Origin of the sequence: Colidextribacter sp. OB.20 (genome assembly GCF_009911595.1) — a bacterium.
Lineage (GTDB): Bacteria > Bacillota > Clostridia > Oscillospirales > Oscillospiraceae > Lawsonibacter.
Genome location: NZ_QWKG01000020.1, coordinates 1 through 56,178 on the forward strand (window position 1 = coordinate 1; position 56,178 = coordinate 56,178).

At 60.9% G+C, this 56,178-nt stretch carries 56 protein-coding genes, 1 tRNA gene and 1 pseudogene; 46 read left to right on the plus strand and 12 right to left on the minus strand.

Annotation, left to right across the window (positions count from 1 at the left end):
- The 6 genes and pseudogenes from D1641_RS06365 to D1641_RS06390 all read right to left on the minus strand — a co-directional run.
- Positions 1-441, minus strand: a pseudogene (locus D1641_RS06365) (CAP domain-containing protein); the annotation flags it as partial.
- Between the two features lie 101 nt (positions 442-542).
- Positions 543-1,364: a class D sortase gene (locus tag D1641_RS06370; RefSeq protein ID WP_160663822.1), complete on the minus strand. Its 822-nt coding sequence runs from the start codon at positions 1,362-1,364 to the stop codon at positions 543-545.
- A gap of 5 nt (positions 1,365-1,369) precedes the next feature.
- Complete coding sequence (locus D1641_RS06375; RefSeq protein ID WP_160663824.1) at positions 1,370-2,311, minus strand: cell wall anchor protein; 942 nt, start codon at positions 2,309-2,311, stop codon at positions 1,370-1,372.
- Positions 2,312-2,523: 212 nt separating this feature from the next.
- Entirely contained in the window at positions 2,524-3,477 is a 954-nt protein-coding gene (locus tag D1641_RS06380) for a ParB/RepB/Spo0J family partition protein (protein WP_160663826.1), read from the minus strand.
- Complete coding sequence (locus D1641_RS06385; RefSeq protein ID WP_160663828.1) at positions 3,434-4,255, minus strand: ParA family protein; 822 nt, start codon at positions 4,253-4,255, stop codon at positions 3,434-3,436. Before D1641_RS06385 ends, D1641_RS06380 begins: the two co-directional genes overlap by 44 nt.
- A gap of 325 nt (positions 4,256-4,580) precedes the next feature.
- Positions 4,581-4,730, minus strand: coding sequence for a hypothetical protein (locus D1641_RS06390; protein WP_160663830.1), 150 nt, complete (start codon positions 4,728-4,730; stop codon positions 4,581-4,583).
- A 558-nt stretch (positions 4,731-5,288) separates the two neighbouring features.
- Here D1641_RS06390 and D1641_RS06395 point away from each other — a divergent pair.
- Together D1641_RS06395 and D1641_RS06400 are read left to right on the plus strand one after the other, a co-directional pair.
- Positions 5,289-7,772 carry an SMEK domain-containing protein gene (locus tag D1641_RS06395; RefSeq protein ID WP_160663832.1) on the plus strand — a complete coding sequence of 828 codons (2,484 nt, stop codon included), beginning with the start codon at positions 5,289-5,291 and terminating at the stop codon, positions 7,770-7,772.
- Positions 7,773-8,403: 631 nt separating this feature from the next.
- Positions 8,404-9,930 carry a recombinase family protein gene (locus D1641_RS06400; protein ID WP_347707396.1) on the plus strand — a complete coding sequence of 509 codons (1,527 nt, stop codon included), beginning with the start codon at positions 8,404-8,406 and terminating at the stop codon, positions 9,928-9,930.
- Here the strand turns inward: D1641_RS06400 and D1641_RS06405 are convergent.
- Positions 9,927-10,724 (minus strand): HAD-IIA family hydrolase, encoded by a 798-nt coding sequence (locus D1641_RS06405; RefSeq protein ID WP_243149293.1) that lies wholly within the window; start codon positions 10,722-10,724, stop codon positions 9,927-9,929. The genes D1641_RS06400 and D1641_RS06405 overlap by 4 nt on opposite strands.
- Positions 10,725-10,883: 159 nt before the next feature.
- Positions 10,884-11,183 (minus strand): hypothetical protein, encoded by a 300-nt coding sequence (locus D1641_RS06410; RefSeq protein WP_160663834.1) that lies wholly within the window; start codon positions 11,181-11,183, stop codon positions 10,884-10,886.
- Between the two features lie 199 nt (positions 11,184-11,382).
- On the opposite strand from D1641_RS06410, the gene D1641_RS06415 reads away from it, so the two are divergent.
- The 18 genes from D1641_RS06415 to rsfS all read left to right on the plus strand — a co-directional run bounded on the left by D1641_RS06415 (position 11,383) and on the right by rsfS (position 31,103).
- Positions 11,383-12,927: a nitrite/sulfite reductase gene (locus D1641_RS06415; RefSeq protein WP_160663836.1), complete on the plus strand. Its 1,545-nt coding sequence runs from the start codon at positions 11,383-11,385 to the stop codon at positions 12,925-12,927.
- A gap of 57 nt (positions 12,928-12,984) precedes the next feature.
- Positions 12,985-13,845, plus strand: coding sequence for a DUF1963 domain-containing protein (locus D1641_RS06420; RefSeq protein WP_160663839.1), 861 nt, complete (start codon positions 12,985-12,987; stop codon positions 13,843-13,845).
- A 158-nt stretch (positions 13,846-14,003) separates the two neighbouring features.
- On the plus strand, positions 14,004-14,969 hold the full coding sequence (locus tag D1641_RS06425; protein ID WP_160663841.1) for an ABC transporter substrate-binding protein: 966 nt from the start codon (positions 14,004-14,006) through the stop codon (positions 14,967-14,969).
- Entirely contained in the window at positions 14,935-15,954 is a 1,020-nt protein-coding gene (locus D1641_RS06430) for an iron ABC transporter permease (RefSeq protein ID WP_160663843.1), read from the plus strand. Before D1641_RS06425 ends, D1641_RS06430 begins: the two co-directional genes overlap by 35 nt.
- Positions 15,951-16,706, plus strand: a complete 756-nt coding sequence (locus tag D1641_RS06435) for an ABC transporter ATP-binding protein (RefSeq protein ID WP_160663845.1) — start codon at positions 15,951-15,953, stop codon at positions 16,704-16,706. Before D1641_RS06430 ends, D1641_RS06435 begins: the two co-directional genes overlap by 4 nt.
- A gap of 280 nt (positions 16,707-16,986) precedes the next feature.
- A complete protein-coding gene (locus tag D1641_RS06440) occupies positions 16,987-18,474 on the plus strand; it encodes a 4Fe-4S dicluster domain-containing protein (protein ID WP_160663847.1) in 1,488 nt (495 codons plus the stop codon).
- 146 nt (positions 18,475-18,620) lie between these two features.
- A complete protein-coding gene (locus D1641_RS06445) occupies positions 18,621-19,001 on the plus strand; it encodes a GntR family transcriptional regulator (protein WP_160663849.1) in 381 nt (126 codons plus the stop codon).
- On the plus strand, positions 18,998-19,885 hold the full coding sequence (locus D1641_RS06450; protein WP_160663851.1) for an ABC transporter ATP-binding protein: 888 nt from the start codon (positions 18,998-19,000) through the stop codon (positions 19,883-19,885). Before D1641_RS06445 ends, D1641_RS06450 begins: the two co-directional genes overlap by 4 nt.
- Positions 19,886-19,898: 13 nt before the next feature.
- Positions 19,899-20,594 (plus strand): hypothetical protein, encoded by a 696-nt coding sequence (locus D1641_RS06455; RefSeq protein ID WP_160663853.1) that lies wholly within the window; start codon positions 19,899-19,901, stop codon positions 20,592-20,594.
- Between the two features lie 6 nt (positions 20,595-20,600).
- Positions 20,601-21,380: a hypothetical protein gene (locus tag D1641_RS06460; RefSeq protein ID WP_160663855.1), complete on the plus strand. Its 780-nt coding sequence runs from the start codon at positions 20,601-20,603 to the stop codon at positions 21,378-21,380.
- A 515-nt stretch (positions 21,381-21,895) separates the two neighbouring features.
- Complete coding sequence (smc, locus tag D1641_RS06465) at positions 21,896-25,468, plus strand: chromosome segregation protein SMC (protein WP_201757268.1); 3,573 nt, start codon at positions 21,896-21,898, stop codon at positions 25,466-25,468.
- A complete protein-coding gene (locus D1641_RS06470) occupies positions 25,465-25,746 on the plus strand; it encodes a hypothetical protein (protein WP_160663857.1) in 282 nt (93 codons plus the stop codon). Before smc ends, D1641_RS06470 begins: the two co-directional genes overlap by 4 nt.
- Positions 25,747-25,758: 12 nt before the next feature.
- Positions 25,759-26,628, plus strand: coding sequence for a signal recognition particle-docking protein FtsY (ftsY, locus tag D1641_RS06475; RefSeq protein ID WP_160663859.1), 870 nt, complete (start codon positions 25,759-25,761; stop codon positions 26,626-26,628).
- 264 nt (positions 26,629-26,892) lie between these two features.
- Positions 26,893-27,543: an XTP/dITP diphosphatase gene (locus tag D1641_RS06480; protein WP_160663861.1), complete on the plus strand. Its 651-nt coding sequence runs from the start codon at positions 26,893-26,895 to the stop codon at positions 27,541-27,543.
- The gene (locus D1641_RS06485; RefSeq protein ID WP_160663863.1) at positions 27,544-27,870 is read left to right on the plus strand and encodes a YhbY family RNA-binding protein; all 327 of its coding nucleotides are present in this window, start codon (positions 27,544-27,546) and stop codon (positions 27,868-27,870) included. It begins immediately after the preceding gene.
- Between the two features lie 189 nt (positions 27,871-28,059).
- Complete coding sequence (gene nadD / locus D1641_RS06490; protein WP_160663865.1) at positions 28,060-29,271, plus strand: nicotinate (nicotinamide) nucleotide adenylyltransferase; 1,212 nt, start codon at positions 28,060-28,062, stop codon at positions 29,269-29,271.
- 3 nt (positions 29,272-29,274) lie between these two features.
- Positions 29,275-30,723 (plus strand): LCP family protein, encoded by a 1,449-nt coding sequence (locus D1641_RS06495; RefSeq protein ID WP_160663867.1) that lies wholly within the window; start codon positions 29,275-29,277, stop codon positions 30,721-30,723.
- 23 nt (positions 30,724-30,746) lie between these two features.
- Positions 30,747-31,103, plus strand: a complete 357-nt coding sequence (rsfS, locus tag D1641_RS06500; protein WP_160663869.1) for a ribosome silencing factor — start codon at positions 30,747-30,749, stop codon at positions 31,101-31,103.
- Between the two features lie 58 nt (positions 31,104-31,161).
- Here rsfS and D1641_RS06505 read toward each other — a convergent pair whose 3' ends face one another.
- On the minus strand, positions 31,162-32,055 hold the full coding sequence (locus D1641_RS06505) for a diacylglycerol kinase family protein (protein ID WP_160663872.1): 894 nt from the start codon (positions 32,053-32,055) through the stop codon (positions 31,162-31,164).
- A gap of 191 nt (positions 32,056-32,246) precedes the next feature.
- Between D1641_RS06505 and D1641_RS06510 the strand changes: the two genes are divergently transcribed.
- The 24 genes from D1641_RS06510 to D1641_RS06625 all read left to right on the plus strand — a co-directional run bounded on the left by D1641_RS06510 (position 32,247) and on the right by D1641_RS06625 (position 51,434).
- Positions 32,247-32,960, plus strand: coding sequence for an AzlC family ABC transporter permease (locus tag D1641_RS06510; RefSeq protein ID WP_160663874.1), 714 nt, complete (start codon positions 32,247-32,249; stop codon positions 32,958-32,960).
- Positions 32,951-33,286: an AzlD domain-containing protein gene (locus D1641_RS06515; protein WP_160663876.1), complete on the plus strand. Its 336-nt coding sequence runs from the start codon at positions 32,951-32,953 to the stop codon at positions 33,284-33,286. Before D1641_RS06510 ends, D1641_RS06515 begins: the two co-directional genes overlap by 10 nt.
- 23 nt (positions 33,287-33,309) lie before the next feature.
- Positions 33,310-33,924 carry a hypothetical protein gene (locus D1641_RS06520; RefSeq protein ID WP_160663878.1) on the plus strand — a complete coding sequence of 205 codons (615 nt, stop codon included), beginning with the start codon at positions 33,310-33,312 and terminating at the stop codon, positions 33,922-33,924.
- A 14-nt stretch (positions 33,925-33,938) separates the two neighbouring features.
- Positions 33,939-34,673 carry a 3-oxoacyl-ACP reductase FabG gene (gene fabG, locus D1641_RS06525; RefSeq protein WP_160663880.1) on the plus strand — a complete coding sequence of 245 codons (735 nt, stop codon included), beginning with the start codon at positions 33,939-33,941 and terminating at the stop codon, positions 34,671-34,673.
- A gap of 143 nt (positions 34,674-34,816) precedes the next feature.
- Positions 34,817-35,887, plus strand: a complete 1,071-nt coding sequence (locus D1641_RS06530) for a putative glycoside hydrolase (protein WP_160663882.1) — start codon at positions 34,817-34,819, stop codon at positions 35,885-35,887.
- 190 nt (positions 35,888-36,077) lie between these two features.
- On the plus strand, positions 36,078-36,392 hold the full coding sequence (locus D1641_RS06535; protein WP_160663884.1) for a DUF1682 domain-containing protein: 315 nt from the start codon (positions 36,078-36,080) through the stop codon (positions 36,390-36,392).
- Positions 36,392-38,338 carry a V-type ATP synthase subunit I gene (locus D1641_RS06540; RefSeq protein ID WP_243149294.1) on the plus strand — a complete coding sequence of 649 codons (1,947 nt, stop codon included), beginning with the start codon at positions 36,392-36,394 and terminating at the stop codon, positions 38,336-38,338. Before D1641_RS06535 ends, D1641_RS06540 begins: the two co-directional genes overlap by 1 nt.
- A 15-nt stretch (positions 38,339-38,353) precedes the next feature.
- Positions 38,354-38,887, plus strand: coding sequence for a V-type ATP synthase subunit K (locus D1641_RS06545; protein WP_160663886.1), 534 nt, complete (start codon positions 38,354-38,356; stop codon positions 38,885-38,887).
- A gap of 22 nt (positions 38,888-38,909) precedes the next feature.
- Positions 38,910-39,599, plus strand: a complete 690-nt coding sequence (locus D1641_RS06550; protein WP_160663888.1) for a V-type ATP synthase subunit E — start codon at positions 38,910-38,912, stop codon at positions 39,597-39,599.
- Between the two features lie 17 nt (positions 39,600-39,616).
- The gene (locus tag D1641_RS06555; RefSeq protein ID WP_160663890.1) at positions 39,617-40,600 is read left to right on the plus strand and encodes a V-type ATPase subunit; all 984 of its coding nucleotides are present in this window, start codon (positions 39,617-39,619) and stop codon (positions 40,598-40,600) included.
- A 12-nt stretch (positions 40,601-40,612) separates the two neighbouring features.
- Positions 40,613-40,921, plus strand: a complete 309-nt coding sequence (locus tag D1641_RS06560; RefSeq protein ID WP_160663892.1) for a V-type ATP synthase subunit F — start codon at positions 40,613-40,615, stop codon at positions 40,919-40,921.
- Between the two features lie 202 nt (positions 40,922-41,123).
- Positions 41,124-42,899: a V-type ATP synthase subunit A gene (locus D1641_RS06565; protein WP_160663894.1), complete on the plus strand. Its 1,776-nt coding sequence runs from the start codon at positions 41,124-41,126 to the stop codon at positions 42,897-42,899.
- Positions 42,896-44,272: a V-type ATP synthase subunit B gene (locus D1641_RS06570; protein WP_160663896.1), complete on the plus strand. Its 1,377-nt coding sequence runs from the start codon at positions 42,896-42,898 to the stop codon at positions 44,270-44,272. Before D1641_RS06565 ends, D1641_RS06570 begins: the two co-directional genes overlap by 4 nt.
- Positions 44,273-44,284: 12 nt before the next feature.
- Entirely contained in the window at positions 44,285-44,992 is a 708-nt protein-coding gene (locus D1641_RS06575; protein ID WP_160663898.1) for a V-type ATP synthase subunit D, read from the plus strand.
- A 77-nt stretch (positions 44,993-45,069) separates the two neighbouring features.
- On the plus strand, positions 45,070-45,660 hold the full coding sequence (locus D1641_RS06580) for a hypothetical protein (protein ID WP_160663900.1): 591 nt from the start codon (positions 45,070-45,072) through the stop codon (positions 45,658-45,660).
- Positions 45,661-45,686: 26 nt separating this feature from the next.
- A complete protein-coding gene (locus D1641_RS06585; RefSeq protein WP_160663902.1) occupies positions 45,687-46,142 on the plus strand; it encodes an SMI1/KNR4 family protein in 456 nt (151 codons plus the stop codon).
- 365 nt (positions 46,143-46,507) lie between these two features.
- Complete coding sequence (locus D1641_RS06590) at positions 46,508-47,419, plus strand: stage III sporulation protein AB (protein ID WP_160663904.1); 912 nt, start codon at positions 46,508-46,510, stop codon at positions 47,417-47,419.
- Positions 47,420-47,929, plus strand: a complete 510-nt coding sequence (locus tag D1641_RS06595; RefSeq protein ID WP_160663906.1) for a stage III sporulation protein AB — start codon at positions 47,420-47,422, stop codon at positions 47,927-47,929. It abuts the gene before it with no gap.
- A 157-nt stretch (positions 47,930-48,086) separates the two neighbouring features.
- Positions 48,087-48,281, plus strand: a complete 195-nt coding sequence (gene spoIIIAC / locus D1641_RS06600; protein WP_160663908.1) for a stage III sporulation protein AC — start codon at positions 48,087-48,089, stop codon at positions 48,279-48,281.
- Positions 48,282-48,289: 8 nt separating this feature from the next.
- Entirely contained in the window at positions 48,290-48,670 is a 381-nt protein-coding gene (locus D1641_RS06605) for a SpoIIIAC/SpoIIIAD family protein (RefSeq protein ID WP_243149295.1), read from the plus strand.
- Positions 48,667-49,728: a stage III sporulation protein AE gene (locus D1641_RS06610; RefSeq protein ID WP_160663912.1), complete on the plus strand. Its 1,062-nt coding sequence runs from the start codon at positions 48,667-48,669 to the stop codon at positions 49,726-49,728. Before D1641_RS06605 ends, D1641_RS06610 begins: the two co-directional genes overlap by 4 nt.
- Complete coding sequence (locus D1641_RS06615) at positions 49,728-50,219, plus strand: stage III sporulation protein AF (RefSeq protein WP_160663914.1); 492 nt, start codon at positions 49,728-49,730, stop codon at positions 50,217-50,219. Before D1641_RS06610 ends, D1641_RS06615 begins: the two co-directional genes overlap by 1 nt.
- Positions 50,216-50,728 carry a stage III sporulation protein AG gene (locus D1641_RS06620; RefSeq protein WP_160663916.1) on the plus strand — a complete coding sequence of 171 codons (513 nt, stop codon included), beginning with the start codon at positions 50,216-50,218 and terminating at the stop codon, positions 50,726-50,728. Before D1641_RS06615 ends, D1641_RS06620 begins: the two co-directional genes overlap by 4 nt.
- 73 nt (positions 50,729-50,801) lie before the next feature.
- Positions 50,802-51,434 (plus strand): SpoIIIAH-like family protein, encoded by a 633-nt coding sequence (locus D1641_RS06625; RefSeq protein WP_160663918.1) that lies wholly within the window; start codon positions 50,802-50,804, stop codon positions 51,432-51,434.
- 79 nt (positions 51,435-51,513) lie between these two features.
- Here D1641_RS06625 and acrA read toward each other — a convergent pair whose 3' ends face one another.
- Genes acrA through D1641_RS06640 form a run of 3 tightly spaced genes read right to left on the minus strand, consistent with a single transcriptional unit; the run spans position 51,514 to position 54,636 of the window.
- Entirely contained in the window at positions 51,514-52,653 is a 1,140-nt protein-coding gene (acrA, locus tag D1641_RS06630; RefSeq protein ID WP_160663920.1) for an acryloyl-CoA reductase electron transfer subunit beta, read from the minus strand.
- Positions 52,654-52,671: 18 nt separating this feature from the next.
- Complete coding sequence (acrB, locus tag D1641_RS06635; protein WP_160663922.1) at positions 52,672-53,472, minus strand: acryloyl-CoA reductase electron transfer subunit gamma; 801 nt, start codon at positions 53,470-53,472, stop codon at positions 52,672-52,674.
- Between the two features lie 18 nt (positions 53,473-53,490).
- Positions 53,491-54,636: an acyl-CoA dehydrogenase gene (locus D1641_RS06640; protein ID WP_160663924.1), complete on the minus strand. Its 1,146-nt coding sequence runs from the start codon at positions 54,634-54,636 to the stop codon at positions 53,491-53,493.
- 385 nt (positions 54,637-55,021) lie between these two features.
- Between D1641_RS06640 and D1641_RS06645 the strand changes: the two genes are divergently transcribed.
- Together D1641_RS06645 and D1641_RS06650 are read left to right on the plus strand one after the other, a co-directional pair.
- Positions 55,022-55,098 (plus strand) — tRNA-Pro (locus D1641_RS06645).
- A gap of 126 nt (positions 55,099-55,224) precedes the next feature.
- A complete protein-coding gene (locus tag D1641_RS06650; protein ID WP_160663926.1) occupies positions 55,225-56,160 on the plus strand; it encodes a site-specific integrase in 936 nt (311 codons plus the stop codon).
- Positions 56,161-56,178: the final 18 nt, after the last annotated feature.

Consider the following 56,178-nt stretch of genomic DNA (forward strand, 5'->3'; position numbering starts at 1 on the left):
GTTAGCCCTCCGGGTCTGATTGATAAGCTGTATCAACTCCTGCCGCACATCCAGATTTTCCGGCTGACTTGTGCTGTTTTCGCTGGTGGGCGCTGTTGGAACAGCGGGAGCGCCGGAGCCAACGATGAGCGTCAGGGTTCCGCTCTCTCCGGCACGGTTGGCGGCGGTGATCTCAGCCGTTCCCTCCGCCTTGGCTACGGCCACCCAAAAGCCTGTGATCTGCTCCACCAGCACCGTGTCTGGGTCGCTGGAGGTAACGGTGTAGTCCGTCCCGCTGGGGCCGATGATTAGGCCGCTCCGCTCTCCAACTGTCAGGGTATTACCCTTGCAGCTGCTCACCCGGACAGGCGGGGCCTCCGCTGCCCGTGCGGGGAGGGTCAGGCCGATGGTCAGGGCGGCACAGGCGATTCCAGAGATAAGGCGTTTTAGACTGTTTTTCATTATGAATGACCTCCTTTTGTGTATGTTGGGTGCTTTGCTGTCCCAACAGTAGCACAGAGGGGAGCAAACAGTCCAGTGTGCGAATACCTTTTCAGCGGGTATCAGACCTCTACGGCCCGAACCGCCCAGCGGTAGGCGCTCTGATTGCGGACGCAGGTAAAGAGCGTGACGCAGTTCTCGGCGGTGGGGGCCAGCAGGGAGTTGTCCGTTTCGCTGATCTTGTTGACGCTGGTAACGGAGTAGGTGCGGGTGCCCAGCTTGGTCGTCAGGGTGATTGTGTCGCCCACGTTCAGGTTGTGGATGTCGCCAAAATAGCAGTTGGTCCCCCGGTTGTGACCAGCGATTGCGCAGTTTCCGTCCCAAATGCTGGTGTCCTCAAAGTGGCCCGCCCCTTTTGCCAGGACGGAACTGCCCGTACCCTCGTAGACCTTGACGTTCACATTCAGGCTGGGGATTTTCAGGGTCGCCAGATAGCCGCCCTTGTAGTAGAGATCGGATGTGACCTCCGTGTACCCGGTGAAGGGGGCGGGCGTGGCTGTGCCCCCGGTGGAACCGCCGCCGGACACGATGCCGCTGGGGATGGTGTTGAAGTCAGGCGGGGCGACGGTCACGCCGGTTCCGCCAGAAATGACAGCGCCCTCGCCCAGCATATAGCCGGGGGCCAGATTGGGCGTCAGGGGTGTGCCGGTGTTCAGGGTGTAGGCACTGGGGGAGCCAAAACCGGGCGGGATCAGGGCCGCGTTCTTGCTCACGTCCACGTTGGGCAGCTCGCCCCGGTCAGCCGTGATAACCGGCTCAATGGAGGTGGACTTGCCGTACTCCGGGTCGCCGGGGCCGTCGATGTTGTATTCAAGGGCACTGGCGGGGACAGCCAGGGCCAGGGTCAGGCACAGAACGGATAAAAGCATGGTCAGTTTCTTCATGGTGTTTACCTCCTGCGTTTGATGAAGTAGAACGCTCCGCCGCCCAGCAGCACCACCACGACAACAGCCACCACGGGCAGGACGTTGTTCTTCTCACTGGTGGGGGCGTCAGTGGGAGCATCAGTGGGGTCAACGGGAGTAGTGGGGTCAGCGGGGTCGGTCAGGCCGGGGTCAGAGGTGTCGCCGGGTTCCTCCGGGGCCACGGGTTCCAGAGCCGTACCCTCGAAGATCGCCACATAGCGGACTTTATTCAGATTGATACGGCTGACGGTGCCAGCGTAGTCGGCGGTGACAGTGTAACCCTTCACATAGGAGCTGGTGGCGGAGCCGGAGTAGGAGGCCACGGCGGTAAAATGGCCGTCGCCCTCGGTCTGCCAGTTCACGGTCTGGAGGGTCAGGGAGTGGCCGTTGTCGCTGATGGACTTGGGGATATACTGCGTGTCTTGGTCGGCAAGGCCGGGGTAGGTGCGGGTGGCGGTGACGCTCTTGGTGGCGCTGCCGTACCCGGCCACCTCCACGTTCACCGTGTCCAGCTTCAGGGCCAGCGTCCCGGCAAGGCCGTCCTCGGTGACAAACTCCTTTGTCTGCGGCAAAAGGGCCAGCACCGCGCCCATATCCTTGCTCTTGCTGTTCACGGACACGGTTTCCGTGTGCTGACGGCTCTCGTTGGCGGGAAGTTCCTGCTTCAGCAGGTCGGTGAGGGTGTAGTGATAGCCCTCCTGCTCAAAGTCGGAACGGGAGATGCCAGCGGGATTGTCCTCCGGCCCCAGGTCGTACATCTTCCTGATCTCGCCGCCGTCCTCGCTCCGGGTGACGGCGGTGGGGTAGCAGGGGGACGGCTGGACGGGTTCAGGCGGGTCGGCGGCAAAGGCGGCGGTGGTCAGGCTCATGGCAAGAGCCAGGACGCACAGCAGCCGAGCCGCGTGGATGATGGTTTTCCGCTTCATAGAAAAATTACCTCCAGTTTTTTGATTTTGGGCACAAAAAAAGCCCGTGGCGCTCCACGGGGGCGGTTCAAGGTTTTTACCGGCTGAAAAAGGATGGGCAGAGATTTTCTTTTCAGTAGGTACAGCAGGTTTTGAGGGGGAGAGTGTGAGAGGGGGAGGGCGTGGAAAGTGCCAGGGCCGCAAAAGGGCAGACTTTCCCCCAGGTGTGACGTTCACCGCTCCCGCCCCCTTTCCCGCCTGCGGTACATCTCCAACGCTTTTACAATGGTGTCCTCGATCTTCTGTGCGGGCGTCCCCGCAGGGAAAAACTTGTCGATACGGTTCCGGGGCATTTTGAATTGCTCCACCTGATTGGGCTTTTCCTCCTGCATGATGGACAGGATCACTTCGGGATTGAGCTTGCCTTTTTCGGAAAAGTCCCTGATTTTGATGGCCTGGGCGTGAGAGGGGGTGCAGTCCTCGCTCTCCATGATCTCCAACAAGGCGGTTTGCTGGTTCTCCGGCAGATAGGACAGCTCCACGGCGGGGCGCAGGGCCATTTGTAACCGCCCCTTTTCTTTCAGCACAGAATTGTCTACCATGTCCAGCAGTTCGGGCACAAGGTTTGTCAGGCAGATATAACGGTGAATTTGGGTTTTGCTGTCAGGAGATTGGTCTGCAAGTTCCTGATTTGAGCGTGTTCCCAACTTCGTCCCCACCGGGGACGAGGTTAAATCCCTCCGTTGTCCCTGTCGTTTCATGGCGTCCAGCTTCATTTTATAAGCAAGTGCCTTTTCCGAGGGCAAAACTTTTTCCCGCTGGAGATTGCTGTCCACCATGATAATGATGGCTTCATCATCGGTCAGCTCCCGGACGATGCAGGGCACCGTGGTCAGTTCCGCCAACTCCGCCGCCCGCTTACGTCGGTGGCCTGACACCATCTGATAACTGCCGTCCGGCATGGGCCGCACCAGCGCAGGAGAGAGGACACCACGCTCCCTGACGCTCTCCACCATATGCTCCATTTCCTCATCCATCCGCACCTTGAACGGGTGGTCGGGAAAGTCGCTGATTTGAGCGGCGGGCAGGTCGATCACATAACTGCGTTGGGCGTTGTCCCGTTCCTCCTGGGTGGTAAAGATGCTATCTACCGAGGTCAGAAGTCCGGCTGCGCTCTTTTTGCCCAATTTCCAGCACCTCCTTTGTCAGTTTGCGGTAGGCGTCCGCCGCTCGTCCCCTGGGTTCGTACTGGAAGATGCTCTTGTCCGCCGTGCTGATTTCCGCCAGCCGAACAGTGGACGGGATCACCGTGTCCAGCACAGGCAGATGCCGTCCAAAATTGGATTTGACGCTGTTCACAATGTCCTTGCGGAACGTGGTTTCATTTGCCATCGTCAGAAACACGCCGCCGATTTTCAGCCGGGGGTTGATCTGACGCTGGATGCTCCGCACCGTCCCCACCAGCTCCGTCATGTCCTCCGCCGCCAGATAGTCCGCCTGGACAGGGACGAGAACATAATTCGAAGCAGACAGGGCATTGATGACCAGCATCCCCAGCGAGGGGCGGCAATCCAGCAGAACATAGTCATAGTCCCGCTTCACGCTGTCCACGTATTGCTTCAAGACGGTTTCCCGGCTCATCACGTTCACCAGCCCCACCTCTACAGCGGACAGGCTGCGGTTTCCTGGCACGAAATCAAAGCCCTCATGGTGGTGCATGATCTCCGGGTGGTCAGATGGCTCTGTCCCGGCTACAACATCGTTCATGGCGTTGGCAAGGGTCAGGGGCAGGTCGTGAGGCTTGCGCTGGCCCAGCATCTTGGTCAAATCACCTTGGGGGTCTACGTCCAGCATCAGGACTTTCTTTCCTTCCAGCGCAAGACCGGCCCCCAGGTTGTAGACAGTCGTGCTTTTTCCAACTCCGCCCTTTTGATTTGCTACACTTAACACTTTCGGTTTCGCCATTTGGGGGTTCCTCCTTTCATAGATTTAGCCGCCTGCGGCGAGACAGACGGCTATGTATGGGCATAGAAAAAGCCGCCTTTTCCATGCAGAAAAGGCGGCTCATCCAGTCGGGCGATATGTGATTTTCAGGGGCAGTTCAAAGGGCGGCGCAAAACCGTATGTCCGCATTTCCCGGTGTTTCGTCGTATCAATGCTCATCCCTTGGTAGTAAATTCGTAGTAATTGGGGTGGTTTGCTGTCAGGAAATGCGGCGTTATGCGCTGTTCCACAAGGTTTTGCGGGGTCTTGCAAAATATTTCTGGGCAAGTATCTGAAATTCCCCAATTCATTCAAACTCCACCTCGGATGTGTCAGCATAATCTTCGGGTGAAAGTCCTAAAGCTTCATCAATTTGATAATCAGATAGTAATTTGGCGGTATCAAAATGAGACATAATCGAAACAGTATTTTCGATTAATCCACGGATCACATCCATATTTATCCACACTCCTTCGTATCATTATTATACATGCCAACAATCAATATATCAACAAATTTGCTGATAAAATTACCGAGACAGATTTCTCATTTGTGGTTGCTGAATGGACCCAGCGGACAAAAACCACACTGTCATTAACTCGAGGGTGACAGAGATTGTACGGCAGATTTATCGGTGGTCGCTGTAGGGCTATGGGCGGCAGAGTATTGCCTATTTGTTGAATCATCAAAGGTGTCCTGAATCCGACGTACTACAGGATGGGTCGAAGTTGCAACCATCCTACCAAGAGCAACTTTGGACTATGAAACAAGGAGACAGTGGGGCGGATTCTTGTAAACAAGGTGTACGTGGGCGTTATGTTCCAAGGGTAGCATAAGAATGTTAAGCTACAAGTCTAAGGCTATCATTCGCACATCTTGAACAGTGTATCAATATGTGGTACAATATTTTAAAGTTCTACTATTTTTCTGCTCCATGAAAAGACTTGGCCTTTCGAGTATATGGCCTGCCTACTTGCGGATTTTTAATTTGCCTCAATGCTGAAAGGAGCCTCATATGTATTTACGAGGGTTCTATATCCAAGAGATTGCTTCCCGCCTTGCTTGGATCAAGGCTCAGGTGGAGGTCCTGGATTCATTAAATTTATATGATATCAATATTCATTCCGAGACTTTCTTTTGCGGATTATTAAATGTCATCTTTGGATATAACTTAGAAAACATTAATGATTCCGAAAAGAATTTTCCATCAATAGATTTAGAAGACAAACTCAATAGAGTTGCAATACAAGTCACAACGCAAGAGGCTAGTTCTAAAATTCAATATACTTTAGATAAATTTTTCGAGAATAAGCTTGACAAAACTTTCGACCGTTTAATAGTTCTCATAATCGGCACGAAGCTTCACTATACCAAAATTTTTAAGGTTAAAGAAGGTTTTTCTTTCTCAAGGGAAGACGACATCTGGGATACATCATTCCTTATTCAGGAAATCAAGAAAAAAGAAACAGCAGAGCTAGAAAAAATTTTTGATTACTTATCTAAGGAATTAACTCCAGCCAACGGTTATACAGGCTTTTCTCCTGCCAAGGTTGCCCAAGACATGTATAACAAGGCCCATGCACTATGTACTGTAAAATTACACGCAGCAGGTATTCAAGAGGACATTGCTGCCCGAATAATTGATGCAGACATTGCCAGTTCCAAATATCAATATATACTTGATAGTGCTTTCTCTGGAAAACGATATCTCACTGGTGATTTTGGCACTGGAAAATCCCATGCACTGACAATTCTCGCTCAGCAGTTAGCAAACAACTATCTCGATGATACCAACAATACACTTCCTCTATTTATACAAGCGAAAGAACTCTTTAGAATTGGCTCAGTGCAACAATGGATTGACAGCCTAAACATTGGATCATTATCATATCTCCTGTTGATTGATGGTCTTGATGAGGTCGATGTTAAGTTTACTACACAGATAATCGAGGACATCGATATTCTAGCTGTCTCAAATCCTCAAAGCAAAGTTATTGTTAGCAGTCGCCCACTATTTTCAATATCCGAATCTGGAAAAACGTTTAAAATCTTGTCGCTAACGAATCAGGAGCGGAATGTTCTTTATGATTCCATTGTAGGAGATTCCTCATCAAATTTTGCATTCCACAACCTTGACCCACAAATGAACAGCCTGTTGTCAAGGCCTTTCTTTTGTATTATTTATGCCCTTTTTAAATCCGAACCAAAAAGTTGGGCAAAAACAGACATGGACCTTGTAAGTGCATTTATCAAACGGACTCTTCAGAAAGTTGAAAACCGATCCAGTGTATTAACTGATTTATCTGCTATAGCGGCTAAATCCATAAGTAAAAACCTTGGTGATGTTCATATGTCAGAAATTCGGTTGACAGGTGCGCTGGATAATTTGCTAAAAACGGGGTTCATTTCTCTAACAGACGATTACCTGAGTTTTTCTTTACCAATTATCGGACAGTGGATGGCGGCAGAAGCTATTCGGCGCAAAATTGTACAAATTTCTTCGATTATTGACGACAGAGCTAACACTACTCGCTGGCTTTATCCTTTTTCCATTCTTTTCAGCCAAATGTCCTTTGAGGAAGCTTTGGAGTATTTCTCACAAATTGTACTTAAAATGCCAGATATTGCTGCGAGAATCATTCGGGATGGAATTCGCTTCGGTACTCTACGGTCTGCTCCAACCGAAAATGAATGCGGAAAAATGATTCAACAATGTATGCAATTTTGGATCGATGCTATTGGACCTTTAGCACCATATATTGCTCCAATAGAAGATGGGCGCCTTTATCCGCTTGGAATAAATATCGAAAACGGCCAAATGATTACATATGCTTGGCTAAAGAATTATTCCGGCGAAGTTGTGGTTCCTATGTCTCAAAATGAGTTGATGCAAACTCCTGGCTGTAAAGCCGAGGGTATTCCTGCACAAGCAACTTGGCCTTGGATTATAACACTTGATGCCCTTTCGGATCGCTTGGAAAATGCTGTTCACCATCGATCTATGATTGTAGAGCATACTCAATTATGTGCAGAACATGTATGGAATGTCGCTCTGCAAATGGCTGGAAAAGGCAACGCTTATGAGGGTGAATTATCGTTAGAACCCTGCGAAAAATACAGATGTTATATTGGGAGGTCCCTTCAAATAGAAACCGTATCTGTTCAAACTGATCTGTTTTTTAAAATTATTGACAAACACTTTTCTAGTGGTATTTCCAAAATCTCGCCTCCTTTTCCAGTTTCCGACAGGGCACAAGCATCTGGAGGAGACTGGATGGCCTATTCAACGGAGCGGTACTTAGAAAAAATTCAATTCATTTATAATTCAGCATTGACTGAATATTCCACATTGGTGGATGCGATCTTCTCTTCCTTCAAAAAAGGATTTAGAATTTCTCGGCTTTCCCCATGTAAGCTGGTTGGAAAGCTTATATTTGAAGAAAATTCTGAATATGCACCGTTTCTTACCTGGTATTTTGAAGCACTTCCAAGTAGTTAGCAAAACAGTACAGATATTCAACTTACCAAAACGTCTGTTAATCCATATACGCTTTTAGAATCTATTGCAAAAAACAATTCTATTCTTAGGCCAGAATTAGTAGGTTCTAATATTGCAAGTGTCACAAGTCAGCCTTTATATGGACTCAGCACTACTCCTGTCACGGATGTCGTATATAAATGGTTGGACTCTGAATTGACAGCCATAGGTTGGCTAAAATAGCGTGGGTGCCTGACACTGAACACCCGCGTTGTCCTTAGCAGTTCTTTATACTCTCGCAATACATCTCTCATGTCATTGTACACATGAGAGGTGTATTTTTTGTCCGCGCTAAGATTGATGCTTGTTTTTTCATATTTTATATTTAGTTTCATATGATTTTCTGGAGGTGTTTTATATGAAAAGGCCTATTCTGGTCTTAACTGAGTATCATCCGACTGCACTTGCGCCTCAGATTCAAACTATTCATCCAGTTGTTTCCACTTGGCTCGCAAAGAAATTCCACAAATGATGCCTTTGCCGTTTTATCGGCAAAGGCATTTAAAATAATTTCTTGCCATGCGGCTGCTCATAGGGTATGATGATACCGAGCAGTTACGCCTTGAAGGAGGTGTAACAAATCCTTTGTGCGATCTATACACGACTGAGTAAGGAGGACGAAGACAAGCACCAGCCCGAGTCCGAGAGCATTCAAAACCAGAAGTCCCTGCTTACCCAATACGCCATCGACCACGGGTGGGACATCTACTCGATTTTCTGCGATGAGGACTACTCGGGAGTAGACAGCCAGCGTCCCGATTTCAACCGCATGATCGAGGCCGCAAAAGCGAAGAAATTTCAAATCATCCTCTGTAAGAGCCAATCCCGCTTCACCCGAGACATGGAACTGGTTGAGAAGTACATCCACGGTCTGTTCCCCATCTGGGGCATCCGGTTTATTGCGGTAGCGGACAACGCCGACACGGAGGTCAAGGGCAACAAGAAGGCCCGGCAAATCAACGGCCTGGTGAACGAGTGGTATCTGGAGGATCTGTCGGAAAACGTCCGCATGGTGTTCGACCTGAAGCGGCGGGAGGGAAAGTACATCGGCGGCTTTCCCATCTACGGCTACCGCAAGGACCCGGCGGACAAAAACCACATCATCCCCGACCCTGAGGCGGCGGAGATAGTCCGCCAGATTTACCAATGGTCGTTGGAGGGCCACGGCCGCCAGAGCATCGCCTGCCTGCTGAACCAGCGGGGCATCCCCAATCCCACCCGCTACAAGGCGGAGCGGGGCTGGACCTGCAACCATCCCATCAAGAACGACTTCGGCCTGTGGAACAAGGTGACGGTGGGGCGAATCCTGACAAATGAGATGTACACCGGGGTGATGATTCAGGGGCGGCGGCGGAAGGTCAGCTGCAAATCCAAGGTCATCATTGACACGCCGGAGAGCGAGTGGTATCGGGTGGAGGGCACCCACGAGGCCATCATCGACCGGGCGACCTTCGAGGCCGTCCAGCGGGTTTTAAAGCTGCGCGCCCGAACGGACGGCTCTGGAGAGGCTCACCTGCTGTCCGGGCTGGTGAGGTGCGCCGACTGCGGCTCCACCATGAGCAAGTGCTCCAACGGCAGGCGGGCCTATCTACGCTGTAAGCTGTACGCCGACAGCGGCGGGGAAAAGCTGTGTACCCGCCACTCCGTCCGGCTGGACCGGCTCATTGACCTAATCTCCGACCGCATCCGATACTACGTCCAGACCTACTACCAGCTGGACCCGGCAAACCTCCAGCCCCAGCGGGACACCCGCCGGGAGGCCCTGGAGCGGGAGCAAAAGACCCTGACTGCCCAGCTGGAGAAGCGCAGCCAGGCGCTGAAAACGCTGTATTTAGACCGGGTGTCGGAGGTCCTGGGCGAGGAGCAGTTTGTGGAGCTGAACCAGTCCTTTCTGCAAGAAAAAAGCCGCCTGGAGCGGCGGCTTGATTCGATCCAGAAGGAGCTGTCAGAGCGGGAGCATTCCGATAACCAGACCGAACTGATGGAACGGGCGAAAGAGCTTTTGCGGCTGGAGACCGTCCCCCGGGAGCTGGTGGCGGGGCTGGTGGAGAAAATCGAGGTCTGCGAGCGGGACCCGGAGACCAGTCGGCAGGAGATCAGGGTGACCTGGAGGTTTTAGACCTCCCCCTTGGCCGCCCGGACGATATCCCCTACCCCGTCCAGGATCATGGACGGCCGGTAGGAGAAGGTTTTCATCGTCTCCGGGGTGGAGATGCCCGACAGGACCAGCACGGTGGACATACCGCTCTCCAGGCCGGAGATTACGTCGGTGTCCATCCGGTCACCCACCATCACCGCGTCCTCGGAGTGGCACTTGAGCAGCCGCAGGCCGGTGCGCATCATCAGGGGATTGGGCTTGCCGCAGAAGTAGGCCTTCGTCCCGGTGGCCATCTCGATGGGAGCCACCAGGGCGCCGCAGGCGGGGACAGTGCTCTCCTCCCCCGGGGCGGAGACGTCAGAGTTGGCCCCGATGAGCTTGGCCCCGCCCAGCACCAGGTTGATGGCCTTGGTGATGGTGTTCAGGGAGTAGTTCTGGCTCTCGCCGATGACCACGTAGTCGGGGTCGATGTCGTTCATGGTGATATCCGCGTCGTACAGGGCGTTGAGCAGGCCGGCCTCCCCCAGGGCGTAGACCGAGCAGCCGGGGGCCTGACTCTTCAAAAAGGCCGCCGTAGCCAGGGCGCTGGTGTAGAAGTGCTCCTCGGGCACGTCCAGCCCCATACGGGCCAGCTTCTGCTGGAGCTCCCTGGGCGTGGAGCCGCTGTTGTTGGTCAAAAAGAGATAGGACTTCTTCTCCTCGTTGAGCCACTGGATAAACTCCGGAACCCCGGGCAGAATCTGATTGCCGTGGTAGATCACGCCGTCCATGTCGCAGATGAAGCCCTTTTTCTTCTGAAAATCAATGGAATACATCCTTCTTTTCCCCATTTCTGACCCGCCGTATCCGGCGGGTTTCATATTCACCGATAGTATAACAGATTGCGGGGGAGCACGCAAGAAAAACGAAGTTTTTCGCCAAGGTTTCTTTTTGGTTACTTTTTCTTTTCGAAGAAAAAGTAACAGGGCGTGTCTTTACGGCACCACCCCCTGGGGCGCTGTTCCGTCCACAATGGCGGCGGGGATGCCGGGGAGGATCACGGCGTCCAGGGAGTCCGGATCGCCGGAACAGAGGATGTACTCGGTTTCCAGCCCGGCCTCCTGGGCCCAGGCGCCCACCTTGCGCATGAGGGTGGACTTGCCGCAGCCGGGCCCGCCCTTCAGGATGTAGATGGCCCGGGCCTCCTCGGGGGCGAGGAGGTGGTCGTACAGGGAGTAAAAGCCGGTGGGGGCGTTGGCCCCCAGAAAATATTGAATATGTGGCAAAGCAGTCATAAGCGACCCTCCGTATCAACGATTTTACGCCTCAGCCTATGTCGGGACGGGGGCGTTTGTGCGAAAAACAGCCGCCGAAAATACGCGTTGGGGATTGTATCCCGGTTTGACTTTTGGTATAATGAGGAAAACTTACCATAGCCTGTCTGGAGCGGTTCAGGCGCATGGCAGATTACGACAGGAAAGGCTGGAAAACCGTATGAACAAGCAGTGGACTGATACCTTCTGTGGGGAAATTGAGAGCTTTAAAGACGCCATCGGCGCCTTTGACAAGGGGGAGATCGACCGGAAGGCCTACAAGGGCGTGTCCGGCGGCCTGGGCTCCTACGCCCAGCGGGACCACTCCAGGCACATGCTCCGCCTGCGCCTGCCCGGCGGGCGGCTGACGATGGAGCGGCTGAGGTTCCTGGCCGAGGTGGTGGAGCGGGAGCAGGTGGGCCGGATGAAGCTGACCACCTGCGAGACCATCCAGCTCCACGACCTGTCCGCCAACCAGGTGCCCGCCCTCATGGCGGAGGCGGTGGGTTGCGGGATCTACACCAAGGGGGGCGGCGGCGACAACCCCCGGAACGTGATGGCCAGCCCCCTAAGCGGCGTTCAGCCCGGCGAGGCCTTCGACGTGGTCCCCTATGCAGAGGCGGTGACCAAATATCTGCTGTCCATCTGCCGGGACATTAAAATGCCCCGCAAGCTGAAAATCGCCTTCTGCAACGGGGTGGACGACTGCGTCCACAGCGCCTTCCGGGATATGGGCTTCCTGGCCCAGCCGGACGGCACCTTTGCCCTGCGCATCGCCGGCGGCCTGGGGGCGGCCCGGCCCTCTATGGGCGTGCTGGTGGAGGAGCATGTCCAGCCCAGGGAGGTCCTGTACTACGTCCGGGCCATGGTGGACACCTTCTGCGCCCACGGCGACTATGAGAACCGGGCCAGAGCCCGCACCCGCTATATGCAGGACACCCTGGGCCCCGAGGGCCTGAAGGAGGCCTTCCTCAAGAACGTGGCCGCCCGGAAGGCGGAGGGCGGGCTGGAGGTCACCGGCCTGGAGGCCCCCGCTGACATCGCCAGAGACAGCAGCGGCACTGTGGACCACCCCCGCGCCATCCCCCAGAAGCAGGCCGGCATGTACGCCGTGAAGTACCACCCCATCGGGGGCCTGCTGCCCGTGGAGAAGCCCCGCCAGCTCTATGAGCTGCTGAAGGACATCCCCGGAGCGGAGATTCGCGTGGCCCCCAACGAGAAGCTGTATGTCATCAACCTCACCGCCGCTGAGGCGGAGAAGGTGATTGCTGCCACCGAGGACGGGGCCCGCACCAGATTTGAGTGCAGCGTGGCCTGCATCGGCGCGGCCACCTGCCAGCAAGGGGTCCGGGACAGCCAAGGGGTCCTCCGGACCCTGGTGGAGGCCGTCCGGGAGGCGGGTATCCCCGACGGAGCCCTGCCCAAAATCGTGATCTCTGGCTGTCCCTCCAGCTGCGCCGCCCACCAGGCGGGGGCTATGGGCTTCCAGGGGGGCGTGAAGCTGGTGGACAAGAAGCCTCAGCCCGCCTTTAAGATGTTCCTCAGCGGCACGGACCAGGTGGGCCAGGCCCGCTTCGGTCAGGAGGTGGGTACCGTTCTGGAGGCCGACCTGCCCGCCCTGCTGGTGGAGCTGGGCAAGGCGGCGGCCGCCGCCGGCCAGGACTGGCATCAGTGGTCGGAGGACCACGCCGCTGAGCGGGACGCCATCATCGCCAAATACCTGTAACCACAAAACCGCGGGGCGGCCCGGCTGGGCTGTCCCTGCTTTTAAGGAGGCGCTCACATGGACATGAAAAAGATTGACCCTCCCCTGGAGGCACTGCTGGAGGACATCAAGGCCCGGACAAAAGTCCCCGCCTACCGCCTGCGGGTCCAGCGGGGGAAGACCCCCGGCCTGACCGACAGCAAAATCGGCGGCCTGCCCTACTGGGACCTGAGCCGGCCCTACCCGGCGGACGAGAAGGGCCAGCCCTTGCAGCTGCTGGCTCAGATCAACTTTGGGGCGGAGGACATGGACAAGCCCTTCCCCAAAACCGGCCTGCTCCAGTTTTTTATCGGTCAGGACGAGGTATTTGGCTGCAACTTTGCCTCCGCCCCGGACCAGAAGAACTACCGGGTGGTGTACCACCCGGAAATTGACGGGAGCGTCACCCCGGACCAGGTGTCCGCACTGGGCGTCCCTGGCCTGGTGGACGACTACAGAACCAGCCCCCTGGAGGAGGTGCTGGCCATCCGCGCAGAGCGGGAAGACAGCTCCGCCAACGACCGCTCTTTTGTCTTTGAGGACGCCTTCCGGGCGGCGGTGAAGGCTGTGATGGGGGTGGACATAGGAGAGAAGAAGTCCTGGGAGTTTCTGGAGGAGGACGCCTATGATGAGCTGTTTGAGTCCTTTCTGGATACTGACGACGGCTGCGAGAACGGCGGCCACTGGATGCTGGGTTACCCCAGCTTTACCCAGGAGGACCCCCGGACAGAGGACAGCCCCTTCGACACCCTGCTGCTCCAGATCGACTCCATGCAGGATGAGGAGAACAACTACTCCATCCTCTGGGGGGACTGCGGCGTGTGCAATTTCTTCATCGCCCGGACCGACCTGGAGAGGCTGGATTTCAGCCGGGTGCTCTACAACTGGGACTGCTGCTGATTTTATGCACTCCGTAGGGGGCGGCCTCTGTGCCGCCCCGGATGCGCATCATGACACCATACCGGCGGGGCGGCGCGGAGGCCGCCCCCTACACCAATTTGCACCAAAAACAACACGGCGCGCCGTGTTCCCGCGCCCTGCGAAAAGGATAACAAACCATGAAACAACGCATATTTATCACACTATTGCTCCTTGCCCTTCTGCTGGCCTCCTGCGGGCGGACGGCCCAGCCCCCCGTGGAGTCTGGGCCGGTGGACGCCTCCTCTGAGGCCGGAAAAATTGCCTTCACCGACGGCCTGGGCCAGGAGTTTTCCATCGACCCGCCCCGGCGTGCGGTGGTGATGATCGGCAGCTTTGCCGACGTGTGGGTGCTGGCGGGGGGAGAGGAGGTCCTGGCCGCCACCGCCAACGACGCCTGGGAGTCCTACGGCCTGGAGCTGGGGGAGGGGACTGCCAACATCGGCTCCCCCATGAAGCCCAGCGCCGAGCTGGTGCTGGCGGCGGAGCCCGACCTGGTGATTGCAAGCAGCCTGTCCCCCTCCAACCTGGAGCTGAGGGAGACCTTCGACCGCTCCGGCATCCCCGCCGCCTACTTCGACGTGTCCTCCTTCCAGGACTACCTGGACCTGCTGGAGCTGTTTACCCGGCTCACCGGCCACCCGGAACGCTATGAGCAGTACGGGACCGCCGTCCAGGCGCAGGTGGACGAGGCCGTGCAGCGCAGGGCCGTCTATGACTTCATCCCCACTGTGCTCACCATTCAGGTTTCGGGGAGCAGCGTGAAGGTGAAGAACAGCGAGGACAACGTGCTGGGCCCCATGCTGAAGGACCTGGGCTGTCTCAACATCGCCGACCGGGACGGGGCCCAGCTGGAGGAGCTGTCCCTGGAGGCCATCCTACAGGCCGACCCGGGCTACATCTTCGCTGTCTACCACGGCACCGATGAGGCGGCCGCCCGGGCCAATCTGGAGGAAACCCTGCTGTCCAACCCCGCCTGGGCCTCCCTCAGCGCGGTGCAGGGGGGACGGTTCCACATCCTGGAGCGGAGGATGTACAGCCTGAAGCCCAACGCCCTGTGGGGGGACGCCTATGAACAGCTTGCGGATATCCTCTGTGGGGAATAAGGGCCGGGCCGGGGTGATCGCCCTGCTGGCGGGGCTGGTGGCGCTGGCCTCGGTGGCCAGTCTGGCCTTCGGAGCGGTGTCCATCCCGCCCGGGGAGGTCATCGCCGCCCTGCTGGGCCGGGGGAGCGGCACAACGGCCTCCATCGTCCTATACGCCCGCCTGCCCCGGCTGTGCGGCTGTCTGCTGGCGGGGGCGGCCCTGGCCTGTTCCGGCGTGATCATCCAGGGGGTGCTGAACAACCCCCTGGCTGCCCCCAACATCATCGGGGTCAACTCCGGGGCGGGGCTGGCCACCGCAATCTGCTGCGCTCTGGCCCCCAGGGCGGTTCGGCTCACCCCCATCGCCGCCTTTCTGGGGGCGCTGACGGGGGTGCTGCTGGTGCTGGTCATCTCGGAGCGGGCGGGGGCGGCGAGAATCACCCTGGTGCTGGCGGGAGTGGCGATGTCCAGCATGTTCAGCGCCGGCATTGACGCGGTGGTCACCTTTTTTCCCGATGCCCTCAGCGGCTACACCGACTTCCGCATCGGCGGGGTGAAAAATCTGTCCATGGCCCGGCTGGCCCCCGCCTTCTGGGTGATTTTGATTGCCCTGGCGATTGCCCTGTCCCTGTCCAACGAGCTGGACCTGCTCCTGCTGGGCCGGGAGACCGCCCGAAGCCTGGGCCTGCCCGCCAAGCGGCTGCGGCTGGTCCTGCTCATGCTGGCGGCGGCACTGGCGGGAGCGGCGGTGAGCTTCGCCGGCCTGCTGGGCTTTGTGGGCCTGCTGGCGCCCCATATGATGCGCCGCCTCGTGGGGGAGGACAGCCTTCCCCTGCTGCTGGCCTCCGCTCTGGGGGGCGGACTGCTGCTCACCGCCTGCGATCTGACCTCCCGGCTCATCTTCGTACCCTTTGAGCTGCCCCTGGGGGTGGTGCTGTCTTTGACAGGGGGACCCTTCTTTATCTGGCTGCTGCTGCGGCAGCGGAGAGGGGGCGGCGGGCTGTGATTGAGCTGAAAAACCTCTGGGCGGGCTACCCAGGCCGCCCGGTGCTGGAGGATGTGACCCTGGAGCTCCGCCCGGGGGAGGTGCTGGCCATTCTGGGGCCCAACGGCTGCGGCAAGAGTACCCTGCTCCGGTCGGCCAACGGCCTGCTCTCCAGGGCCGGAGGGGAGGTGCTGGTGGACGGCGTGCCTCTGGAGCGGCTGTCCGCCAAAGAGATTGCCCAAAAGGTGGCCTATCTGCCCCAGTCCCGGACCACCCCCAATATCACCGCCGCGCGGATGGTCCTCCACGGCCGCTTTCCCTATCTGTCCTACCCCCGGCGATACCGCCGGGAGGACCGGGAGATGGTAAAGCGGGCGCTGGAGTGGGTGGGGGCGGCGGAGCTGGCTGACCGCCCCCTGACCGAGCTGTCCGGGGGCCAGCGGCAGAAGGTCTATCTTGCCATGGCCCTGGCCCAGGACACAGAGACCATCCTGATGGACGAGCCCACCACCTATCTGGACGTGAGCTGTCAGCTGGAGGTGATGGCCCTGGCCCGGCGGCTGGCGGGGTCGGGCCGGGCGGTGGTGATGGTCCTCCACGATTTGACCATGGCCCTCCAGTACGCCCACCGGGCGGCCCTGCTCAGCGGCGGCCGTGTGGTGCGGACGGGCGCGCCGGAGGAGCTCTATGCCGGAGAGGCGCTGGAGCGGGTGATGGGCGTCCGGCTGGGCCGGGTGGAGACAGAGGAGGGCTGGCGGTATTTTTACAGGTAAGGGGACTGTTCTTCCGTAGGGGGCGGTCTTTGTGCCGCCCCGGGACTTATGCCGCGAACGACAGAGCGTCAGAGAGACTGCCCCCTACTGTAATAAACGTAAAAAGGGGCTGGTCAAACGGGGCGGAATGGTGTAAAATGTCACTTGACAACAGGGACCAGCCCTAGTAGAATGGTTGGCGAAATGAAAGAAAACCTGCAAAACGCAGGGAAATCTCCTAAAAATTGCAGAGATCACATACAGACTGTCTTTTGGCAGGAACAGGAGGAAGAGAGAACATATGAAGCACACCTTTGAAACAAAAATTCAGGAGCTGAAGACCTCCGTGCTGGCCGAGGTGGCCCGCCTGACCTGGGAGGATAAGCTCCAGACCGGCATTCTGGACATCCCTGAGAAGATTATCCCCGGCCCCGAGTCCAGCCTGCGCTGCTGTATCTACAAGGAGCGGGCTATCATCGGAAGCCGGGTCAAGATGGCTATGGGGGGAGACAAGTCCAACCCCAGCGTGGTGGAGGTCCTGCCCATCGCCTGCGACGAGTGCCCTGTCACCGAGATGACGGTCAGCGCCTCCTGCCGGGGCTGTCTGGCCACCCGCTGCGTCCACGCCTGCCCTAAGGACGCCATCAGCATTGTCAATCACCGGGCCACCATCGACCACAGCAAGTGCATCACCTGCGGCAAGTGCGTCAGCGCCTGCCAGTACAGCGCCATCGTGAAGAACCAGCGCCCCTGTGAGAAGGGCTGCCCCGCCAAGGCCATCTCCATGGGCCCGGACAAGAAGGCGTCTATTGATATCAACGAGTGCATCTCTTGCGGCAACTGTGTCTATCAGTGCCCCTTCGGGGCCATCCAGGACAAGTCCTGGATTGTGGACACCATTAATATGATCCGGGGCGGCGCCCATTGGGGCTACAAGACCTACGCAGTCATCGCCCCCTCCATCGCCGGCCAGTTCTCCCCCGCGACCTACGGCCAGGTTGTGGCCGGCCTGAAGAAGATCGGCTTCTCGGGCGTGGCCGAGGTGGCCCTGGGCGCCGACATGGTGGCCGACCGGGAGTCCGACGAGCTGGCGGAGAAGGGGGTCCTCACCTCCTCCTGCTGCCCGGGCTTTGTGGGCTATGTGAAGAAGAAGCACCCCGAGCTGAACCAGTATGTCTCCCACACCCCCTCCCCCATGGTCATGATCGGCCTGCACCTGAAGGAGAAGGAGCCCGACGCCAAGGTGGTCTTTGTCGGCCCCTGTGTGGCCAAGAAGAAGGAGTTCCAGCTGGGCCGCACCATGAACGCCATCGACAGCGTGCTCACCTATGAGGAGCTGTACGCCCTGTTCCAGTCCAGGGACATCGACCTGGAGACGCTGGAGGAGGCCGAGCTGGACGAGGCCAGCGGCTATGGCCGGAACTTTGCCCGCAGCGGCGGCGTGGCCGAGGCCGTGGTCCAGACGCTCAAGGAGAAGGGCAGCGACTTCCAGGCCAAGGCTGTCCCGTGCAGCGGCACCGCCGCCTGCGAGGTGGCCCTGATGAAGCTGAAGGTGGGCCGCCTGGAGGGCAACTTCATCGAGGGCATGGCCTGCGAGGGCGGCTGCGTCCAGGGGGCCGGCTGTCTGGTCCGGAGCCCCAAGAACAAGCTGGATGTGGAGAAGCACGCCAAGGAGGCCAACGATCAGGGCCGGGGCGTGGTCCAGGCGGTGAATGCCGCCAAGGGCGTCGAGACCCCCGCGCCGGCAAAGGCCGCAGCAAAGGCTGAGGGCAAGGCTGAGAAGGCGTAATCGAATACCTATCGATCACCGTCCGTTTTGGACGGTGATTTTTTTGCAAAAATCTATTTTCCCTCTTGACAAGGGACTCTATTGGTGATATGGTTAGTTACACAAGTAATGAACCAACAAACAAATACAATCACGGAGGTGATAAAATGCGCGGGACTTTAAACGACCAGTCCCTGATCTATTTGCAGATTGCCCGGATGCTGGAGGACGACATCCTCCGGGGAGTCTACCGGGAGGAGGAGCAGGTGCCCTCCACCAACGAGCTGGCCCGGGGGTACAACATCAACCCGGCCACGGCGGCCAAGGGCATCAACCTGCTGGTATCGGACGGAATCTTGTACAAGCGCCGGGGCATCGGCATGTTTGTCTCGAAAGGAGCGGGGGAGACCGTGAAGCAGAAGAGGAAGGCCGCCTTTTACGACGGCTTTGTAAAGCCCCTGGTGAAGGAGGGGGCGTCCCTGGCCCTCACCGGGGAGGAACTTTTGGCCATGATTCAACAGGCCATTGGAGAGGAGAAAGAAAAATGAACGCTGGAACATTAAAGGCAGAAAATCTCTGCAAATCCTACAAGGACAAGGAGGTCCTGCACAATCTGGACCTGACCATCGAGCCGGGGAAGATCTACGGCCTGATCGGGCGCAACGGGGCGGGCAAGACCACCCTGCTGGGCATTCTCACCGCCCAGAACACCAAAAACAGCGGCGAGGTCACCTACGACGGCCAGCCGGTGTGGGAGAATCAGCGGGCCTTAAGCGACATATGCTTCTCCCGGGAGCTCCAGCCCACCCTGTTCTCCGGGCCCAACAACCTGAAGATCAAGCACTATCTCAAGTCCGCCGCCATCTACTACCCCAACTGGGACTTTGACTACGCCCTGCGCCTGCTGGACGAGTTCAAGCTGGAGACCAAGAAGAAAATCTCCCAGCTGTCCAAGGGCCAGATGTCCATGGTGACAATCCTGATTGCGTTAGCCAGCCGTGCCCCAGTGACGATCCTGGACGAGCCCGCCGCCGGGCTGGACGTGGTCATGCGGGAGCGCTTCTACCAGCTCCTCCTGGAGGACTTTGCCCAAACGGGCCGCACCTTCATCGTCTCCACCCACATCATTGAGGAGGCCGCCTCTGTTTTTGAGCGGGTCATCATCCTGGACGAGGGCCGCATTTTGGAGAACACCGACACCGAGGAGCTCATCAGTCAGTTCCGCTACGTCTCCGGCCGGGACGACGTGGTGGACGAGGCCTGCAAGGGGCTGGAGGTGCTGTCCACCCACCAGATGGGCCGGCACAAGACGGTGGCCGTCCGGGGGGACGCGGTGAAGCTGGAGGCCGCTCAGGAGGCCGACGTGGATATCGCCCCCATGAACCTGCAAAACGTCTTTGTGTCCCTGTGCGGCCACGGGGACACCCAGTAAGGGGGCGGGAACGATGGTAAAATCCTTCCGATTTCTCCTGAACTTCACCTGGGCCAACCTGGGGGCCATCTTCGGCTTCGCCGCCGTGGTGATCGTGGGCTGCTACGCCACCGGCGTGCCCGATAACCCGGAAAGCGGCAATCTCTTTGAGACCTACTACTCCATGTTTCCAACTATGATCCTGCTGTGCCTGTTTCTCTACGCCTTCGCCCTGTGCACCAATAACCTGAATCTGGGGCTGTCCTTCGGAGGGCGGCGGGGGGACTTCTTCTGGGCCCTCCAGGGGATTATGGTGTTCTACGCGGCCATCTGCTGGGCCCTCCAGCTCTTTATGTCCGCCTTTCCCGCCCTGGCCAACTGGGAGGCCCGGGAGCGGTGGACCCTGCTGAACCTGTTCGGGGGCCGGGTGTGGGTCTTCCCCCTGGTGTGCCTGGTGCTGATGGTGCTGGGCTGTCTCAGCGGGATGGTGGTGGTGAAACACAAGGTCCTGGGCGGTATCCTGGTCACCCTGTCTATTTTTGTTATGATAGGGGTTACATGCTTTATGATTTTGTTGACTGAGACCAAAATCATGGACTTTCTTCTGGATACGGAGTGGAGCTGGCTGTGGACCACCCTGCCGAAGGTCATGGCCGCCGTGCTGACCGTCTGCGCCGTGGGGGGAGAGCTTTTCATTTGGCGGACCATCCAGCGCTATGTTGTGAGGTGAGTGGAGATGATGAAAAAACTGATTAAGCTGAACCTGGACGACCTGGCCCTCTACCTGGCGGTGGAGGGAGGCCTGTTCCTGGTGATTCAAATTATCATCGGCTGCGTCATGCGCTTTGGCCGGCCGGACACCAGCGTCACCGTGTCCTGCATCCTGTTCCCTATTGTGGGCGGCTTCACCGCCCTGGTTGCGGGCATCTCCCATGTGGGGGTCAGCTTTGACCAGGCCCTGCGCTTCGGCCAGACTCGGAAGCGGGCCCTGGGCCTGACCCTGGGGCTGTGCGCCTTCGAGTCCGCCTTCGCCCTGGCCCTGGGCGGACTGCTGGCCGCCGTGGAGCGGTTCCTCTGTGTCCCCCTGTGGGCCAGGCTGTCCGGGATGAACGGCTGGGTAATGGGAGGGTCCGGTGTGATGGAATTTGCAGTCTCTCCCGGCCACGACGCCCCTATTACCGGGAAGATCTTTGAGAATATGGCCGGGGAGCTGGTTCCTGTGCCGGAGAAAACCCTGATTATTGAGACATTTACCCTGGACTGGTACTGGTGGCTGCTGATCTTCGCCCTGGCTGTAGGCGGGGGCATGATCGTCGGGGCGGTGCTCCAGCGCTTCGGGGGCAAGGGCGGCTGGATCATCTGGGGTATCTGCGTCGTCCCCATGCTCCTGCTTCAGATTTTTCCCCGGGAGCTGGTCTCCTCCGTTGAATTGATGGTCCCTGTACTGGCTGTCCTTTTCGTGGCCGGATTCCTCTGGTCCCTCTGGTCCTTACTCCACGCGGTGGTGCGGTCATAGCGCTGAAGCGGGCGGTCGAAAGACCGCCCGCTTTTGGTTGCTTTTGGATGGAAGATGTGGTATGCTGAAAACAGGAAAGAATGATCTTTCAGCGCTGCTTGTAACGGTATGCGGTTGGCCCTCTGACAGGGGGCAGCTTCTTTGCCCCCTGATCCTGCGAAAGGGGGGCTTGCCCTATGGTGACTTACTCTGATATGTTTACATACAGCCTGGTTATCATCGGCATTATCGGTCTCTTCATTGCGGCCAATAAAAAGAAGTAACCGCCCGGTCCCTCAACCTGCGGTTACTCCTTTTTGAGTAATTAAGTTTTAGGGGGCCAGCCGCTTGCCGGCAGCGCCCTTTCTATTTTTAGTATAGCCGCAAGTTCAGGCTTTGTCAATCGTCCTATGCTCTTTTCCCCAGAAAAGATAATTGCATTTTCCCCGGCCTTTTGGTATAATGTAACATCTATTGGTATGTACAGACGCAGGCGGGGAGAGAACCCGCCGTTCAGATGATATGAGGTGGCCTGATTGTATCTAAAAGCATTGGAAATCCAGGGCTTTAAGTCCTTTCCTGACAAGACGGTCCTCACCTTCGGGGAGGACATCACCGCCATTGTAGGGCCCAACGGCTCGGGCAAGTCCAACATCTCCGACGCCATCCGCTGGGTGATGGGGGAGCAGTCCACCCGGGCTCTCCGGGGGGGCAAGATGGAGGACGTGATTTTCGGCGGCACCGCCAAGCGGAAGCAGACGGGCTACGCCGAGGTCTCTCTGGTGCTGGACAACACCGGCCGCCTCTTCGACATGGAGGAGTCCGAGGTGATGGTCACCCGGCGGTACTACCGCTCCGGCGAGAGCGAGTACTATATCAACCGCCGCTCCGTCCGCTTAAAGGACGTAAACGAGCTGTTTATGGACACCGGCCTGGGCCGGGAGGGCTACTCCATCATTGGCCAGGGCCGCATCGACGAGATCCTTTCCGTAAAGTCCGCCGACCGCCGGGAGGTATTTGAGGAGGCCGCCGGCATCTCCCGCTACCGCCACCGGAAGGAGGAGGCGGAGCGCAAGCTGGAGCGCACCGACGAGAATCTGGTCCGCATCAACGACAAAATATCCGAGCTTGAATTGCAGGTGGAGCCCCTCCGGGAGCAGAGCGAGAAGGCGAAGAAGTTCCTGGTCCTCCGGGATGAGCTGCGGGGGCTGGAAATTTCCGTCTGGCTGGACACCCTGGAGCGCATCCGGGCCGGCAATATCAAGCTGGAGGCCGACTACCAGGAGGCCGTCCGCCGAAAGGAGGAGGTCCGCGTCGCCCAGGAGAAGGCCTATGCCGCCGCGGAGAAATTTTCCCAGGAGATGCGGGATAAGGACGTGGAGGCCGACCGGCTCCGGTTTGAGATGCAGGGCCGCCAGGCCCAGGCCAACGAGCTGGAGTCGGCTATCGCTGTGCTGAAAAGCAGCATCCAGCACAATCTGGAGTCCGCCCAGCGCATCAAGGCCGACCTGGAGCAGCAGGAGGGCCGGGAGGGCTCTCTGGCCGAGCAGATCGGCCAGCGAAAGGCCCGGCTGGCTGAGATTGAGACCCAGCTGGAGGAGGGACGGGCTGCCCTGACGGACAAGAGCCGTCAGGCGGAGGAGGCCGCCCGGTCCGCCGGCACCCTGGCCAAGGAGCTGGAGGAGCTGCGGGCCAGGGCCGATCTGGGGACCTCCGGGGCCGCCGAGGCCAAGGCCCTGCTGTCCGCCCTGGCCGCCGCCGCCCAGGAGGTCATGGACCGGGACGAGACCGTCCGCCGGGAGGCCAACGAGCTGGAGGACCGGCTGGAGGAGGCCCAAAAGGAGGCCCGGTCCGCTAAGCGCCGGTACGACGACGCGGTGGAGGAGCGGGACGCGGTAAAAAATGTGATCCAGGGCTACCAGCTGCGGATGGACTCCCGAAAGAAGAAGTGGGACCAGACAAAGGAGCAGCAGGTGAAGCTGCAGATGGAGGAGAACGCCCTCACCTCCAGAATCAAACTTCTCACCGAGATGGAGCGGGAGCACGAGGGCTACACCAAGGCGGTCAAGCTGGTGATGGCCGAGGCCCAGCGGGGGACCCTGAGCAATATCCACGGCCCGGTGGCCGACCTGCTGAAGGTCCCGGATCAGTACACCGTTGCCATTGAGACCGCCTTGGGCGGGGCCATGCAGAACATCGTGGTGGACCGGGAGGAGGACGGCAAGGCCGTTATCCAGTATTTGAAGCGCCGGGACGGGGGAAGGGCCACCATCCTGCCCCTCAGCTCCATCCGCCCCGGCTCCCTCCGGGAGGAGCGGGAGCTCTCCGGAGAGCCCGGCTTTGTGGGTGTCGGGGACAAGCTGATCTCCTTCGACCCCAGATATCAGAACGTATTTTCCAACCTGCTGGGCCGGGTGGCCGTGATGGAGAACCTGGACGCCGCCATCGCCGCCGCCCGGAAGTACGGCTATAAGTTCCGCATCGTCACCCTGGACGGCCAGGTCCTGAATCCCGGCGGGTCCATGACGGGCGGCTCCGCCAGCCGCAGCGCCGGCATCCTCAGCCGGGCCAACGAGCTGGAGCGGCTGAACAGCCAGCTGGCCGGCATCCGCACCCGTGTGGCGGAGACGGCGAAGGCGGTGGCCGAGGCGGAGCGGGAATCCACCGCCGCCGCCTATGAGCTGGAGACCTCCCAGGCCCAGCTGCGCACCTGGGAGGATGCCATCCTGAAGGCGGAGGGCGAGCTGTCCCAGCGGCGCACCGTCACCGCCGAGCTGGAGCGCCAGGGGGAGACCCACCGGGAGGAGCTGGAGCAGCTGAAGAGCCGGTCCGCTCAGATCGAGACCGACACCCGGGCTGCCCGGGCCCGCATCCAGACCCTGGAGGGGGAGACCGCCGCCCTGAAAAGCGAGGCCGAGGGCAAGGCCAGGGGCCAGACCGAGGTCCAGGAGCGGTCTGCCCGCATTGCCCGGGAGGCGGCGGAGCTCACCGCCGCCCAGGCGGCCCTGGAGGCGGAGCGGGAGGCCACAAGGTCGGGCCTCACCGAGCTGGAGAACCTCAAGGCCAGCATGGCCGGGGACCGGGACCAGAGCCGGGCGCTGATGGCCGGCTATGAGGAGAAAAATCAGAGCATTACCAGGGAAATCGCGGAAAAGGAGGCGGCCCTGGCGGGCCTGCAAAGGGAAAACCAGAGCCGGAGTGAGACCATTTCCCGGCTGAATCAGGAGAAGCTGGACCTGGAGGGCCAGCGGGTGAAGGCCACCAGGGAGAGCCAGGGGCTGAACGAGGAGCTGCTGCGCACCGAGGGGGAGGCCTCCCGGCTGGAGCAGAAGAAGGTGGCTGCCTCTCTGGAGGAGAAGCAGCTGTTAGACAAGCTGTGGGAAAACTATGAGCTGAGCCACGAGGCCGCCCGCCAGCAGAGGGTGGAGATCGAGTCGGTCCAGAAGGCCAGCCGCCGCATCGCCGAGCTGAAGCGGTCCATCTCCGGACTGGGCAGCGTGAACGTGGGGGCTATCGAGGAGTTCCAGCGGGTGAACGAGCGGTACACCTACCTCACCGACCAGCGGGACGACGTGGACAAGGCCAAAAAGGAGCTGGAGGAGATCATCGCCGGCATTACCAGTGAGATGAAATCCATCTTCCAGCGGGAGTTCGACACCATTAACGAGGCCTTCGGCCAGACCTTTCTGGAGCTCTTCGGGGGCGGCAAGGCCACCCTGGAGCTGGAGGACCCGGAGGATATCCTCAACTGCGGCATTGAGATCAAGGTCCAGCCCCCGGGCAAGGCGCTGAAAATCATCACCCTGCTCTCCGGCGGTGAGAAGGCCTTCGTAGCCATCGCCCTCTACTTTGCCATTTTGAAGGTCCGCCCCACCCCCTTCGTGGTCATGGACGAGATCGAGGCCGCCCTGGACGACAACAACGTGGTCCGCTTCGCCCGGTATATGCGGGCTATGTCGGAAAAGACCCAGTTTATCGTCATCACCCACCGCCGGGGCACCATGGAGGAGGCCGACGTGCTCTACGGCGTCACCATGCAGGAGCAGGGCGTGAGCCGTATGCTGACCATTAACCTGAACGACGTGGAAAAGGAATTGAATATCCGATGAACGAGGACAAGAAAAAAACCGGCGACTGGAAGATGATTATTGGGGGTATCCTCCTGATTATCGTGCTGTTCGCGGCCATTAAGCTCATATTCTGGGGACTGGGAGAGGCCATTCCCCAGAGCCGTCTGAGCGGAGGACAGAGTGTCTCCGCCAGTCAGAGCGCCCCCGATACCGATGCGGAGGCCCCCAGCTTCTGCGTCCACTGCGGCAAAGCCCTGCCGGAGAGCTTCCAGTGGGGGCAGTTCTGCCCCTGGTGCGGGGAAAAAATTGAACAATAAGGAGTAACACCCATGGGCTTTTTTGACAAGCTGAAAAAAATTAACATTTTCTCCGGCTTCGGCTCGGAGCTCACCGACGATTTCTACGACGAGCTGGAGGAGTCGCTGATTCTGGCCGACACCGGCATGGACGTGACCCTGGAGCTGGTGGAGGAGCTGCGCCGCCGGGTGAAGGCGGAGGGCGTCAAGACCGTGGAGGGGGCCCGGGAGGTGATGGTCCAGGTGATTGCCGACGCCCTCAGCGCCGGGGACACCGCCCTGGATCTGTCCACCAAGCCCTCGGTGGTGCTGTTTATCGGGGTGAACGGGGTGGGCAAGACCACCACCATCGGCAAGATCGGCCATCAGCTCCGGGAGGAGCGGAGGAAGGTCCTCTTCTGCGCCGCCGACACCTTCCGGGCGGCCGCCGCCGAGCAGCTCACCATCTGGGCGGACCGGGCGGGGGTGGATATCATCAAGCAGCAGGAGGGGGCCGACCCCGCCGCGGTAGTGTTTGACGCCATGTCCGCCGCCAAGGCCCGGAACGCCGGGGTGGTGCTGGTGGACACCGCCGGCCGGCTGCACAACAAGCAGAACCTGATGAACGAGCTGAACAAGATCTCCCGGGTCATCGACCGGGAGCTGCCCGGCTGCGCCCGGGAGACACTGCTTGTTCTGGATGCTACCACAGGCCAGAACGGCCTCATCCAGGCCAAGCAGTTCAAGGAGGCGGCGGGCATCACCGGCATCGTCCTCACCAAGCTGGACGGCACCGCCAAGGGGGGCATTGCCATCGCCATCGCCAGGGAGCTGGGCGTGCCCGTGAAGTATGCCGGGGTGGGTGAGGGCATCGACGATCTGAAGCCCTTCGACGCCCAGGAGTTTGCCCAGGCGCTGATTTGAGTGGGTGAAGGCGTGTAGGGGCCGACGACCCCGGCGGCCCGTTTTACGGAATTGCGGCATTGTATGGACGGCGTGCCGTGGTCGTCGCGTTCTGCGTGCGGCGCGTGTTCAATGTAGGGGCGGACATTGTCCGCCCGCACGATGATGCGGTGGGTATCATTAGAACGGGCGGATCATATCCGCTCCTGCGAGGATGCCCGAAAAATTTAATAGAATATCAATAGACACACAGAGAAAATATGGTAGAATAAGGGGGAAGCCTGTATGAAGCTGGTACTGGCCAGCAAGAACGAGAAGAAGCTGGTTGAGATGAACGATATTCTGTCCCATCTGGGGATTGAAGTCTGTTCTGAGGCGGAGGCCGGAGTGGACATCGAGGTGGAGGAGACCGGGACCACCTTTGAGGAGAACTCCCTGCTCAAGGCGAGAGCCGTCATGGAGGCCAGCGGCCTGCCCGCCATCGCCGACGACTCGGGCCTGTGCGTGGACTGCCTCAACGGGGCGCCGGGGGTGTACTCCGCCCGGTACGGCGGCGAGGGACTGGACGACGCGGCCCGCTACCGGATGCTCCTGGAGAACATGCGGGGGCAGATGACCCGGACGGCCAGGTTTGTCAGCGTGATTACCTGTTGCTTCCCCAACGGCGACGTGCTCACCGCCCGGGGGGAGTGCCCCGGCACCATCGCCTACGCCCCCATGGGGGAGGGCGGCTTCGGCTATGACCCGGTGTTCTTCGTCCCGGAGCTGAAAAAGACCTTCGCCCAGCTCACCGCCGAGGAGAAGAACGCCATCTCCCACCGGGGCACCGCGCTGAGGCTGTTTCGTGAGCAGCTGGAGCGGTATCTGTCGGGCGGCGAGAGCTACCCGGTGAAGAGCGTGGGCGAGACGGGAATGATTCGTGGAGAGGATCGTTAAATGGAATTGACAAGCAAGCAGAGGGCCCAGCTGCGGGGTCTGGCGAACAATATTGACACGATTCTGATCGTGGGCAAGGAGGGCATCGGGGACAACCTGGTAAAGCAGGCCAACGACGCGCTGGAGGCCCGGGAGCTCATCAAGGGCAGGGTGCTGGAGAACTCCCTGCTTTCCCCCCGGGAGGCGGCGGAGGAGCTGGCCCCCCTGACCAGGAGCGAAATTGTCCAGGTGATTGGAACAAAATTCGTGTTATACCGTCCAAGCCATAAGAAGGACAAAAAGGATAAAATTGTGCTGGTGCAGGAGAAGAAGCGGCCGAAGGGTTAGGACAGAAGCCTCCCTTCGCGAAGGGAGGTGTCATCCGCGAAGCGGATGACGGAGGGTTTTCCCCTCCCGAAATGCATCGGGGCCTGTCGGAGGAAACCCCCACCGCCCTTCGGGCGGAGCCCCCTTTGCGAAGGGGGCCTGGGGCGCAGCTCTGTAAAATTTTCATTCTGAAATAAGGCGGTGTCAGTGATGAAAATCGGAATTTTTGGCGGAACCTTCAACCCGCCCCATCTGGGGCATCTGGCGGCGGCTCAGGCTGCGGCAGCGGCGCTGGAGCTGGACAGGCTGCTCATTGTTCCGGCGTCCATCCCGCCCCACAAGGAGCTGCCGGAGAACACCCCATCTCCCGAGCACCGGCTGGCTATGGCAGAAATCATGGCCGACGCCCTGCTGATGCCCCAGGTGACGGAGGTGTCCTCTCTGGAGCTGGACCGGGCGGGGAAGAGCTACACCGCCGACACGCTGGCGGCCCTCCGGGAGGAGTACCCGGAGGCGGAGCTGTGGCTGCTCATGGGGACGGACATGTTCCTTACTCTGCAATACTGGCGGGAGCCGGAGAAGATTCTGGAGCTGGCGGGTGTGTGCGCCTTCGGCCGCACCGAGCAGGACGGGGAGGAGGTCTTTGCCCCTCAGCGGGAGTATCTGCAAAAGACCTGCCCCGGGGCCAGGCTCACCACCATCACCCTGCCCGGCCTGGTGGACATCTCCTCCACCCGGCTGCGGGAGCTGCTGGCCAAGGGAAAGGGCGGGGACTATCTCATCCCCGCCGTCTATGGGTACATCCTGAGAAATCAGCTCTACGGCACCCGCGCCGACTTAAAGCACCTGGACATCCCCGAGCTTCGGGCCTGCTCCTACTCCATGGTGATGCAGAAGCGGGTGCGCCACATCCGGGGCACCGAGGAAGAGGCGGTCCGCCTTGCCAGGCGCTGGGGGGCGGACGAGACCCACGCCCGCCGGGCGGGCATCCTCCACGACTGCACCAAGTATCTGGAGCTGGAGGAGCAGCTGGCGCTGTGTGAGCGGTACGGCGTGGAGCTGGACGAGCTGGAGCACCAGGCGGTGAAGCTGCTCCACTCCAAGACGGGGGCATGTATTGCCCGGCACGTTTTTGGAGAACCTGATGAGGTGTTTGACGCCATCTTCTGGCACACCACAGCCAAGGAGAACATGACCACCCTGGAAAAAATTCTGTACGTAGCCGACTACATGGAGCCAAACCGGACCTTTGAGGGGGTGGAGCGGCTGCGGGAGCTGGCCTATCGCGACCTGGACGCCGCCCTCCTCCTGGGGGTGGAGACCACCATTCAGGAGATGAAGGACAGGAATCTGCCCGTTCATCAGAGTACCCTCCGGGCCCAGGCGTGGCTGCGGGAGCACGGAGTGACAACAGAGGGATAATGTATGAGCGAAAATAACAGACGGCAGGCCCCCGGAGCGGGGGGCTGCTGGAGCAGATACCGGGCCTGGGTGGCCGGGCTGGACCGGGGGGCGAGGCTCCGCTACCGGATTATCCAGATATTGGCGGTGCTGGCCGTCCTGATTCTGGGGGTGACGCTGTATCTGCGTTCCTGGATCAGCCTGCCCCAGGTGCCCGACCCGCCGCCCCGGCCGGTCATCAACACGCCGGACGGCAACGGCTCTCAGAGCGCCCTCGGCAGCGTGGACTATGAGGGGGCGGAGCTGCCCGACGTGATGTTCAGCGGGCGGCGGGAGGGCTGCTACACCTTCCTGGTGGCCGGCCAGGACGTGGTCAGCGGGGCCACCGACACCATGATGCTCATTACCTACGACACAAAGGCAAAGCGGATCAGCGCCGTCAGCCTGCTGCGGGACACCATGATAAACACCTCCGGAAAAGGCGGGGGCCAGAAGCGGCTGAACGTGGTCTTTGCCCGGAATATGGGGGACAGGAGCCTGCCGGAGAAGAAGCGGATTGAGAACGGCATGACCGCCCTGAAGCAGGAGGTCAGCAAGCTCACCGGCATTTACCCGGATTTCTATGTCCTGGTGGAGTGGGAGGCCATCGGCCGGCTGGTGGACGCCATCGACGGGGTGTATTTCGACGTTCCTCCCGGCATGGACTATGACGATCCCTATCAGGATCTGCACATCCATCAGGCGCCGGGCTACCGCCTGCTCAACGGCCAGGACGCCATGGAGGTGATCCGCTTCCGGAAGAACAACGACGAGAGCGTGGTCCTGTACGACGCGGGGCGCACCCAGATTCAGCGGGACTTTCTCATCGCCACGCTGAAGAGGTGCCTCACCCCGGAGATTTTGCTCAAGCTGCCCACGCTGACCCAGATTTTTATGGAGAACGTGAGCACCGACCTGACGGTGGGCAATATCCTGGCCTTCGCTCAGCTGGCGGTGGGGATGGATGTGGATCAGAATGTGAAATTCTCCTCCATGCCCTGCACGGTTGTGAGCTACCGGGGGGCGTCGCTGGTGGTGGCCAATCAGAAGGAGCTGCTGGAGCTGCTCAACGACGGCATCAACCCCTATCTGGACGAGATTGGGGAGGACGATCTGCAGCTGATGTACCGCAAGCGCGGCGGGGGCTTCGGTGTGACCAACGGGACCCTGCTGGACCCGGCGGTGGCGAACCCTCCGGCGCCGGAGCCGGACCCGGAGGAGCCTAAGGACCCGGAGGAGTCGGAAGGCCCGGAGAACCCGGAGGATAACCCGGACTCCTCCGATCCTGCGGGCTCAGAGGAGAATCCGGGGACCGGCGAGCCCGACACGCCGGCAACCCCGGGGGATATCGGCTCTATTGATCCCGGCGATATATTCCCGGATCCGTCCTCGGACATACGGGGGGAGACGGATCAGAGCCAGGCGGCGGCCTGAAAGAATAGAAAGGAGCAAGACAGATGGAATCCTATCAACTGGCGGTTCTGCTGGCCAAAGCGCTGGACAGCAAGAAGGGCGGAGACCTCAAGGTGCTGAAGACGGAGGGGATTACCACCCTGGCCGACTACTTTGTCATCTGCACCGCTACCTCCAACACCCAGATTAAGGCTATGTCCGACGCCTGTGAGGAGGCGGCGGAGGGCAGCGGGGAGCGGGCCCACCACATCGAGGGCCACCGGGGCGGCACCTGGCTGCTCATGGATTTCTCCAGCGTGGTGGTTCACGTCTTTACCGACGAGGCCCGGAAGTTCTATGACCTGGAGCGGCTGTGGAGCGACGCCGAGGAGATCGACGTGTCTGAGCTGCTGAAGACCTGATTAAATATCAAAAAATGCCGCGGGGACCTGAATGAAGTCCGCCGCGGCATTTCTGCGTCTATTTTGCCCGGATAATTTGCAGGGCCTTCTGCCGGTTGACCACCCGGTTGACCGGCTGGTCCCCGCCGAACTCCCCGTCCACCGTCCAGGAGACAGGCTGCTGGGCGGTGAAGGTAAGCGTCCGGGCCTGGAACTGAACCAGTGCCCCGGAGCGGTCGGCGGCGGGGTTGGTCAGGGCCTGGAGGCCGTCGGCCAGGTCGGCCAGGTTGATGGGCTTTTTCACCAGAGTGACCTCAAACAGCCCGTCGTCCAGCACCACCCGCTCCACCTTGGGGGGCTTGATGCCGCCGATGGACTGGGCGTTGCTCACCATGCCGAAGTAGAAGTCGTCCTCCAGGCTCTGCCCGTCGTACTCCACCTTCATCCGGTAGGGGGCGATGGTGGGCAGGGAGGCGATGCCGGCAAAGATATAGGCCAGATGTCCAAAGGTGTTTTTCAGCTCCTGCGGGGTGTCGTATGCCACCTTGGTAAAGGCGCCGAAGGCGGCCACATAGATAAAGGGCCTGCCGTTGAGCTGGCCGATGTCCATAGGGAAGGGAACGCCGGTGCCGGCGGCCACCAGGGCGGCCTCCACAGGCTTTTTCGGCAGGTGCAGGGTGGCGGCGCAGTCGTTGGTGGAGCCGAAGGGGACATAGCCCAGCGGGGGCGGGCTGTCCAGCTCCATCAGGCCGGCGGCCACCTCGCTGAGGGTGCCGTCGCCGCCGGCGCACACAATCCGGTCGAACTGCGCCCCCAGCTCCCGGACGGCCCGGGTTCCGTCTCCGGCGCACTGGGTGGGGTAGGAGGTGACAATCCAGCCCGACTTGGTGAATACGTCTAAGACAGAGGCCAGCGCGGACTTGACTTGTCCGGTGCCGGAGGTTGGGTTATAGATAAAAAGGAGTCTGTTCATGGCAAGCGCCTCCGCGGTCAGTGGGGATAAAAAGGATGGATTACCACCCATTATAATAAGCGGGACCGAAAAATCAAGATGGAAGAAAAAACTTTATTCCTTCTTAACGCGGGGATTGGAAAGGGGGTTGCTTTCCCGGAGGAAAACGAGTAAAATATAGCGAAACTGCTTTGATTGAGGTGGGGTTTGCGATGAAGCGAAGAACCCTGGCCGCCGCCTTTCCGGTGACGGTCCCGGTGCTTATGGGATATCTGGCTATTGGAATGGCTTTTGGGCTGATGCTCCAGTCCATCGGCTACGGCGTGCTGTGGGCGCTGCTGATGAGCGTGGTAATCTACGCCGGCTCCGGACAGTATCTGGGGGTATCCCTGCTGGCAGTGGGGGCGCCCCTGCATCAGGTGGCCTTCCTGACCCTGATGGTCAACTTCCGCCATCTGGTCTACGGACTGTCCATGCTGGAGAAATTCCGGGGGATGGGGGCGAGAAAGCTCTATATGATCTTTTCCCTCACCGACGAGACCTATGCCCTGCTCTCCTCCGCCAGAGCCCCGGAGGGGGTGGACGAGCACGACTTTTTCTTTCTGGTGGCACTGCTGGATCACAGCTACTGGATCGCGGGCTCGGTGCTGGGGGCCGTGCTGGGGGCCGCCCTGGGCTTCGACACCACGGGGGTGGATTTCGCCATGACCGCCCTGTTCCTGGTCATCGCTGTGGGCCAGTGGAAAAGCGCCGGGGGACATATCCCCGCCCTGATTGGAGGGGCGGCCACCCTGGTCAGCCTGCTGATCGCGGGGGCGGAGGACATGCTCCTGCCCGCCCTGGCTATGATTGTGATTGCCCTGACCCTCCTCCGGCCCCGGCTGGAGGGAAACGTGAAGAGAGAGGAGGAGACCCCATGCCCCTGACCCCTATCCAGACTCTGGCCTCCATCGCCGTCATGGCGGCGGTGACCTTCCTTACCCGGGCTCTGCCCTTCCTCCTCTTCGACCGGGGGGATCACCCCCCCAAGCTGGTCCTCTATCTGGGCCGGGTGCTGCCCCCGGCCATCATCGCCATGCTCATTGTCTACTGCCTGAAGGGGGTCGCCTTCACCACCCTGGGGGGCTGGGTCCCGCCCCTGATTGCCGGGCTGACGGCGGTCCTCCTCCACCTGTGGAAGGGCAATGACCTGCTCTCTATCTTCGGGGCCACAGTCCTCTATATGATCCTGGTCCAGGGGGTATTCGCGTAATAGAAGGGATGGAGGAAGCGGAGATGAAGGACTGGAGGAAAACGATCCGGCAGAAAGCGAAGGCGTTTCAGGAAAAACACCCGTATTTCTGTATGGTCAGCCCCTATGTTTTGTTTGCCCTTGTGTGGAGCCTTGTCATTACCAAGGAAAACGTGGAAAAATGGTGGCAGACGGTTCCGGAATGTGTAGAGCGGGCTCTGCTGTTTGGGCTGATCCTCCTCTCCTGGGGCGGAATAGGACTGCTGTTCGGGCGTTTTGTCTCTGGATGGTTTCCCTTCCTGCCCACAAGCAGGATTTATCTGCCCATCCCAGGCAGATTTCTCCAAAGGCTGCTGATTGGAGAGGAGACACTGTACTGGGGCCGTACAGGGCCAAAGGGCCTGCCGGAGGAGTACTACCGGGTCAGTCCCCGGAACCGGAACAAAATGTGTCTCTGGGGTATCCTGTTTTATACGGGCTGGCTGGCTAATTTCATCCTTATGGCTTTAAGCAGCAGGCTGCCTGATCCCCTGGGGGACTGGATATACCCCCTGTTTCTGGCCTGGCCGCTTCTGATTCATGGTCTGGGAAACTGGGACTACAGCCGGGGCTTTCACCGGCTGGTGGAGGAACAAAAACAGCGGGATAAGGAAGAGTGAAAGGGAGCTGTTCTATGTCAAGCGTACTCATCACCGGCGCCTCCCGGGGCATTGGCGCGGCCACGGCCCGGCTCTTCGCCCGGGAGGGCTGGAACGTGGCGGTCAACTACAGCCGCAGCCGGTCAGAGGCCGAAGAGCTGGCCCGGGAGCTGTCCGGGCTGGGGGTGCGGGCCGTCCCCATCCAGGCGGACGTCTCCGACCCGGAGCGGGCGGAGGGGCTGGTGCGGGAGGCAGAGGAGGCTCTGGGCGGCCTGGACGCCGTGGTCTGCGGCGCGGGCATCGCCCTGCCCCAGCAGCTGCTCACCAATACCACGGCGGAGCAGTGGCGGCGGCTGATGTCTGTGGACCTGGACGGGATGTTCTATACCCTGAAGGCCGCCATCCCCGGCCTGGTGCGCCGGAAGCGGGGGAGCATTGTAACAGTCTCCTCCATGTGGGGGCTCACCGGCGGCTCCTGCGAGGCCCCCTACTCCGCCGCCAAGGCGGGGGCCATCGGGCTGACGAAGGCCCTGGCCAAGGAGCTGGGGCCGTCGAATATCCGGGTGAACTGCGTGGCCCCGGGAGTTATTGACACCGATATGAACGGCCATCTCACCGCTGAGGACCTGGTGGCCCTGGAGGAGGAGACCCCCCTGGGCCGCATCGGGACCCCGGAGGAGGCGGCCCAGGCGATCTGCTTTCTGGCCTCTGACCGGGCTTCCTTCATCACCGGACAGGTGCTCCAGGTGGACGGCGGTATGGTGATTTAATAGGAAAAGAGAAAGATTTTCAGCAAAAATTAAGAATCTTGACAGGGAATTGCAGTTGTAAAATGCGGTAAAACTTGATATAATAAATCACTTGAAAAATAAATAGTCCAGAATTTTCCAGAAAAGGCGTTGGGAGGAGAGCTATGGGCCATTCCAACAGGGATATGGGCGGATACCGGGGCCGCCGGACCTTGACCGATATTTTAAAACTGATTGCTATCATCCTGGGGATACTGGTCATCCTGGCGGCAGCCGGAGTGATCTATCTCCAGCGATATGTGGTGTATACCGACGAGGGGACCAAGCTGGAGCTGCCCCCCTTCCTCCAGATGCTCCGGGGCGGAGACAGCGCCCGGGAGCCGGAGGGCTCCGCCTCCCTGCCGGGCCCGGGGGACCTGAGCATCGACATCCAGCCCGCCGGGAGCCAGTCGGAGCCCCAGGAGGCGGTTGGCTTTGCCCTGACCCTGCCGGTGAGCGCCGTAGTGGACGGCTCGGCTGCCGGCAGGCTGGCCGAGGCGGGGGCCGATGCCCTGATTCTGGAGATGAAGAGCCGGGACGGCAGGCTGGCCTGGCTGTCCGAGCAGCCTGTGGCCAGGCGGTCACGGGTAAACGGAACCCAGGAGGTGAATGACGCCCTGGCCCAGTGGAACGCTGGTGAGGTCTATACCATTGCCCGGGTGTGCTGCTTCCGGGACGACAGCGCCCCCTATTACAACAACTCCCAGGCCCTGCGCCGGGGCAACGGCAACTGGAAGGATGAGCTGGGCCTGCGGTGGCTAAGCCCCGCCCAGGATGATGCACAGGCCTACATCGCCGGGCTGTGCGGCGAGCTGGCCGCTATGGGCTTTGACGAGATCATCCTGGAGGATTTCCACTTCCCCGTCCAGGGGGACTTGGACAAGATTACGGTGGGCAAGTCCTACGACGCCGGACAATTCACCGCCCAGGTGGAGGACTTTCTCACGCAGGTCCAGGAGGCGGTGCAGGGGAAGTCCGCAGTGTCCCTGCGGATTGCCGGGGCGGACCTGGGGGCCGGGAGCGCCTTCAGTGGCGTGACCCCTGAGATTCTGGAGCGGTTTGGCCACCGAATCTGGGGCGATCAGGAGAGCCTGTCCGCCCTGTCGGGCTTTGAGAGCGGACAGACCGTTCAGATTGTCCCCCAGGCGGAGGAGGATCGCACGGTGTATCAGGCCGTGATCCCGCCAGAGGAATAAAACAGCGCCGCCCGGCCGAGATGGCCGGGCGGTTTTTGCGCAGGGCCGAAAAGCTGTGGGAAAATCAGTCAAATGGAAGGAAATGCCCATAAAGAATTGGAGAAAAAAGCCTTGATTTTTTGTAAAATGTTTACTACAATAGTAAGGTAGCAAATCTCTCCATTTTTTAGACGCAGAAGGTGGTGAAAACATGGCATTGGAAGCGATTCAGACGGTCACCCAGGCCGAAGCCAAGGCCAAGGCGGACCGGGAGGCTGCGGCGGCTCAGGTCAAGCAGCAGGTAACCGATGCGCAGCGCGAGGCGAGACAGATGGTGGAGCAGGCCCGCCAAAAGGCCCAGGAGGAGGCCCGCCGGATGATGGTCCAGGCCGAGGAGAAGGCCGCCCAGCTGACCCGGGAGGAGCTGGAACGGGCCGAGGCGGACTGTGAGACGCTGAAGCAAAATGCCCGAGGGCGGCTTGAGGAGGCCGCGCAGCTCATTGTTGGAAGGGTCGTGGAACGCTGATGGCTATCGTAAAAATGAAGCGCCTGCGCATGGTGGCCATGGTCCAGGACCGGGAGGCGCTGCTGCGCCAGCTCCAGCACATGGGCTGCGTGGAGATCACCCAGCCTGAGGACGACCCGGACGACCCCCTGTGGGCCCAACTCACCAGGCCGGAATCGGAGGGGCTGACAGCCGCCCACGGGGAGCAGAGCGAGGCCGAGCGGGCGCTGGAGGTTCTCAAGCGGTACGCCCCGGCCAAGAGCGGCCTGCTGGAGCCCAGGCCCGGCCTGCGGGAGGGAGAACTCCTGGATGAGGCCGGGGCCCAAAAAGCCCGGGACATGGCCAGGGAGATCAATGATCTGGACCGGAGGCTGGCGGCCATCCGGGCGGAGGAGAACAAGCTGGAGGCCCAGAAGGAGGTGCTGCGGCCCTGGATGGCCCTGGACCTGCCGCTGGAGACCGGCTCCACCGCTCAGGTGACCGTCCAGCTGGGCACCCTGCCCGCCGCTGTCCCCATGAACCAGGCGGAGGGCGAGGTCCAGGCAGCCGGCGAGCTGGCACAGCTCACCGAGGTGTACACCGAACGGGATTTCCACTACTGTATGCTGGTGTGCCACACCAGCCAGGCGGACGCCGTGCTGGAGGCGCTGAAGGCCCTGGGCTGGTCCCGGGCCAACCTGCGGGACTGGACAGGCACCGCGTCGGAAAACCTGGGCCGCTTGTACCAGGAGACCAAGGCACTGAGGGAGGAGGCCGCCGCTATCCAGGAGAAGCTGTCCGGTATGGGCGGGTACAACGCCCCTCTGCGGCAGATGTCCGACCTGGCTGGGGTCAACGTCAGCCGGGAGGAGGCCCGGGGCCGCCTGGTGGACACCGGGCAGACCTTCCTGCTGGAGGGCTGGGTGCCCGAGGAGAGCTGGCCCGCCCTGAAGCAGGAGCTGGACAAATTTCCCTGCGCCTGCGAGGTGAGCGACCCCGCCCCCGAGGACTACCCCCAGGTGCCGGTGCGGCTGAAAAACAACTGGTTCACCAAGCCTCTGAACATGGTGACAGATATGTACTCCCTCCCCGTGTACGGCTCTCTGGACCCCAACCCCCTGATGGCCCCCTTCTTCATCCTGTTCTACGGGATGATGATGGCGGACATGGGCTATGGCATCATCATGGTGCTGGTTTCCCTGATAGTAATCAAGAAGGCCAGACCGGATGGGGCGACCATGCAGTACATGATGCCCCTGCTGGGGCTGTGCGGCGTGAGCACCTTCCTGTGGGGGGCCGCCACCGGCGGCTTCTTCGGGGACCTGATTCCCCAGATGCTGGCAATGCTCAACCACGGGGCCGTGGAGGACTACGCCCTGCCCAAGCTGTTTGACCCGCTGAGCAAGGCGGTCAACGTGCTGGTGGGCGCCCTTGTTCTGGGTGTGGCGCAGATCTTCACCGGCATGGCGGTGAGCATGTACAAGCAGATCAAGCGGGGCGAGACCATGGCGGCGCTGTGCAACGAGGGCGCCTGGTTCCTGGTGTTCATCCTGGCCGGCGTGGCCGCGCTGACCGGGCAGACCACCCCCTGCGTCATCGCCATCCTGGTCCTGCTGGCACTGACCCAGGGCTATGGCAAAAAGGGCGTTGTGGGCAAGCTGATGGGCGTGGCCGGATCGCTTTACAACAACGCCACCGGCTATTTCGGCGACATCCTGTCCTATTCCCGCCTGATGGCCCTGATGCTGGCCGGGGCGGTGACCGCTCAGGTGTTCAACACCCTGGGCGCTATGACAGGAAATATATTCTTTTTCTTTGTCATCGCCATGGTGGGCAACGGCCTGAACTTCGCGCTGAATATTCTGGGCTGCTTCGTCCACGACATGCGCCTGCAGTGCCTGGAGTACTTCGGGCGGTTCTATGAGGACGGCGGAAAGCCGTTCCGGCCCCTGGATATCAACACAAAATACTACAAGGTAGTAAAATAAGAGGAGGAAATAATTATGACTGACATTTCTCTGGCGCTGGAAGCGCAGCAGCTGGCAACTCTCTTCGGTGGCTTCGGCGGCCTGGCTCTGGCCCTTCTGGGCGCGGGTCTGGCGGTGGGCCTGAGCTGCGTAGGCTCCGCCAAGGGCACCGGCATCGCCGGTGAGGCCGGCGCCGGCCTGCTCAGCGAGGACCCCGGCAAGTCCGGTAAGGTCATGATCCTTCAGCTGCTCCCCGGTACTCAGGGCCTGTACGGCATGGTGGTGTGGTTCTTCGCCATCAACAGCATGGGCCTGCTGGGCGGCGACTTCGCCACCCTGCTGAGCGAGATGACCGTCTCCAAGGGCATGGCCTACTTTGCCGCATGCATGCCTATGGCACTGGGCGGCCTGCTGTCCGCCATTGCGCAGGGCCGTGTGGCCGCCGGTTCCATCAACATCCTCGCCAAGAAGCCCGACGACTGGTCCAAGGGCCTGATTCTGTGCGGCATCGTGGAGTTCTACGCCATTTTGTCCCTGCTGGCCTCCATGCTGATGCTGCTGCAGTTCTGATCCCGGGGAAAGGGGATTCAGTATGGAAGGAATTGAAAAAATCACCGCCAAAATAGCCCAGGACGCCCAGGCGGAGATCGCCCGGCTGACGGCTGAAACGGGAGAAAAGATCAAGACCATCCAGGCCGAGGCTGAGGCCCAGGCCCGGAAGGAGGCCGCCGAGATTGAGGCCAAGGGCCGGGCCGCCGCCGACGAGCGGCTGGAGCGGCTGAGCTCCGCTGCCCAGATGGAGCGGCGCAAGCTGGAGCTGGGGGCCAAGCAGGAGGTGCTCAGCGAGGCCTTTGATCTGGCGCTGGAGAAGCTGTGCACCCTGCCTGAGCAGGAGTACATCGCCCTGCTGACCAGGCTGGTGCTGGAGGCCTCCTCCACCGGCAGGGAGCAGCTGATCTTCTCCCAGAAGGACCGGAACACCGTGGGCAAGCAGGTGGTCATCGCCGCCAACGACGCCCTGGTGAAGGAGCGCTCCCCCAGCCTGCCCGAGGAGGTCGCCAAGTCCAAGGTGGGGGCCTTTGTGGATAAGCTAGTCCACAACACTACCGCCATTGTCACCGGAACCGGGATGCTCACCCTGGCAGAGGAGACCCGCGACATCAAGGGCGGTTTCATCATGGTGGACGGCGACGTGGAGATTAACTGCGCCTTCGACACCCTGGTGCGCCTGCAGCGGGAGCAGATGGAGAAAAAGGTCGCTGACGCGCTGTTTCAATCGTAAGGAAGGGGGCAGTTACTTTGTCCCACCGCAGAAAAGATACTGATTACCTGGTCATTTCGGCCAGAATCCGAGCTATGGAGAACAAGCTCCTCACCAGGGAGCGGATGGACCGGATGATCGACGCCCGGGACGACGCCGAGGCCATGAAGAGCCTCGCCGAGTGCGGCTATGCCGAGGGCCCTCTGGATGCTGTTCTCGCCCAGGCCCGTGCCGAGGTCTTTAAGGACATGGAGCAGGGGACCCCTGACCCGCGGCTGGTGGAGGTCTTTCAGATCAAGTACGACTACCACAACGCCAAGACCATCCTCAAGGCCCAGGCCGTGGGGAGCAGTCCGGAGCGGCTGCTGCTGGCCGGCGGCCGGTACAGCCCGGCCCAGCTGTGGGACAGCTGGCAGCGGGAGTCCCTCAGCGGCACCAGCGAGGCCTTCCGCAGGGCGATGGAGCAGAGCGCGGCGGCCCTGGCCGACGGGGGAGACCCCCAGCAGGCCGACCTGATCCTGGACAGAGCCTGCTACCTGGAGATGGAGCGGCTGGCGAAGGAGCTGAAAAGCCCCTTCCTTCAGGGCTATGTGAAGCTGTCGGTAGACGTGGCCAACCTGCGCACCGCTGTCCGGGTCCACCGAATGGGCCGGGAGAGCGACTTCCTGCGCCAGGTGCTGCTGCCCGGCGGGAATGTGTCGGAGCAGGCCATCGCCGCCGCCCGGGGGGATAACCTGGGCGAGGTGTTCCGGGCCGGCCCCCTGTCCCGGGCCGCCGAGCTGGGGGCCAAGCTGGCCCAGCCGGGAGGGGAGTCCCTCACCGCCTTCGAGCGGGAGTGCGACAACGCCCTCACCGCCTATCTGGCCGCCGCCCGCCGCATCCCCTTCGGAGAGGAAGCGGTCATCGGCTATCTGTACGCCAAAGAACAGGAGTTCACCGCCATCCGGGCCATCTTCGCCGGACGGGCGGCGGGGCTGGATGGAGATACCATCCGCTCCCGGCTCCGGGAAACCTATGTGTAAGGGGGTAGGCAGATGTATAAAATTGCCGTCATGGGCGACAAGGACAGCGTCCTGGGCTTCAAGGCCCTGGGCCTTGAGGTCTGCCCGGTGGATTCCCCCGAGGAGGGCCGGGAGGCCCTCCACCGCATGGCCAGGGAGAACTACGCCATCATCTATATGACCGAACAGCTGGCCGCCCAGCTCCCCCAGGAGATCGCCCGGTATAAGGATGCCCTAACCCCCGCCATTATCCTCATCCCCGGCAAGGAGGGCTCCCTGGGCATCGGCATGGCCAACGTCAAGACGGCGGTCGAACGGGCCGTCGGCGCGGATATTTTGTAATGTGCTGTATAGGGGCGGATATCATCCGCCCGCCCCAAAAGCCTCCCCCTTTTATGGGGGAGGTGGCCCGAAGGGCCGGAGGGGGTCTTTCGGCTCCCCCCGCGCTCCGAAAGCCCCCTCAGTCACCGCCTTCGGCGGCGACAGCTCCCCCACAAGGGGGAGCCATATATGAAATTTACCCAGAAAGAAGGTTTTAACGCCTATGGGAAAAATCGTTAAGGTCTCCGGCCCGCTGGTGGTGGCCACCGGCATGGAGGAGGCCAACATGGCCGACGTGGTCCGTGTAGGCGAGCAGCGCCTGATTGGCGAGATTCTCACCATGACCGGCGGCTCGGCCTCTATCCAGGTCTATGAGGAGACCTCCGGCCTGGGCCCCGGCGCCGACGTGGTCACCACCGGCGCCCCCCTGTCTGTGGAGCTGGGCCCCGGCCTGATCGAGAACATCTACGACGGCATCCAGCGTCCCCTGGAGGTCATCATGAAGAAGGTCCAGGGGAACAACCTGCCCCGCGGCGTGGAGGTCCCTGCGCTGGACCGGGAGAAGAAGTGGGACTTCACCGCCACCGTCAAGCCCGGCGATAAGGTCGTGGGCGGCGACATCATCGGCACCGTCCAGGAGACCCCCTCCATCCTCCACAAGGTCATGATCCCCCCGAAGATGAGCGGCACCATCGAGTCCATTGAGTCGGGCTCCTTCACCGTGCTGGACAAGATCGGCGTCCTGCTGGACAACAAGGGGGAGAAGCAGGAGCTGACCATGATGCAGAAGTGGCCCGTCCGTGTGGGCCGGCCCTACAAGCACAAGTATCCCCCGGTGATCCCCCTCCAGTCCGGACAGCGGATTGTGGACACCTTCTTCCCCGTGGCCAAGGGCGGCACCGCCGCCATCCCCGGCCCCTTCGGCTCGGGCAAGACCGTGATGCAGCACGCTCTGGCCAAGTGGTCCGACGTGGACCTGGTGGTCTACATCGGCTGCGGCGAGCGGGGCAACGAGATGACCGACGTGCTGCGGGAGTTCCCCGAGCTGGTGGACCCCCGTACCGGCGAGTCCCTGATGAAGCGGACCGTCCTCATCGCCAACACCTCCGATATGCCCGTGGCCGCCCGTGAGGCATCCATCTACACCGGCATCACCATCGCCGAGTACTTCCGTGACATGGGCTACGCCGTGGCCGTCATCGCCGACTCCACCTCCCGCTGGGCCGAGGCTCTGCGTGAGATGTCCGGCCGTCTGGAGGAGATGCCCGGCGAGGAGGGCTACCCCGCCTACCTGTCCTCCCGTCTGGCCCAGTTCTACGAGCGTGCCGGCTCGGTGGCCTGCATCGGCTCCGACGAGGACCGCCGGGGCAGCCTGACCGCCGTGGGCGCGGTCTCCCCTCCCGGCGGCGACCTGTCCGAGCCCGTCTCCCAGGCCACCATGCGCATTGTCAAGGTGTTCTGGGCTCTGGACGCCTCTCTGGCCTACCGCCGCCACTTCCCCGCCATCAACTGGCTGAACTCCTACTCCCTGTATCTGGACTCCCTCAAGACCTGGTATGACGAGAACCTGGGTCCCAAGTTCCTGGCTAACCGGGAGTGGGCTATGGCCGTCCTTCAGGAGGAGGAGAGCCTGAACGAGATCGTCCAGCTGGTGGGCAAGGACTCACTGTCCACCAAGGACCAGATCACCCTGGAGACTGCCAAGATCATCCGGGAGGACTTCCTGCAGCAGAACTCCTTCGTGGATATCGACTCCTACTCCGAGTATGACCGGCAGGCCCGGATGCTCACCATTATCCGGGATTACGACACCCAGTGCCGGGCTGCCGCCGAGAAGGGCGGCTCCCTCACCGAGCTGTTTGAGATTCCCTCCCGAGAGGACATCGGCCGGGCCAAGTCCGTCCCCGCCAAGGAGTATAAGGACGTTTACGCCGCCCTCCAGGCTCGGATGGAGAAGGAGATTGCCGAGATCGGGGAGAAAGGAGCGGATGCGCAGTGATTCGGGAATATAAAACCATTCAAGAGATCTCCGGCCCCCTGATGGTGGTCAACCGGGTCAAGGGCGTCACCTATGACGAACTGGCCGAGATCGAGCTCACCGACGGCACCGTCCGCCGCTGCAAGGTGCTGGAGGTCAACGGCGACAACGCCGTGGTCCAGCTGTTCGAGGCCTCCGCCGGCATCAACCTGGCCGAGTCCAAGATTCGCTTCCTGGGCCACCCTCTCCAGCTGGCCGTCTCCGGCGACATGCTGGGCCGTGTGTTCAACGGCATGGGCCAGCCCATCGACGGCGGCCCCGCCATCCTGGCCGACGAGTACCGGGACATCAACGGCTTGGCTATGAATCCCGCCGCCCGTGACTACCCCAACGAGTTCATTCAGACGGGTATCTCCGCCATCGACGGACTGAACACCCTGGTCCGCGGCCAGAAGCTGCCCATCTTCTCCGGCTCCGGCCTGCCCCACGCCAACCTGGCCGCCCAGATTGCCCGCCAGGCCAAGGTGCTGGACGGCGCGTCCAACTTCGCCGTGGTTTTTGCCGCCATCGGCATTACCTTCGAGGAGTCCAACTTCTTCGTGGAGGAGTTCCGCCGCACCGGCGCCATCGACCGCACCGTGCTGTTTACCAACCTGGCCAACGACCCCGCCGTCGAGCGTATCGCCACCCCCCGTATGGCCCTCACCGCTGCGGAGTACCTGGCCTTTGAGAAGGGGATGCACGTGCTGGTCATCCTCACCGACATCACCAACTACGCCGAGGCCCTGCGCGAGGTGTCGGCGGCTAAGAAGGAGGTCCCGGGCCGCCGCGGCTACCCGGGCTACCTGTACACCGACCTGGCTACCATGTACGAGCGGGCTGGCCGCCAGCTGGGCAAGACGGGCTCCATTACCATGATCCCCATCCTCACCATGCCCGAGGACGACAAGACCCACCCCATCCCCGACCTGACCGGCTACATTACCGAGGGCCAGATCATCCTGTCCCGGGAGCTGTACCGCAAGGGTATCATTCCTCCCATCGACGTGTCCCCCTCCCTGTCCCGTCTGAAGGACAAGGGCGTGGGACCCGGCAAGACCCGGGAGGACCACGCCAACACCATGAACCAGCTCTTCGCCGCCTACTCCACCGGCAAGGAGAACAAGGAGCTCATGTCCATCCTGGGCGAGGCCGCCCTGTCCCCCACGGACCTGCTCTACGCCAAGTTCGCCGACGAGTTCGAGAAGCGCTACGTGGCCCAGGGGACGGACGAGAACCGCTCAATCCAGGAGACCCTGGACCTGGGCTGGGACCTGCTGTCCATTCTGCCCAGGGCGGAGCTGAAGCGGATCAAGCCCGAGTTTATCGAGAAGTATCTGCCTAAAAAGGATTAAGGGGGGATTTGAGTGCCTTCCACAACCATTAACCCCACCCGGCAGGAGCTGACCCGGCTGAAAACCCGTCTGCGCACCTCCATGCGGGGCCACAAGCTGCTCAAGGACAAGCGGGATGAGCTGATGAAGCAGTTCATGGACGTGGTCCGGGAGAACCGCGCCCTCCGGAAGCGGGTGGAGGAGGGGCTGATGCGGGCCCACGGTGCCTTTACCGTGGCCGCCGCCCTCATGTCCCCCGAGATGCTGGAGCAGTCCCTGCTCTACCCCAAGCAGTCCGTGGAGCTGGATATGACCTTCCAGAACATCATGTCGGTGGATGTGCCCCAGTACCAGTTCCGCACCAGCAGCCAGGACCCCGGCGAGGTCTATCCCTACGGCTTTGCCCAGACCAGCGGTGAGCTGGACGACGCAGTGGACGCCCTGTCCCGGGTCCTCAGCGATATGCTGCGGCTGGCCGAGATCGAAAAGACCTCCCAGCTGTTGGCGGAGGAGATCGAAAAGACCCGCCGCCGCGTCAACGCTCTGGAGTATGTGAAAATCCCCGAGATGCAGGCCAATATCAAGTATATCACCATGAAGCTGGACGAAAACGAGCGCGCGAACACCATCCGGCTGATGAAGGTGAAGGATATGATCCTGAAGGAAGCCATCGAGGAGAAGCGGGCGGAGGACGCCAAGGTCCTGGAGACCTTTGGCGGCGAGGCGCCGGCGCAGGTCTGAGAATGCTGCAACACAAGGTGGTACTGCCTGGATGAACCGGGCAGTACCATCTTTGTACAGGAAGGAAAGGAGCGGCCATGAGCTTAGTGCAAGCGGTCCTGTGCGACCGATTCGTCCTGGTCTGCGGCGAGCAGCAGGCAAACCTGGACAACGGCGGGATACTGCACAATTTCAAGAAGGTCTTTAAGCTGAACGAAAACGTCATCATCGGCCTGTCGGGCGTGATTGAGGACAACTACTACCTGTTCCAGGACTACCTGAATGTGGACTTCACCCTAAAGGAGGACTGTCCCGACAGCCTGGAGGAGGTCTTCGCGCATGTTTCCGCCCGGTATCAGGAGATGACGGACCAGGGGGAGTGCGATGTGTTCAGCCTGGTCTGCGGCTGGAACGGCGGAGAGTTTGAGGCGAGGACCTTTTTTATCGACTCGGCAGACCCCTCCAACAGCAGGATTACAGAGGTGAAGCAGGGACGTGCCAGCGAGGCAAAGCTGATCTCCTGCGGCGACAACCGGCATTACGATAATTTCCTCTCCTGCATGGCCCGGCGGGGCTTCAGCATTCTGGGACTACAGGACACCTTCCGGGATGTGCTGTCTATGGGCGTGAAGTTCGATGACTATATCGACACAAACGCCTGGTTTGAGCTGATTAAAAGACCGGAATAGGGACCTCCGGAGGAGGGAGAGACAAGGTGTATCGGGAGCTGGTGGAATACTATCGGACAACGCGTAAATACGGAGAAGATATTGCTCCCCGTCCCCCTGTGGACAGTGCAGCGATTGTCCGCGGAGAGCAGCAGCTGGGGATTCCATTTCCCCAGGAGCTGCGTGATCTGCTGATGGAGATGGACGGGGACTGTGACCTGCTTCTGTCTCTGGATGATATTGTGGAAACCAGCTCGTTTCCTTATTCAGAGCGGTATCCGGTTGGATCGTTGCTGTTTTTTGGCAGAGACGGCGCGGGGAACCTGTATGGCTATCCTGTTGAAGAGGGCCAGGCGAAGGGCGGAGAGATCGTCCTGTGGGACCATGAGATGGCCGTATGGGGGACGAGAGAGGAGGAGGTCTGCTACAAGGCGGACTCTCTTGAGGAGCTTATCCGGAATTATTATGACCTCTGCTACGGAGAGCCGCTTGACAGTACTTGAAAGGATAAAGTTCCTCTTGCATATACTGGACAGTGGTGGTATAATAATCACTGCCAAGAGTTTGACTAGAACCACGGCAGACACGCAAAAGGGGACCCGGAGGGCATCATCCTCCGGGTCCCCATTTTGGCTCACGGGTCCTTGCGGTGCCGGTCAAGCTATTTGCTCACATAATTGCCAATTATGCTCGCTCCGATCGACACAAAGAGATTGACTAGAATATCCAAGACATTCACCCCCTCTCCGGGGAAGGACCCAGAACTATTATATCAGCCTTCGACATGGTTCGCAAGGCTGATATTTTTTTGTCATAACCCCCTGCTTGTCCTCATACAATGCAGTGAGTTGAAAAGGCGGTGAAGGCTATGACACAAATGACAGCGGCCCAGAGCTGTGAGCAGGCCCTCCGGGTGCTGCCCCTGCGGCTGCGGGAGGAGGGACGAGCCCTGCCCGGAGCGGAAAAAAGCCGGGCGGAGGAGCTCCGCCTGCGGGTGGGCTGGCCCATGTCGGTGGTGCTGGAGGGGGAGGAGCGCTCTCTGAGCGGCCCTCCGGTGCGGAGGGAGGAGCTGGAACAGCTGGTGGAAATCGCCAGCCAGGCCTCCCTTCACACAGTGCTGGACCAGGTCCGCCAGGGCTATCTGACCGTGGAGGGGGGCCACCGGATCGGCCTGTGCGGGACGGCGGCCCTCCGGGAGGGAGAAATCCACACCCTGCGGGAGCTGTCCTCAGCCAATCTGCGGATTGCCCGGCAGGTGAAGGGGGCGGCCGCCCCGGTGCTGGACAGGCTGTGCCCTGGGGACCGTCTGGCCGATACCCTGATTCTGGCGCCCCCGGGCCTGGGTAAGACCACCCTCCTGCGGGATCTGATCCGGTCGGTGTCCGAGGGCGAGGGATGTATCCCACTTCGGGTATCCCTGGCCGACGAGCGAGGGGAGGTGGCCGCCCTGTACAGCGGCCGGCCCCAGCTGGAGGTGGGCCGGCGCACCGATGTGATGGAGGGCTGTCCCAAGGCTCAGGGGCTGATGCTCCTCCTCCGGGCCATGAACCCCCAGGTGCTGGCGGTGGACGAGATCACCGCCCCCGAGGACGTGCGGGCCCTTATGACGGCGGCAGGGTGCGGCGTCACCCTGCTGGCCACCGCCCACGGGGAGGGCCGGGGCGACCTGGAGCGCCGGTCTCTGTACCGCCCCCTGCTGGAGGAGGGACTCTTCCGGTTTCTGGTCCGCATCTGCCGGAGTGGAGAGGGCCGGGCCTATGCTATAGAGGAGCTGAGGTAGATGATCCGTCTGATTGGAGCCCTTCTGCTGGGGGCGGGAGGGGCCTGGCTGGGCCTTCTGGCGGCGGGAGACCTGCGCCGACAGGCGGGGGACCTGCGGCAGCTGGAGGCGGGGCTGGCCCTGCTGGAGCAGGAGCTGGAGCTGTCCGCCCCGCCCCTGCCCCGGCTGCTGGCAGAGGGGGCGGAGCGCTGTCAGGGCCCGGCCCGGGCCCTGTTTCGGGACTGCGCCCAGAGGTTGGACCGGCTGGACCGGGAGCCCTTTTCCGCCCTCTGGCGGGGGGCGGTCCGGGGGCGGGAGGAGCTGGGGGAGGAGGGACAGGCCCTCCTGCTTCCCCTGGGGGACACGCTGGGCCGATGCGATGTCCCGAGGCAGAGGGAGGCCCTGTCCGCCGCCCGCCGCCGCCTGGAGGAGCTGGCCGCCCGCCGGGAGGCGGACAGCCGCCGACAGGGGAGGGTCTATCAGGCCCTGGGTCTGTCCGGCGGGGCGTTTCTGGTGATTTTGCTGTTGTAGGGGGTATGGAACCGCACTGTAGGGGCGCGCATTGCGCGCCCGTTCTACCAGCACACACTGCATTATCGTGCGGGCGGACAATGTCCGCCCCTACAGAGATGGTGCGCCGGGATCGCCACACCCTATATATCTTAATTACGAAAGAGGGCATTTACATATGGAAGTTGATCTGATCTTTAAAATCGCGGCCATTGGCATTCTGGTAGCGGTGCTGAACCAGGTGCTCAGCCGGGCGGGGCGGGACGAGCAGGCCATGATGACCACCCTGGCGGGGCTGGTGGTGGTGCTGATGATGGTGGTTCGGGAGATTGCCAGCCTGTTCGACCTGGTGAAGAACCTCTTCGGGCTGTGATGGAGGCCATGGTAAAGCTGGCCGCCGTGGGGGTGACGGCGGTGGTGCTCAGCGCGGTTTTAAAGAAAAACACCCCGGAGCTGGCCCTGCTGCTGGCCCTGGCCGCCGGACTGTGGATTCTGGCTCTGGCGGCGGCCGGCCTGGGGACAGTGAAGGCCCTGATGGAGGAGCTGGCCCGGCAGGCGGGCCTGTCTGAGGTGCTGCTGGAGCCGGTGGTCAAGACGGTGGCCCTGTCTATTCTCACCAAGCTGACGGTGGAGATCTGCCGGTCGGCGGGGGAGGGGGGCGTGGCCGCCTTCGTGGAGACGGCGGGGACAGCGCTGGCCCTGCTGACGGCCCTGCCCCTGGTGCGGGCGGTGGCCCGGCTGATGGGGGAGCTGCTGACATGAAAAGAGTGGTGATTTTCTGCGCTTTGGCCGCCCTGAGTCTGGTCCCGGTCCTGGGGGCGGAGCTGGCCCTCCCGGAGCTGGAGCAGATCTGGGAGCAGGCGGAGGGCTATGGCGTGAGCCAGGGGGAGTCCCTGGATGACGGCCTGTCCAACCTCCTCACCGACGCTCTGGGGCAGGCGGGCCTGCTCCTTCGGACAAGCCTGGCCAACGGGATGAAGCTGATGGCGGTGGTGCTGCTGTGCTCCCTGGCCTACAGTGCCAGGGAGGGGGAGGAGAGCGCCCTCCAGGCGGTGAACCTGGCGGGGGCGCTGGCTATCACCGCCCTGACTATGACAGATATGGCGGCAATGATCGGCCTGGGCCGGGACACCCTGGGCCGGATGGAGGCCTTCTCTGCGGTCCTGCTGCCCGCCATGGCGGTGCTGACGGCGGCTGCCGGCAATGTCACCGCCGCCGCCGCCCGTCAGGGGGCCACGGTGCTCTTTTCCCAGCTGCTGATTACTGCTATGGACCGGCTGCTGGTGCCCCTGGTCTACGCCTTCGTGGCGGTGCACTGCGCCTACGCCGCTGTGGGCAATCCGGGGCTGAAAAAGCTGGCCGACCTGCTGAAGGGAGCAATTACCTTCTTCCTCACCGCCCTGCTGCTGGCCTTTGTGGGCTATCTCACCGCCAGCGGGGCCATCGCGGGCAGCGTGGACGCCGCCGCCGTCAAGGCGGCCAAGCTGGCTATCTCTCGGGCCATCCCGGTGGTGGGGGGGATTCTGGCCGACGCCTCCGAGTCGGTGCTGGCCGGGGCGGGGGCGCTGAGAGGAACCGTGGGAGCGGCGGGGCTGCTGGTGGTGCTGGCCATCTGCCTGACCCCCTTCCTCCGGCTGGCCCTCCAGTATCTGGTCTACAAGGGAGCGGCGGCCCTGTGCGCCGCGGTGGCCCAGCCCAAGCTGGTGGGTTTGATCGACGCCGTCGGCTCCGCATTCGGGCTGGTGCTGGGAATGACGGGAGCGGGGGCCCTGGTGCTGCTGGTCAGTCTGGTTTCCGCCATCCAGGCGGTGGTCCTGTGATGGGGGCGGTGCGAGGCTGGCTGCTGGCCGTCATCGCTGCCAGTCTGCTGTGCGCTCTGGCGGATGCCCTCATGCCCCAGGGGGCGGTGAAGCGGGTGGGGAAGCTGGTGTGCGGCCTGGTCATCATGGCGGCCATTGTGTCCCCTCTGGTGGATTTGGATGTGGAGGAGAGCCGGCGGTGGCTGGAGGAATGCCTTACCGGAGTGGAGCTTCGGGCGGCGGAGCTGGAGGATACCGTCGGCGGCCAGCGAAAAGCCATCATAGAACGGGAGTGCGCCGCATATATTGTGGACAAGGCGGCAGAACTTGGCTGGACCTGCACCGCCCGGGTGATCTGCGAGCCCGGGGAGGAGGGGCTGTACCTTCCGGTGCGTGCGGAGGTGTCCGGCCCCCTGCCGGAGAGCGCCCAGGTCCGGTTGAGCGAAATCCTGTCGGAGGACCTGGGGATTCCGGCGGAAGCCCAGCTTTACAGTAAGGAGGAAATGCCGTGAAATGGAAGTGGCCTGAGGCGGCCCGGCGGTGGAAGGGGGCGCTGCGGAAGTATCAATATGTGCTGCTGGTGATGGCGGTAGGAGCGGTTCTCCTGCTGCTGCCCTCCGGCGGGCGGGACAGCCCCCGGCAGGAGGCCCCGGAACAGGCGGAGGGGGCGTCCTTCGACCTGGAGGCCTTTGAGAAAAAACTGGCCCAGACCCTCTCTCAGGTGGAGGGGGCGGGGGAGACCCAGGTGGTCCTCACCCTGGACGGGAGCAGCCGTCAGGTGCTGGCCCGGAACCAGGACCAGGAGGGGGACGGAGGCTCCTCCAACACAGTGGTCACTGTGGGGAAGGGCTCCGGCCAGCAGGAGGTTGTCCCCCTCCAGACGGTGGCCCCCCAGTTTCGGGGCGCCCTCATCGTCTGCCCCGGTGGGGGAGACGCCCGGACCCGGCTGAAGCTCATCGAGGCGGTTTCCGCCCTCACCGGCCTGGGCAGTGACCGGATCTCGGTGTGTCAGGGGGGATAGGAAAAGCCTTTCAAAAGGAGCCCGTTTGCGAAGGACGGGAGATTTAAGGATCAAAAAACAAGGAGGAATTATCATGAGAACGAAAAAGTCCGACTGGTCCCAGCTTTGGAAGCGGAACGCGGTGGTGGCGGCAATCGCCCTGTTTGTGTGCGCGGCGGTCTATCTCAACTGGAGCTACGGCAAAGAGACGGACACCGGCGCGGGCAAGACCCTTGGGCAGTCCACTATGGTGGGCAAGACCCAGGACTCTCTGCTGGGCGGGGACAGCTCCGCTCCCACGGGAGCTCCGGAGGAGGGGGACGGCTCCGGGACCAAGACCGGAGGGGACACGCAGTCCGCCGAGGGGACGAACGGCGCCTATTTCGCCACCGCCCGGCTCAACCGCCAGCAGGCCCGTGACAGCGCCCTCTCCCTGCTCCAGGACGCGGCCTCCCGGGAGGACGCCGACGACGCGGTGAGAAGCCAGCTGAACGACAACATCCAGACCATGGCCAACTACACCGTCACTGAGGCCCAGATTGAGAACCTGGTGATCGCAAAAGGCTATACTGACTGTGTGGCCTTCATCGGGGAGGACGCCCTGTCCCTGGCGGTGGCCGCGCCCGAGGGCGGGCTGACCGAGGCGGACACCGCCAAAATTGTGGATGTGGTAAACCAGACCGCCGGCTTTACCGCAGACCAGATCAAGATTATCCCGGTGGAATGAGTAAAAAAGAAAGACTGCTGTAAGCAGTCTTTCTTTTTTCAGTCCGTCCTCAAAAGACGGGCGTTTTGTGCGAAATCCCTTACTTCGCGGCCTTGGCAGCCTTGATGGCCTCGATGAGCAACGGGGTGACCTTGAACAGGTCGCCGCAGATGCCGTAGTCGGCGATCTCGAAGATGGGGGCGGTGTCGTTCTTGTTGACGGCGATGATGCACTCGGAGTCCTGCATACCGGCCTTGTGCTGGATGGCGCCGGAGATGCCCAGAGCAACATAGATCTTGGGGTGGACGGTCTTGCCGGTCTGGCCCACCTGGTGGTCAGCAGACAGCCAGCCGGAGTCGATGGTGGCACGGGAGCCGCCCACGACGCCGCCGAGTACCTCAGCCAGCTCCTCGGCCAGCTTGATGCCGCCCTCCACGTCCTTGGAGATGCCGCGGCCCACGGAGACGACCACGTCGGCGCCGATCAGGTCAACCAGCTTCTTGGCGGCCTTGACGACCTCGACCACCTCGGTCTGCATATCGGCCTCGGTGAGGGAGAACTGGGGCTTGATGATCTCGCAGGCGTCGGCCTTGGCCTGGTCGAAGGCGGCCTTCTTCATCACGCCGGGACGGACGGTGGCCATGGCAGGACGGAACCGGGGGCAGATGATGGAGGCCATCAGGTGGCCGCCGAAGGCGGGACGGGTCATCTTCAGGTCACGGGACACGTCGTGCTTCTCGCCCAGCACCACGGCGTGGCTGGTGGCGTCGATGCGCTCGGGGGCCAGCGTGGAGTTCTCCTTCAGGAAGTCCTTGTAGATGCCCATGTCCACGTCCAGGTGGGTGCAGTCGGCGCACAGGCCGGTGTGCAGCCGGGCGGCGCAGCGGGGGCCCAGGTCGCGGCCGATGTTGGTGGCACCGATGAGCATGATCTCGGGCTTGTACTCCTCGATCACGTCGCAGATGACCTTGGTGTAGCCGTCGGTGGTGTAGTTCTTCAGCAGGGGGTGGTCGCAGACGTACACGCCGTCGGCACCGTAGCCGCCTAGCTCCTTGGCGATGCCCTCGATGCCCTCGCCCAAGAGGATGCCGTACAGCTTGGTGCCCAGCTCGTCGGCCAGCTTGCGGCCCTCGGAGATCAGCTCGAAGGAGGTGGGCATCATGCTGCCCTGGCGCTGCTCACAGAATACCCAGACTCCGCCCTTGAAGGCGGCAACGTCGGAACTATTAAAAGTAGACATATTCGTTTATCTCCCTTCTCAGATCATGTGCTTCTTGGCCAGGATGCCGGCCAAGGTATCGCAGGTGGCCTTGTCAGCGCCCTCCAGCATCATGCCGGCGCCCTTCTGGGGAGGCGTAAAGGAGGTCAGGATGTTGGTGGGGGAGCCGCTCAGGCCGATGGTGTCCTTGTCGATGAAGGGATGATCCTTCAGGGTGTTGTAGTCGAAGATCTCATAGGGCTTGGAGTAGCACTCGAACACGCCGCCTACGCTCATGTAGCGGGGGGTGTTCAGCTCCTTGATGCAGGTGATGAGGCAGGGAGTCTTGACCTTGATGGTCATGTAGCCGTCCTCCAGCATCCGCTTGACGGTGATGGTGTCGCCCTCTTTGGTGATCTCGGCGGCATAGGAGACCTGGGGCAGGCCCAGCTTCTCGGCGATCTGGGGGCCTACCTGGGCGGTGTCGCCGTCGATGGCCTGACGGCCGCACATGACGATGTCGTCCTTGTCGATGCCGATCTTGTCGATGGCGGCGGCCAGGATCTGAGAGGTGGCGTAAGTATCAGAGCCGCCGAACTCACGGGCGGATACCAGGATGGCGCGGTCCACGCCCCGGGCCATGACCTCGCGGAGCATACCCTCGGCGGGCGGGGGGCCCATAGAGACGACGATGACTTCAGCGCCGGTCTGCTCCTTCAGCACCAGAGCGGCCTCAACGGCGTTCAGGTCGTCGGGGTTGGTGATGGCGGCCATGGAGGCGCGGTTCAGGGTGCCGTCGGGGTTGACGGCCACCTTACCGGAGGTATCGGGGACCTGCTTGACACAAACAATAATTTTCATTTCAATCTGCCTCCTATCTTATTTCACGCCCAGGTGGCTGGAGATGACCATCCGCTGGACCTCGGAAGTGCCCTCGTAGATCTCGGTAATCTTGGCGTCACGCATCATGCGCTCCACGGGGTACTCACGGGTGTAGCCATAGCCGCCGAACAGCTGAACGGCGCGGCGGGTCACATCGGAGGCGGCCTCGGCGGCGAAGAGCTTAGCCATGGCGGCATCCATGGAGTAGGACTCGTGGTTCTGCTTCTTCATGGCGGCGGAGTAGACCAGGAACTGAGCGGCCTGCATCCGGGTGTGCATGTCGGCCAGCTGGAACTGGGTGTTCTGGAACTGGCTCAGGCGCTTCTTGAACTGGACGCGCTCCTGAGTGTACTTGATGGCCTCATTGATGGCGCCCTCGCCCAGGCCCAGGGCCTGCGCGGCGATGCCGATCCGGCCGCCGTCCAGGGTCATCATGGCGATCTTAAAGCCCTTGCCCTCCTGGCCCAGCAGGTTCTCCTTGGGAACCACACAGTCCTCAAAGATCAGGTCGCAGGTGGAGGAGCCGCGGATACCCATTTTCTTCTCGTGCTTGCCGGTGGAGAAGCCGGGGAAGTCCTTCTCCACGATGAAGGCGGAGATGCCGTGGTTGCCCAGCTTCTTGTCGGTCATAGCAAAGACCACGAAGGTGTCGGCCACGTTGCCGTTGGTGATGAAGCACTTGGAGCCGTTGAGGACGTAGTCGCCGTTCTCGTTCTTGACGGCCAGAGTCTGCTGGCCGGAGGCGTCGGTGCCGGCGTTGGGCTCGGTGAGGCCGAAGGCGCCGATCTTTCTGCCGGAGAGCAGGTCGGGCAGGTACTTCTTCTTCTGCTCCTCGGTGCCGTGCTCAAAAATGGGGGCGCAGCACAGGGAGGTGTGAGCGGACACGATGACGGCGGTGGTGCCGCAGACCTTGGCCAGCTCCTCCACGCACATGGCGTAGGACAGCACGTCGCCGCCGGCGCCGCCGTACTCCTTGGGGAAGTAGATGCCCATCATCCCCAGCTTGGCCATCTTTTTGACGGTCTCCATGGGGAACTCCTCGGTCTCGTCGACCTCTTCGGCCAAAGGCTTGACCTCAGTCTCGGCGAAGTCGCGGTACATCTTGCGGACCATCTCTTGCTCTTTCGTCAGATGAAAATCCATTTTGCAGTCCTCCTACTTTTAATTCCCGGCCTTGACCAATTTTTTTGACCGCTTGCCGATCAAAAAAGGGCAGCACGGGCCTGCCCCGGCTCCGCGCAACGGTCACGGCCGGCATTGGGATGCCTTAACCATAAAAATTATAGCGGTTTTTTTGGACTAAAGCAAGTGAGATAAGCTCAGTAAAATATACAGTTTTTGTTCCTGTAATTTAGCTAAAAAGACGAAATAAAAATTGGACTCCTCTATAAAAATAGAATATGCCCGCCTCGGCAGGGAGCGAGAGAAAAAAATGCCTGCGCAGCAAAAATTTTTTAAAAAAAGACTTGCATTTTTATGGAGGACGTGGTATCATACATAAGCTGTCCGGCGCAAGAGCCGGAGCGATCCGGGTGTGGCGAAGTTTGGTATCGCGCTTGAATGGGGTTCAAGAGGCCGCTGGTTCGAATCCAGTCACTCGGACCACGAAACCCGCAAACCGTTGCAAGACAATGGTTTGCGGGTTTTCTGTTTGCTTTTTCCACACTCTTGATTAGCCGCACAGCACGCTTGATTTTTCAGAAAAATTTGACAAATCAGGAGTGTTGAAAAATGGCTAAAATCAAGATGAAACACAGCGTCACGGTTGCGGACACATTCGCTGACTTCCTCGCTGGAAAGAAAGCGGCGGTGGTCAGTGAAAAGACCCTTGCCACCTACGGACAGCACTTTTCCGCTATCAGCAAGCACCTGTCCCCCGCTATCCCCATGGACAGGCTGAACAAGGTAGATTTGGAGGCCATGATTGCCAGCATGAGGGACGTGGGCCTCGCGGCTAACTCCATCAAAAGCTATACGCGGACGTTGAAATCTTTCCTTTCGTGGTGCAATGAGGCCGGGATAACGCGGCTCAATATCCAGCTTTACAAGGCCGAAGAAACCATTAAGGAAACTTATTCAGACGAAGAATTGAAAAAGCTGCTCAAAAAGCCCAATATGAAGAAATGCACCTTTGCTGAATATCGAAACTGGGTGATAATCAATCTCCTGCTCAATAATGGTTGCCGCGCCGCTACCATCCGCAATATTCAAATCAAAGACGTAGACATTGAAAACAAGGTGATTTATCTGCGGCATACCAAAAACAAGCGGGCACAGGTCATTCCCCTCTGTGAAGCCCTCTGCGGCGTTCTGCGGGAGTATATGCGGGTACGCGGCGGCGGTGGAGATGATTACCTGTTTCCCAATGAAAACGGCTCACAGTTGACGGAGAACGGCCTGCGGTGCAGTATTGCCAGCTATAACAGGCGGCGGGGCGTGGAAAAGACAAGTATTCACCTGTTTCGTCACACATTCGCAAAAAAGTATCTGGTGGACTGCGGCGGGAATGCGTTTACCCTCCAACGGCTTTTAGGCCACTCCACCCTTGACATGACAAAACACTACTGCGCGATATTTGACGCGGACATTTCCAAAAACTATGACAGCTTTTCCCCACTGACACAGATAAAAGGTACGGAGGGCAGTAAAATCAAAATGGGGCGGTAATATATACAAATGGGCGGG

Coding starts and splice junctions, on each gene's coding strand:
- D1641_RS06480 (WP_160663861.1), top strand. CDS start 26,893: ATGAAGCTGGTACTGGCCAGCAAGAACGAGAAGAAGCTGGTTGAGATG.
- D1641_RS06595 (WP_160663906.1), top strand. CDS start 47,420: ATGATCCGTCTGATTGGAGCCCTTCTGCTGGGGGCGGGAGGGGCCTGG.
- D1641_RS06495 (WP_160663867.1), top strand. CDS start 29,275: ATGAGCGAAAATAACAGACGGCAGGCCCCCGGAGCGGGGGGCTGCTGG.
- D1641_RS06390 (WP_160663830.1), bottom strand. CDS start 4,730: ATGGATGTGATCCGTGGATTAATCGAAAATACTGTTTCGATTATGTCT.
- acrB (WP_160663922.1), bottom strand. CDS start 53,472: ATGAAAATTATTGTTTGTGTCAAGCAGGTCCCCGATACCTCCGGTAAG.
- D1641_RS06605 (WP_243149295.1), top strand. CDS start 48,290: ATGGTAAAGCTGGCCGCCGTGGGGGTGACGGCGGTGGTGCTCAGCGCG.
- D1641_RS06560 (WP_160663892.1), top strand. CDS start 40,613: ATGTATAAAATTGCCGTCATGGGCGACAAGGACAGCGTCCTGGGCTTC.
- D1641_RS06415 (WP_160663836.1), top strand. CDS start 11,383: ATGAACAAGCAGTGGACTGATACCTTCTGTGGGGAAATTGAGAGCTTT.
- D1641_RS06470 (WP_160663857.1), top strand. CDS start 25,465: ATGAACGAGGACAAGAAAAAAACCGGCGACTGGAAGATGATTATTGGG.
- D1641_RS06460 (WP_160663855.1), top strand. CDS start 20,601: ATGATGAAAAAACTGATTAAGCTGAACCTGGACGACCTGGCCCTCTAC.
- D1641_RS06550 (WP_160663888.1), top strand. CDS start 38,910: ATGGAAGGAATTGAAAAAATCACCGCCAAAATAGCCCAGGACGCCCAG.
- D1641_RS06650 (WP_160663926.1), top strand. CDS start 55,225: ATGGCTAAAATCAAGATGAAACACAGCGTCACGGTTGCGGACACATTC.
- D1641_RS06640 (WP_160663924.1), bottom strand. CDS start 54,636: ATGGATTTTCATCTGACGAAAGAGCAAGAGATGGTCCGCAAGATGTAC.
- D1641_RS06370 (WP_160663822.1), bottom strand. CDS start 1,364: ATGAAGAAACTGACCATGCTTTTATCCGTTCTGTGCCTGACCCTGGCC.
- D1641_RS06520 (WP_160663878.1), top strand. CDS start 33,310: ATGAAGGACTGGAGGAAAACGATCCGGCAGAAAGCGAAGGCGTTTCAG.
- D1641_RS06395 (WP_160663832.1), top strand. CDS start 5,289: ATGTATTTACGAGGGTTCTATATCCAAGAGATTGCTTCCCGCCTTGCT.
- D1641_RS06590 (WP_160663904.1), top strand. CDS start 46,508: ATGACACAAATGACAGCGGCCCAGAGCTGTGAGCAGGCCCTCCGGGTG.
- D1641_RS06625 (WP_160663918.1), top strand. CDS start 50,802: ATGAGAACGAAAAAGTCCGACTGGTCCCAGCTTTGGAAGCGGAACGCG.
- D1641_RS06440 (WP_160663847.1), top strand. CDS start 16,987: ATGAAGCACACCTTTGAAACAAAAATTCAGGAGCTGAAGACCTCCGTG.
- fabG (WP_160663880.1), top strand. CDS start 33,939: ATGTCAAGCGTACTCATCACCGGCGCCTCCCGGGGCATTGGCGCGGCC.
- D1641_RS06410 (WP_160663834.1), bottom strand. CDS start 11,183: ATGACTGCTTTGCCACATATTCAATATTTTCTGGGGGCCAACGCCCCC.
- D1641_RS06510 (WP_160663874.1), top strand. CDS start 32,247: ATGAAGCGAAGAACCCTGGCCGCCGCCTTTCCGGTGACGGTCCCGGTG.
- D1641_RS06405 (WP_243149293.1), bottom strand. CDS start 10,724: ATGTATTCCATTGATTTTCAGAAGAAAAAGGGCTTCATCTGCGACATG.
- D1641_RS06450 (WP_160663851.1), top strand. CDS start 18,998: ATGAACGCTGGAACATTAAAGGCAGAAAATCTCTGCAAATCCTACAAG.
- D1641_RS06535 (WP_160663884.1), top strand. CDS start 36,078: ATGGCATTGGAAGCGATTCAGACGGTCACCCAGGCCGAAGCCAAGGCC.
- D1641_RS06420 (WP_160663839.1), top strand. CDS start 12,985: ATGGACATGAAAAAGATTGACCCTCCCCTGGAGGCACTGCTGGAGGAC.
- D1641_RS06430 (WP_160663843.1), top strand. CDS start 14,935: ATGAACAGCTTGCGGATATCCTCTGTGGGGAATAAGGGCCGGGCCGGG.
- D1641_RS06505 (WP_160663872.1), bottom strand. CDS start 32,055: ATGAACAGACTCCTTTTTATCTATAACCCAACCTCCGGCACCGGACAA.
- D1641_RS06445 (WP_160663849.1), top strand. CDS start 18,621: ATGCGCGGGACTTTAAACGACCAGTCCCTGATCTATTTGCAGATTGCC.
- D1641_RS06545 (WP_160663886.1), top strand. CDS start 38,354: ATGACTGACATTTCTCTGGCGCTGGAAGCGCAGCAGCTGGCAACTCTC.
- D1641_RS06530 (WP_160663882.1), top strand. CDS start 34,817: ATGGGCCATTCCAACAGGGATATGGGCGGATACCGGGGCCGCCGGACC.
- acrA (WP_160663920.1), bottom strand. CDS start 52,653: ATGTCTACTTTTAATAGTTCCGACGTTGCCGCCTTCAAGGGCGGAGTC.
- D1641_RS06615 (WP_160663914.1), top strand. CDS start 49,728: ATGGGGGCGGTGCGAGGCTGGCTGCTGGCCGTCATCGCTGCCAGTCTG.
- D1641_RS06375 (WP_160663824.1), bottom strand. CDS start 2,311: ATGAAGCGGAAAACCATCATCCACGCGGCTCGGCTGCTGTGCGTCCTG.
- D1641_RS06515 (WP_160663876.1), top strand. CDS start 32,951: ATGCCCCTGACCCCTATCCAGACTCTGGCCTCCATCGCCGTCATGGCG.
- D1641_RS06455 (WP_160663853.1), top strand. CDS start 19,899: ATGGTAAAATCCTTCCGATTTCTCCTGAACTTCACCTGGGCCAACCTG.
- D1641_RS06565 (WP_160663894.1), top strand. CDS start 41,124: ATGGGAAAAATCGTTAAGGTCTCCGGCCCGCTGGTGGTGGCCACCGGC.
- D1641_RS06610 (WP_160663912.1), top strand. CDS start 48,667: ATGAAAAGAGTGGTGATTTTCTGCGCTTTGGCCGCCCTGAGTCTGGTC.
- D1641_RS06425 (WP_160663841.1), top strand. CDS start 14,004: ATGAAACAACGCATATTTATCACACTATTGCTCCTTGCCCTTCTGCTG.
- D1641_RS06580 (WP_160663900.1), top strand. CDS start 45,070: ATGAGCTTAGTGCAAGCGGTCCTGTGCGACCGATTCGTCCTGGTCTGC.
- spoIIIAC (WP_160663908.1), top strand. CDS start 48,087: ATGGAAGTTGATCTGATCTTTAAAATCGCGGCCATTGGCATTCTGGTA.
- D1641_RS06485 (WP_160663863.1), top strand. CDS start 27,544: ATGGAATTGACAAGCAAGCAGAGGGCCCAGCTGCGGGGTCTGGCGAAC.
- rsfS (WP_160663869.1), top strand. CDS start 30,747: ATGGAATCCTATCAACTGGCGGTTCTGCTGGCCAAAGCGCTGGACAGC.
- ftsY (WP_160663859.1), top strand. CDS start 25,759: ATGGGCTTTTTTGACAAGCTGAAAAAAATTAACATTTTCTCCGGCTTC.
- D1641_RS06540 (WP_243149294.1), top strand. CDS start 36,392: ATGGCTATCGTAAAAATGAAGCGCCTGCGCATGGTGGCCATGGTCCAG.
- D1641_RS06385 (WP_160663828.1), bottom strand. CDS start 4,255: ATGGCGAAACCGAAAGTGTTAAGTGTAGCAAATCAAAAGGGCGGAGTT.
- nadD (WP_160663865.1), top strand. CDS start 28,060: ATGAAAATCGGAATTTTTGGCGGAACCTTCAACCCGCCCCATCTGGGG.